This is a genomic window from Niabella sp. CPT15-335-S11 (assembly GCF_058792415.1).
On the sequence record NZ_JBYTEI010000001.1, the window covers coordinates 1119680 to 1177350 of the forward strand.

The following is a 57671-nucleotide window of genomic DNA, read 5'->3' on the forward strand; positions in this document are numbered from 1 at the left end:
TTTAAGCGGATACATGTTTTTTGAGCGTAAGCGTGAGTAATAAAATTAGGAACAGGCAAATCAAAATAACTGCAAGAGCAGCAGAGAATCCCAGGCTGTCATTCACGATTCCCTGGACAAATGGAATTACTGCACCGCCAACAATACCCATGATCATCAGCGCGGAAATTTCGTTGGAACGGGATGGATTTCTTTGCAGCGCAAAAGAAAATATGATGGAAAATACATTGGCGCAGGCGAATCCCAGAACGAAGATCAGAATCCTCAGCGACCAGACTTCGCGCACAATCAGCAGTGCAACAAACGCAATCAGCGCTATAACCAATGAGGTTAAAAGGTAATTCATTGGTTTGGTCTTCAGTAACAGGAATGCCCCCAGGAACGATCCGATCGTGCGGGCAGCAAAATAAACACTGGTTCCATAACCAGCGCTTTCCAGGCTAAGACCGGCGTGTTTCATCAATAGTTCCGGAATGGAAACATTCATCCCCACATCAAAGCCTACGATCAGAAAAATGCAGAAGAAGCAAAATAAAATGAAGGGGTCCTTCAGCAAACCTAAAGCGCCTCCGAATGTAGCCCGCGAACTTTCAAATCCGGTTTCTTTTACTTTTGAGAAAAGCAACAGGAGCACGGATATCAGTGAGGCAACGGCAAATACGAGAAACGTGATTTTCCAGTTGCCAAAATAACTGGCGCTAAAACCGGCTACCAGCGGGCCGATAAAGGAAGCGATAGCTTTTATAAACTGACCTGCGGTGAGCACGCTCGCTGTTTTCTCAGCGTTGAACATGGACGCTACCAGTGGGTTCAGAGAAACTTGCAACATAGTATTGCTAATACCCAGCAAAATAAAAGCGAACATCAGCATGGAAAAACGATACCACAATAGCGGGATGATCATGGCAAAGGTCGTCATGACAAGCGCTATCAACACGGTGTTCCTGCGCCCGATCCTTCCCATCATGATTCCTGTTGGGATGGAGAAGACAGCAAACCACAGGAATACCATCATCGGCAAAGTTCCGGCGAGTCCCGCGGATAAATGAAAATCATTCTTAATGTAATTGGTGGCAATGCCAACCACATCCACAAAGCCCATGATGAAAAAGCCTGAGAATGCTGCAATGGCGGGGAGTAAACCGGTTGATGTACTTTTCGTTTGAGTCATATGGCTGGATAATGATCAGGTTCTTACATATGCTTTAATAGTGATACATTCTTTTCCTTCCGAAGGACCGTGGGGTCTTATGCTATATTCCCTGATCGCAGCGGGAATAATAAAAGTTTCGGCATAATGTACCACAAATGGTTCGAAGGAACTGTCGGGGCTTTCTACAATAATCTCTGTGCCTTCCACCAGATTCAATACGTTAACGGTGTTACCCGTTTGGTGGTTGACCTGCCCCGTGAAATAATGTCTCCTGGTTTCAATAAACTCGCTGGGGTGCAAGCCGGTTCTTTCTTCGAGCCAGCCTTCGCCTTCCGATATTATCTCAAACTTGTTTACCAGCTGGCTGGTTGTAAATGCCGTATCCCTGTCCCACTGCAACACTTGTTTACCTCTTTCAATATTCACAGGGCGTGGCTTGCCGTCAAGTCCCGGGCGGTTCCAATCCCAAAGTTTAAAGGTAAACAGATTAGGTGTAGCACTGATTTCCAGTACCACGGTATTTTTTCCTGAGCAATGAATAGTTCCGGCGGGTATGAGAAAATGATCATGTTTTTTCGCAGGGATCTTGTTCACATACTTATCGGCATTGAATTCTATTTCCGGCTCACTGTTGGCCTTTTCCAGTTCGGTAAGCAGTTGGACCCGATCGATGCCGGTCTTTAGTCCCAGGTAAACACTTGCACCATCCTTCGCATCCACAATGTAATAGCTTTCGTCCTGCGTGTAGGATAAGCCAAAATGATCGCGCGCAAACGCTAGGGTGGGGTGGACCTGCAAGCTCAGGTTGCCGCCATCCATGGTATCCAGAAAATCGAAACGGATCGGAAATTCTTTGCCAAACCTGGATTCTATGGCATCGCCGAGCAGTTCGCGGGTTTTGACATACACCAGATTATTTGCCGGCATCTCAAACTCAGTATCATCGATCTTCAGTACCAGACTGTTTTCTTCAGGTACGCAGTCAAAACACCATCCGTAATTGATCTTCCTGCGATCCAGGTCGAAGGTTTCCTTCATCCATTGACCTCCCCAGGGAGCGGGGTCGAAAAAAGGAACGACCCTGAACGGAGATGCAGTCACTCTTGCCAGACCGTTGAGGAAAGTGTCTTTATCAATCAGTTTCGGGTGAGTCATGTCCGTTGTATCCAGCCAAAAATCCGCTCGTTGAAAAAGAGTCTGCTTATGCCCGTCCAATATTCTCCAATCGTTGAAATATCCACGTTTGTATTGAATGGAGATGGGTTCATCGTGGTTTTTCACGCCTAAGCCATCAACCTTACCCAGACGCATGCGCTGCTGTATTTCCCAGCGGGGCATATCGGCAAAAACAACCAGACCCTCCTGCGTTATCAGCGAGGCTCCGTATCCAAAGACAATCGTTTTTTCTTTCGAAGTGCGGATACCCTGTTGAGCAGCCAGCATTTTTTCTTTATCTATATAGTCATTAAAACTCAAACGGGTAATGTGGCCGAATAACGGGTCTTCTGTTAGCGTATCAGCCGTTAGGTGACGGATTTCCTGTTCAGATTTCAATATGCTTCGGGTGTCGAGGAGGCGGTAACCTTGCAGGCCGCTCAACTTACTGAGCAGTTCCTCGTAGTAAACTCCGCTATAGCAATCAATGATCAGTGTCGGTCTTTCATGCATTTCACCGGCAAGAAATTCCAGGATCTCGGGCCACCCGCTTATAATCCATCCGTTTGTCTGAACCCCTGGCCGCTTATCGTAACCCGTGTGCATGTGTCGTTTATTATTTGCTTACCCTAAATTAATATGTATGAACATAATCGATCTCAAAATTAATAGGTTTGTTATAGATTGGAAAAATATATTTCGATATTTTTTTTACAGTATTTTTGTTTGAAACAGTATTTTGCTGAAAATAGATCATAAAAGTGGCGTTCCTCTGCATGTACAGGCAGAGAATTTGTTGCGTAATCTCATTCAATTAGAAGAGTACAGGAATGGAAAATTTCTTCCCAATGAGGTTGAATTGTCTGAACAATTGAAAATTTCCAGGAACACCCTCCGGCAGGCTATTAACAAATTGGTTTTTGAGGGGCTACTGGTCCGAAAGAAAAGGTTAGGGACCCGGGTTTCTGCAAACCGTGTGGTCAGCGGCGCTAATAACTGGCTCAGTTTTTCACAGGAGATGAAATTATTAGGGATTGACGTGTACAATTTTGAATTGCACGTGAGATGGGCAGAGCCATCGAAGGAGGCTGCTTCGTTTTTCGGGATAGATCGGGGAAAGAAAATATTGAGGCTGGAACGACTGAGGGGAAAGAAAGATTTGCCATTCGTATATTTTATTTCCGAATTCAACCCAAAAATTCCACTCACGGGTTCTGAAAATTTTGTGCGGCCTCTATACGAAATCCTTGAGAAAGACTATGGGATCGTGGTCAGAACCTCCCAGGAGGAAATAAGTGCCGATTCGGCTGGTGAGTATTTTGCAAAAAAGCTGGAGATCAACGCCGGCGATCCTGTGCTTATCAGAAAGAGATATGTTTATGATGCTGACGGAGTCCCGGTGGAATACAATTCAGGTATATACCGGGCAGATTCTTTCACATACACCATCGTTTGCGAAAGAAATACTTTGGGTTTATAACTTGTGTAGTGCATCCTGAATACGATGGATCGTTTCCTGCTGACCAAGAAGCGCGGCGATATCAAATACATGAGGTCCGAATTTACCACCAACGAGCATGATGCGCAGGGGGAGCATCAGTTCACCAGGTTTCAGCTTGTTGACCGCTGCAATTTCCTTAAAATTACTTTCCAGTTCCTCTCCCGTCCAAACCGGTGCCAGCTCATAATTGCGGATCAATTCGGCAAAAAACAGCGCCTTGGATTCATTCCACTTTGGCTGAATGGCAGCTAGGTCAATGGTTTCAGGCCTTTTAAAGAAATAGGATGTTTGCTCATAGAAATCCGTCAGCAGCGTACACCTTTCTTTCACCAGTTCAATGATCTTTCCCAGCCTGGTTGCATCGCTGACCTCCAATCCCCGTGCGGACAGCACTTCCGTGACTCCTGGCAACAGCCTTTCAGCGTCCAGTTTTTGGATCCATGCGTGGTTGAACCATTTTGCTTTTTCAAAATCAAATTTTGCACCCGCGCTATGGACACGGTCCATCGAGAACTTAGCGATCAGTTCGTCCATCGTAAAGATTTCCTGTCCGGTCCCATCGTTCCACCCCAGCAGCGCCAGGAGGTTAACAAATGCCTCCGGCAGGAAACCACGCTCCTTGAAGCCCTCGGTCAGTTCGTTTGTTTTGGGGTCGGTCCAGTTCATGGCAAAGACCGGGAAACCGTATTTTGCGCCGTCCCTTTTGCTTAGCTTGCCATTAGGTCCCAGAATCAGCGGGAAATGCGCCCATTGGGGCATTTTATCAAGTCCAAACAAATATTTCCACAGTAAAATATGAACCGGTGCGCTGGGGAGCCATTCCTCACCGCGAAAGGCATGGGTGATCTGCATCAGGTAATCATCCACTACAACGGCAAGGTGATAGGTGGGCATGCCATCGGCTTTCAACAGAACCTTATCATCCACCAACCCGGTATCGAAGCTCACCTGTCCGCGGATCATATCCGTCAGTTCGACGGTTTCATTCTCCGGCATCCTCAGCCGGATAACATAGGGCGTCTGGCTGCTGATCAGCCGGTGTACCTCATCGCCTGTCAGTGAAAGCGAGTTACGCATGTCCATCCTCACTTTAGCATCATATTGGGGTACGGGATTTTGCTCAGTACGGTACTTACTGCGCATCTCCTCCAGTTCCGCGGGTGTATCAAATGCGTAATAGGCGTGACCTTCCGCAACCAGTTCCTGCGCGTATATCCGGTAAGAGTCTTTTCTTTCACTTTGCCGGTAAGGACCAAAAGTTCCACCGTGCAAGACGCTTTCATCCGGCTCAATACCGCACCATTTCAGGCAATTGAAAATATATTCTTCTGCGCCCGGCACAAACCGGCTTTGGTCAGTATCTTCAATCCGTACGATCAGTTTGCCGCCGTGATGTTTGGCAAAGAGGTAATTGTAAAGAGCGGTACGTACACCGCCAAGGTGCAGTCCGCCAGTGGGAGAAGGGGCAAAACGCACCCTAACTTTTTTACCGGAAGTCATATAGCAAATGTACAGAAACAGAACGTGAGCATCAACCTCTGCCGTTCATAAATTAGCGAGTTTGAATTTTTGCCTCTTGTAGTCTGCCTGCTGTGTCGGGGAAAACAAAAGCAAAGTATATTAATCTTCCCGTACCCACTCCAGTTTTGTACCAAAGCCTTTAGTACTGTCGGTCATTTTGATATGTTTAATCCTGACAGACCAAAGTTCGCCTGGTTTAACGATTGCGTAGGGATGCCTTTTGTGGTAGTGAGCAAAGGCATTGAGTGCCTGTGGATGATCTTCAGGCAGTAGCTCTCCTTCAAACTGTACGCCCTGAACAAGAAGTTTGTTCAGTTTATCGGGGTGAATCGTACCTGCTATTTTTCCGTTCTTCCTCAACAGCCTGGAATGCCGGGTGTCTTCGGAGGATTTGTAATACAGGATAACCTGTTCGGCGTGGAAAGCGTAAAAACAGGCGAAGCAATAGGGACTTGCCTGCTCATCCACGCAACTGATAGTAGCGCAGGTTTGCTTGCTGATAAATTTTAATATATCCGGGTGCATGTTTATTGTATCTTGATGATCCTGACCGGGCAGGCCGAAGCTATTTCCGTTGTTTTTTCTGCTTCCGGTTCGTTCAGCGGCCTGATAAAAACTTCCTTCTTTTGCAATGCATGCAGCAGGGTGGCTTTTCCGTCTTTTCGGGATAAGCGCCATAGTTCAGGTTGCCGTTCATAGCAAATACCGCAGCCAATGCATTTAGAACGGTAGAATACTATTTTACGCATCTTCCGCTTTCACGATTTTATAGAGTTTGTCGGTGGGGGTCACTTTTGCGGGAACTTTGAAAGTGATTTTGTCACCCTTTCGGGCAGTATCGCTCTGCACGCCATTCACGGTGAGCGAGTGCATGGTTTCTTTCATCATGCCTATTTGCGAACCGCTGACCATCAGGGTATCCCCGCTGTGGATGGTGCCCGCTTCAACCAGGAATTCTCCTACTTTGATCCGGGGATAATATTTTGTTCCCTTTCCAATATAGACCTTTTTTTCGGTGGCAGCGGACCCTGGTTTCTTTGTCCATTCGCCTAATTCTCTTCCCAGGTAGTAGCCGTCCCAGAACCCACGGTTGTACACGGTGCCCAGGCGTTTCATCCACTGTTCCACTTTTTTATCATTGTAGCTGCGATCAGCTATCGAGTCCAGGGCCTCCCGGTAGCACTTTGTTACCTCATAAACATAATCGGCCCCCTTGCTGCGACCTTCGATCTTCAATGTCTCGATGCCTGTTTTGACCACTTCATCGAGGAAGTTAATGGTGCAAAGGTCTTTGGGCGACATGATATATTCATTATCGATCAGCAGTTCGGTTCCTGTTTCTTTATCCCGGACCTCATAGGCCCTGCGGCAGTTTTGCTGGCAGGCCCCGCGGTTAGCTGAAGCATTGTTTGTGTGTAGGCTTAGGTAACATTTACCTGAAATAGCCATACACAGTGCGCCGTGTCCGAAGATTTCCACTTTAAGGAGATCCCCGGAAGCCCCCCTGATATCTTTTCTTTTTATTTCCCGGCAAATATTCTGTACCTGTTTGAGGGTGAGTTCCCGAGCCAGTACAACCAGGTCAGAGAGTCTGGCAAAAAACCTTACCGCTTCAATATTGCTGATATTGGCCTGCGTTGAAATATGCACATGGATCCCAAGCCGGTTGCACATCTCAATCACCGCAAAATCGCTGGCAATAACGGCATCCACCCGGTGCTTTTTCACTTCTTTCAGAATGGTGTTCAATAGGTGCATGTCGTGTTCATATACGACGGTGTTGAGGGTGATATAGGATTTGATGCCGGCCTTCCTGGACCGCGAGGCTATTTCCCCGATATCCTGAAGGGTAAACGGAGCGGCGGAAAGGGTACGCATATTCAACTGTTCAACCCCAAAGTAAATTGCGTCAGCTCCGGCGTTGATAGCGGCCTGAAGGCTGTCGAATGACCCGGCAGGCGATAACAATTCAATTTTTCTTTTGTTCCACATGGGTTCAATTAAAAATGGTCAAAGTTACCATTATTCAATAAAAAACCCTGCCGTTCTTTGGCAGGGTTGTAAGATACTTATTTTTAAAAGTTTAAAGATCAGTCACAGGTTTGTATTTGGGCACCAGAATTTTCATGATGGTCCATCCGATGAGGTAAGCTACTGCGCAAATGCAGAATATGATGAAATAGCCGGCAGGTTTGCCTTCGAAGCCCATGAAGTGCATAGCTGGCTGAACGAATTGGGCACCTTTTTCAAGTAAATTTTTCGACATTTCAACTTCGCTGCCATCAACCAGTGTTGTTCCGGCCGCATAAACGAAAAGGTTACCGGCTCCTTTTTGCAATATCATGGAGCCAATACCACCGGCCATCCCTCCAATTCCGGTCACGGTTGCAATGGCACCCTGAGGAAGCATATCGCCGATAGTTGAAAAGAGATTAGCACTCCAGGCCTGGTGAGCTGCACACCCGATAGAAATCAGGATTACCGGGATCCAGGCAGCGTTTTTGCCTAAATAAGCGAATTCGATTCCCATGGGCTGAGCCAACAACACCAGCAATGGGAAAAATGCAAAGATCAGCATCGCCTTCATACGTGCCGCATACGGGTTTTGACCGCTTCGATTAATGAAGATCGTTGGTAATTTTCCCCCATAGATTGATAGTACTGTCACAATCGCATAAAGGGTGAAAATCAGGGACATGCCTAACCCTTCCGAAGTCTTGATTCCAAATTGGGTGTTCAGATAAGAGGGTGTCCAGAACAGGAAGAACCACCATACCCCATCTGTCATGAATTTACCGACAGCAAATGCCCAGGTTTGCCTGTAAGAGAAACATTTTTTCAAAGAGATTTTCTTTTCGACCTTTTTGTTCTCCTCTTCGGTAAGTTCCTGTTTATCCTGTTCGATATATGCCAATTCCTCTGCATTCACTCTCTTGCTCTCAGCCGGTTTATCATAAAGAAACACCCAAAATGCCATCCATATAAAGCCCAGCACACCGATAATAACAAAGGCCATTTCCCAACCAAAATGCTTAGCTAACGGAGGAATTGATAGGGGTGCAAACAATGCACCGATTGAGGCGCCCGCGTTGAAAATCGACGTAGCATATGCGCGATCCTTTTTTGGAAAGTATTCGGCAGTCGCTTTGATAGCCGCGGGGAAGTTACCTGCCTCACCAAGTGCAAGAACGCCCCGCGCCACCAGAAAGCACCACATACTGACCGTTGCAATTACAACTGCAGTATCACCGGTCGCGGCCGCCAGTTCGGCAGCAGTGTGCAACCCCACGTATGATTCCGTGACCAGACCACAAGCAGCGTGCAGAACCGCACCTACACTCCAAATACCAATGGACCACAGAAACCCTTTTTTAGTACCCATCCACTCCACAAAGCGTCCTGCAAACAACATACTTATGGCATAAAATATGGAAAAGAAGGAAGTGATAGTGCCATAATGTGATTCATCCCAATGAAACTCAGGTTTGATAAATTCATCCCAGGTCAATGACAAAACCTGCCGGTCAAGATAATTGATGGTTGTCGCAGCAAACAGCAACGCAACCACAACCCAGCGGAAGCTTGTCATGGTCCCTGTTTGTTGTTTTTTTTGAATCATTCTGATTATTTTATTTAATTATCAATAGTTATCAAGTTCAAGTTCTGCGAATGCTAACGGGGTAAATAGGGCATCGCCTGTTGGAAAGTTTCAGGCTGGCAGGATCGCTTACAATCTTACTTAATAGGTCATTGTTGTAATGGCCCTATGGAATGTTGCGTTATTCTCACCTTTTCAGTTTGGCATAAATATTTTACTTTTTGACTGACTGTATGATCGCAAGCACTTCACGGGTATTATTTTCAATAGCCGTATAGTTTCGGTCACTCATCAATGGCTTGCTGATTAATTTACTTCCCATTCCCACAGCGCTGACACCTGCTTTGAACCAGCTTTCAATATTCTCCCGGGTGGTATCCACGCCACCTGTGGGCATGAATAGCAAGTTGGGGAAGATATCTTTGATGGTTGTCAGAAATTTTGGGCCAAGCATATCGCCCGGAAATAGTTTGATAAATTTTATACCGGAATTTTCGGCAACAATGATCTCACCGGGGGTCATACAACCCGGGGCATAAAAAATTTCGGATGCAACCGTGTAAGTCGCTATTTCCGGCACATAGCCGGGACTTACAAAAAAATCAGCGCCGATGTCGAAATAGCTTTTTACCTGTTCCAGGTTCTTGACAGTGCCAATGCCAAGGAGCAAATCTGCCATTTCTTTATCACGAACTTCAATCAGTTTTTTGAAATTAGATTGTGCCGCTTCCCCGCGGTTTGTGTACTCCACCGCTTTTATGCCTGCTTTATACAGCGCCCTCAATACCTCTACGCTAACGGACTCATCTGCATTAAAATAGAGTGGAAGTATACCTTGGCCAGTGATCGTATCTATAACCTGTTTAGTTTGTATCATAAACCGAGTTTTTCATCTTTTTACTTTCATCACCACTTTTTTGATTACCCCGTCTGAAATCAGGGGTGCATGTACATCCCCGCTGAAGAAAATAGCAAACTGGCCGGGATCATCGCTGTACCCTGCCACTGCCATCGCCTTTCAGCAGGGTTTCTACTTCCGCAACGGTCACCAGGTTGAAATCCCCGTAAATAGTATGTTTAAGGCAGGATGCCGCCACCGCAAAGTCCAGCGCCCGCTGATCTTCACCCGGATAACTGAGTAAGCCATAAATTAAGCCACCCATAAAGGAATCACCGCCGCCAACCCGGTCAACGATATGGGTAATATCATAACGCCGGGAGTGGTACAGAGTCCCTTCGCTGTAAAGCACTCCCCCCCAGGTATTATGATTCGCATTGATAGAACCTCGCAGCGTGATTATTACTTTTTTAGCGCGCGGAAATTTCTTCATTAATTGCTGACAAACAGACTCAAATTCTGCCTCGTTCACCTCGCCCCCGGTCTGCGCTACATCAAAAGCTTCGGGTTTGATGCCAAACACTTTTTCCGCGTCCTCCTCATTGCCCAGGATGATATCGCACCCTTCCACCAATTGCGGCATGATCTCGGAAGCGGTTTTCCCATACTTCCAGAGGTTCTTCCGGTAATTCAGGTCTGTAGAAACCGTAACCCCCATCTCATTGGCTATTTTAATGGCTTCCAGACAAGCGTCCGCAGCACCCTGCGAAAGTGCCGGAGTAATACCGGTCCAGTGAAACCATCCGGCATCGCGGAATATTTCGCGCCAGTTTACCATGCCCGGAGTAATTTCGGCGATGGAAGAGTGGGCCCGGTCGTATACCACTTTGCTGGGCCTCGCTACCGCACCCGTTTCCAGGAAATAGATGCCCAGCCGCGAGCCGCCCCGCAAAATGTGTTTGACACCCACACTTCTTTTCCGGAGATCCATGATGCATGCATCTGCGAGATCATTGTTGGGAAGTCGGGTGATATAATCCGTTTCCATACCGTAATTGGCCAGCGATACCGCCACATTGGCTTCTCCGCCGCCAAAGCTGATATTAAACTGGCTTGCCTGACTGAAACGCTCGTATCCGGGAGGGGAAAGCCGGAGCATAATTTCACCGAATGTTATAACTTTTTTGCCCATGGAAATAAAACTATCGTTTTTGAAATAGTTGGGTATAAATCGTTCTTGAATCGCCAAATCTAATGAATATTTCAGAGCTAATAGCGGGTAATTACGCATACGATTTCGTAGTGTAGTGGTTATCCAGGTCTGGCGCATGACGGGCTTAATGCCCAGGCTGATTGTCTTCACAAATTTTTGTAATATCTTTGCAGGCGATTTTTTTCAATTTTAACCAGAAGCATGTTACAACTGACCAAGGTATTTCATTTCGAGACGGCTCATGCCATTTTTGGGTATGAGGGACAATGCAAGAATATTCACGGACATTCCTATGAATTACACGTTACAGTAGGAAACAAAAAAGCAGACGATGGCTTTATTCCGGCACCAGGATTCGTTTTCGATTTCAAAGACCTGAAAAAAGCGGGTAATGAAATTGTGGAGACTCTTGATCATAAGATCGTGCTTTCAAATGCCTATCTTAACGCCCATCCCTATTTGAGAGCGTTGGAAAACCTGGTGATCTGGGATTTTGAGCCTACTGCGGAGAATATTCTCCTTTATATCAAACAGGTGGTTGAAAGGAATCTTCCCGTGGGAATGGTACCTCTCTACCTCAAAATCTATGAAACGAAAAACTCCTATGCTGAATGGATCGCAGATCCTGTGATGCCTTAGAACCTGACCTTTGATCGGGGTCGTAACTCATAGGGGACCGTCCTTTTTAAAATTTCCTGGCGGGTAAAGCGCCTTCGAGGCGGGTTAAATCACTGCTGATTCACAAGTTACAGGTTTCCTTTTAGCCGGGTAGATTGACACCGTGGGTTACGCAAAATTTCAGTGAAGAATTTATTGCAAAATTTTTCTTAAGAAATTTGGTTTCCCTATTAAAATTATAGTATATTTAACGGTCAAACACCGATTTACAGGAAAAACACCAGATTTGTTTCGCTGCCGGCGAACGGATGGTTGGGGATTTGTCAGGAAGGTCTACCGGATATTTCGGCGTTTCAGGCATTGGCTATAGTGCGCGAAAGGCTGAATTATAAATAACTCCAACCTAAATATTTCAAACCATGCGTATTATTAAAAGAATCCTCGTCTTTGTTGTCGTATTGATCGCCCTTCTGCTTATCCTGGCTGCTTTTGTGGATGGGCATCTGAAAATTGACCGGACCGCCGATGTCCGGGCGCCCCGCGATACGGTCTGGCAACATGTCAATTCTATTGCGGCCCTGAATACCTGGAATCCCTTTCTGAAAAAAGATCCAAATGTAAAGATCAGCTACGAGGGAACCCAGGGAGCTCCTGGTTCAAAAATGTGTTTCGCTAGTGAAATGAAGGGCTTGGGCTCAGGCTGTGAAACTTTATTGGCGGTTAATGCACCGGTATCCGTTGACGGTATTGTGGAATTTGAAAAACCCAACAAGCGCGTAGTACATTTTTCTGTAACACTCGATTCAATCGCCTCGGGAACCAGGGTTTCCTGGCGTTCCAGTGCGGAATTGCCGTATCCTTTCCGACTGATAAAACTGTTTGCAAATTTCGACAAGACAATCGGCACCGATTTGGAGCACGGACTCCAGACTCTGAAAAGTGAAAGCGAAGCCAGGTAATCCCATTGGAAACCGAACCGGATCCGGTTTGTAACCCCTGGTAATATTTTATTCATTTGTTCCCCTAAAAAGAGTCTCCGGGGTCAGGCAGGTCTTTCCCAACCCGGAGGGAGGGTTGCTACATAATCCTGAAGAGCGGTTCTGCCGTCAGCCAGCATGCCGGTCATTTCTGCGGGATCGAACATCAGGCCGCCGGGTCCGCCTCCAAGAGGTTTTTCAGGCCGGACCAGGTAGATTTTTGCGGGAGTACGCTCATCAAAACGCGGATCGGGCTTATCCTGCTTAAAATAGGAGCGGATTTTGTCTTCCGATACTCCCTGTTTTCTCATATTGTTTCGGATGCGGTCAATATATTGCAGGAGGCTATTCTGAGAATATATGGGGTGTTTAGTATGTGTTTCAAATAAATAAAGCATTAAATAAAAATGCTGTATCATAGTTTTTCCGGAACTTAGTCAGCGATTTAGCTTTGACGATTAATTATTTTATATTCAATATTATATCAGCATGATGAACAGAAAACTTCGAATGGGTATGATCGGAGGCGGCACCGGCGCGTTTATAGGCGCTGTCCACCGGATAGCTGCCCTGATGGATGGACAGATCGAACTGGTTTGCGGATGCTTCAGCAGCAATCCCGAAAAATCGAAAACCAGCGGCCAGGCCTGGTTTATACCGGAAGACAGGGTTTACGCAACTTACCGGGAAATGATCGATAAAGAAGCCAGGCTCCCCGAAGACGAAAGCATGGATTTCGTGACCATTGTAACGCCAAACAACATGCATTTTACCCCCGCCATCATGGCCCTGGAAAATGGATTTCACGTGGTTCTCGACAAACCCATCACTTTCACTACCGAGGAAGCGAAATTGCTAAAATTGAAAACAGAGGAATCCGGATTGCTGCTCGCACTCACTTACACCTATTCAGGATATCCGGCGGTTAAGGAAGCCCGCGAAAGAGTTAGGCGGGGTGATTTAGGCAAAATCAGGAAAGTTTACGTAGAATACCCGCAAGGCTGGCTGGCGGGGAAAGAAGAGGACGCAGGCAATAAACAGGCCGCCTGGCGCACGGATCCCCAGCGCTCGGGAAAGGCAGGCTGCATGGGCGATATAGGTACCCATGCCCATCACCTCGCGGAATATATCACCGGCCTCCGGACAACAGCCGTTTGTGCCGATCTGCACGCGTACGTTCCCGGAAGATTACTGGACGATGATGGTGCTGCCCTGCTCCGGTTCGACAATGGAGCCAGCGGAGTACTTGTAGCCACGCAGGTCGCGGCGGGTGAAGAGAACCCGCTGAAGATCAGGGTGTATGGCGAAAACGGCGGCCTGGAATGGTGCCAGCATGAACCTAATACCCTGCTATTGAAATGGCGAAACCGGCCCACAGAAGTTATCCGGACCGGAATGGGGTATATGAGTGCAACGGCCAGACATAATACCAGGACTCCCGCCGGACATCCGGAGGGTTACCTGGAAGCCTTCGCCAATATCTACCGGAATTTTGCCCTGACCATCAGAGCGCGATTGAATGATGAAGTGCCGGGGAAAGATCTGTTGGATTTTCCAACAGTGGACGATGGCATCCGGGGTATGCAGTTTATTGATGCCGTGGTGGCCTCCGGCTACGACGAAAACCAGAAGTGGATACCCTTCCCCAATCAGTAAAAAATAAAATGATGAACCGACCAGTAACCTTATTTACCGGCCAGTGGGCCGACCTCCCCCTTGAAACAGTTATTGAAAAAGCCCGGTCATTCGGGTATGACGGACTTGAACTGGCTTGCTGGGGTGACCATCTTGAAGTGCACAAAGCGGACCAGGCATACTGCGATGCCAGGAACGCGCTGATGGAGAAAAACGGGCTAAAGATGTTTTCGATTTCCACGCACCTGGTGGGGCAGGCGGTCTGCGATATACCCGACCAGCGGCACAAGAGCATTTTGCCGGATCACGTTTGGGGTGATGGTGACAGCGAAGGTGTACGCAAACGGGCAGCAGATGAAATCATCAGAACAGGAGAGGTGGCAAAGAGACTGGGGCTAAAAACGGTGAATGGTTTTACCGGCAGCTCCATCTGGCCTATGTTATACTCCTTTCCGTCTGTTACTGAAGAGATGATCGAAGAAGGCTTCGCAGATTTTGCCAGACGCTGGACGCCGATCCTGGATGCATTTGCTGAGATGAGCGTCAGATATGCCCTGGAAGTACATCCTACAGAAATAGCCTTTGACATTGAGACCGCAAAGAGGGCCCTGAAGGCACTGAACGGGCACCCTGCATTCGGATTTAATTACGATCCCAGCCACCTGGGTTACCAGGGTGTGGATTATATTAAGTTTTTATATGAATTTTCCGATCGTATTTTTCATGTTCATATGAAAGATGTGAGCTGGAATCATTTTCCTGGAACAGCGGGTGTTTTCGGCGGCCACCTGCCCTTTGGCGATAACCGCAGATACTGGAATTTCAGAAGTGTGGGCCGGGGTCGAATTGACTTTGAAGGAATCATCAGGGCTTTGAATGATATCGGTTACGACGGGCCTCTTTCTGTGGAGTGGGAAGATTCGGGCATGGATAGGGAAGCAGGCGCCGCAGAATCCTGCCGGTTTGTAAAAGATGTTGATTTTGTACCCGGCAAACAGTCGTTCGATGCAGCCTTCGAAAAAGAACATTAAAAGCGTCACCGGAAACGCGAATCTGAAAAATTATCTTAAAATTTTTTCAGTCTGCCCCCGAATAAGCGGTAAATAGGGGATATACGGAATCCTGGCCAATACTTAAATTTTTCTTTCAGGCTATTTTCGTAAATTCGTTCATGGCAATTTTTAAATTCAGAGTATATTTTGAGGAGGATGATAGCATTTACAGGGATATTGTCATCAGGCATTCGCAGTATTTTTATGAACTGCATGAAGTAATCCTGAAAGCCTTTGAATTTGACAATAAGCATCAGGCCAGTTTTTACCGCAGCAACGATAACTGGCAGCAGGGCCGGGAGATTTCACTGGAAATTTACGATCGTGAACATAAAGCGCCGCCGCTTCTTATGAAAGAGACGGTTATCGGTTCCGAAATAAAGAACACAAACCAGCGCTTTACTTATACCTACGATTTTCATAAACAATGGAATTTCCTGATTGAATTGATCAACGTTGCGGGCGTGGAAGACGTGAAAGTGGACTATCCCGCTGTAGTCAGGGCTGAAGGTATCAGTCCCAAACAGTATGGTACCAAAGGCCTGCTGGGGGATAAATATGCCGATATTGAGGAGAAATACGATCTGTCCCGGGGCGCTGACGGTTTCGGTGAAAAAACCGAAGAAGGCGAGGACCTTGAGGTGGAGGAAGAGGTCTCCGATGACTACAGCCAGGAAGATGAGGGGCTTTGATCAAATTCAGTTACCTGATGATTGCTGGAACTTACAGATTTAAGACGTACTATTGACCCAGGCGTATCCCAACACTGTTATCGTTATTGCAGGTCCCACAGCATCGGGAAAGACGGCATTGGCTATAGAAGTAGCCCGCCATTTTAAAACGGTGATACTATCCGCCGACAGCAGGCAGTGTTACCGTGAGCTCAATATTGGCGTCGCGAGACCATCTCCCGAAGAATTGCAGGCCGTTCCTCATTATTTTATTGCTTCTCATAGTATCCGCGATGAGATAAACGCAGCCTTCTATGAAAGCTATGCCCTGCAGCTTTTGGGCCAGTTATTTATTACCCACCCAATTGTGGTTGTCTGCGGCGGAACAGGCCTGTACATCAAAGCGCTGCTGGATGGTCTTGACGACGTACCCGACGTGCCGCGTCAGATAAGAGAGGAACTGACCGGTCAATATCGTACTGGAGGCATCTCATGGTTAGAGGAAATGCTCAGGGAAAATGATCCGCTGTTTGCGGCCCGTGGCGAAATGCAGAACCCGCAACGGATGCTGAGAGCGCTCGAAGTTAAGATGGCCACCAACCGCTCTATTCTGGAGTTTCAAAAAAAGGCAAAAAAAGAAAGATCATTTAACACACTGTTCATAGGCCTGGATATGCCAAGGGATGAATTGTACCATCGTATTAATGACCGGGTAGACAGGATGTACGCAGACGGGCTCGAAGCTGAAGTGGAAGCTTTGTTGCCTTTGCGCCATCTGAACGCGCTTCAGACGGTGGGTTACCAGGAACTGTTCGCCCGCTTCGATGGAACACTTACGCCCGACCAGGCACGTGCGCTGATCAAACAAAACACACGCCATTATGCAAAGAGGCAGGTTACCTGGTTTAAGAAACAACCTCAGGTAAAATGGATCGGACCTGATGAACAGGAATCGGTCATTCCCATCCTCGACGGACATTTGGCAAACCGATAGAGGAAACTTATTTTTACATTAACAAATTTGATATGGAAGAACAGAACCAACCGGTGACCCCGGAACCAGACGACAGGGAGTTTTTAGTGCCATCGTTAACCGCGATCAGTAAATGGACCAGGTTCATCTCATTGGTAGGTTTTTCCGTAGGCGCCTTCGTGGTAATGACCATGCTGGTGAGTGGGAGAGAGGTGCTGAAGATGATGGCGACAACGATGCAACTCCCGGGTACGGGGATTTATGGTATATTGATATTTGTCTTCTTTCTGATATTCTTCGTGGTGGCAGCTATTTTATACTTTCTGTATAAGGCTTCGATATTGTTTAAACAAGGTATCGCCGGAGGAGATGAATTACTGATTGCAGAGGGGTTTGTATTTCTGCGCCGCTTTTTTCTGGTGACGGCGATCCTGGGAATTATTGGGTTATTTTCAAATGTTATGAAATTATTTATGTGATGGACGATCAGTTACAGGAAGAACAAAACAAACCGGGACAAATTAGTGCATACACTAAAGAGAAAATTTGGATGGCTGCCGAAATGGGAGCTGTGGCAGGCGTTGCCATTTTGGCCAATGCCGTGATTGGGTTGTTTGTATATTTGAAAAGTCCCCGGCAGGTGACGCAGGTGGCTAAGGAAGGATTTGATGATGAGAAATTTCAAATCGCCAGTCAGTCATCGCTTTATTCCGTAATACTTTCGCTGGCTATCAATATCCTGTTGTTTTATTTTCTATTCCGTTTCTCAGGAACGGTCAAAACCGCGTTGCGGTTGAATGACAATATCGGCCTGGGAAAAGGGTTAAATAACCTTTCACTCTACTTCAAAACCGTGGGTTTGATTATCATTGTCATGTTTGCGCTTGTCTTATTAATGGTATTTGCTATGAGTATGGGCGCAGCGCTGAAGTAATCCGTGCGTTCAGGCGGGCTATTATATCTGCGATTATTTTATTTGTGCCCCGATCCACTGCGGCATTTGTGGTCAGACCTTCCAGGCCGGATCCCCCGAATTCACCCGTACTTATAAATATTTCTATATTTTTTGCTGAATTGCAACTACGTTTTAATAATCCTTTCCTGTTTGCGCTGAAATCTTTTAAAGGCGGGGTACCTTTGCAGATTAGAGTAATAGCATGGAAACGAAAAATATAATTCAGTGGAAGGTGGAAGGAATGGATTGTGCCACCTGCGCGCTGACGATCAATAAATTCCTGACCCGCGAGGGTATGAGGGACGTGCGTGTCAATTTTGCAACGGGAGATGTAAGTTTCGATCTGAACGGAAACATCACTCAACAAAAGGTCCTTCGCGGTTTGGAGGATCTCGGTTATCGCGTTTTGAAAGATAATACCGGCGAAGTGAAGTCATCCTCTGGGAAATCCTGGATAGACCAGTTGACATTCAGAAGTCATCGTCAGCGATTTTGGTTTTGTCTGCCTTTCAGCCTGGTGTTGATGTTACACATGATACCAGGTATTCATGAAGTGAGTTATCTGAGTTGGCTGATGGATCCGCTGGTCCAGCTAGCTTTGTGTCTGCCGGTCTATTGGACGGGCATGCGTTTTTTTGGAGTGAGCGCATACAAAAGTCTGCGCAACAGGATGCCCAATATGAATGTGCTGATCGCGCTTGGGGCTACGGCCGCCTTTGTGTACAGTCTGTACGGGACCTTTACGCATCAGTCAGATTATATATTTTATGAGACGGCTGCAACAGTGATCACGCTGGTGTTTCTGGGAAATTGGATAGAAGAAAAGACGATTCAGTCCACGCAGTCACAATTGAATAAACTGGCAAAATCGCAGGTGATCATGGCTAATATGATTGCTTATGATGCAGCGTTCAATGAGAATATTTTTCCGGTTGAAAGTACAGCTTTACGGGCCGGCGATCTGATCCTGATTAAAGCCGGAGAACAGGTGCCTGCCGACTGTAAAATTCTTTGGGGAGAAGCTGGCGTGAATGAAGCTATTATTACAGGAGAGAGCCTGCCGGTCGCAAAAGGGGCTAAGGACCTGCTCATCGGCGGTAGTGTACTGGTCGACGGCACTGTAAAGGCACAAGTCACAGCCGTAGGGGAAGAGTCGGTGCTTTCCGGAATTATACATATGGTCAAATCGGCCCAGGGAGAGAAACCTCCGGTGCAGCAAATGGCAGACAAGATCAGCGCGGTGTTCATTCCCGTGGTCATCGGAATTGCAGCGCTGACATTTATCGTAAACCTTTTTGTTTTGGGTGATTTTACGCCCTCGCTGATGCGGGCGATTGCGGTACTGGTCATTGCCTGTCCCTGCGCAATGGGATTGGCAACGCCGGCGGCGATCGCAGTGGGGCTGGGTCGTGGCGCAAGGAATGGTATATTGTTCCGCGATGCAACCAGCCTGGAAAATTTCAAAAATATCAGGCAGGTTGTTTTCGATAAAACGGGTACGCTCACTACGGGCGATTTCACCGTTTCGGCTTATCGGATCACGGACCCCTCCTTCAGCGACGAGGATTTCAAAAACCTGGTTTATGCCATCGAGAAATATTCAAATCACCCGATGGCGAAGAGCCTCACCAGGGCATGGAAATCCGGTGCACAGATCCGTTGGAAAAAAGTTGAAGAGGTCAAGGGTAAAGGCGTACGGGCTGAGGACAAGGATGGTAATGAATACTGGGCCGGATCGTACAGGGTTGCCAGCGGGCTGACTTCTGAACAGGACCACCAGGTGTATATCACCAGGAATAACCTGCTTATTGGATTTATAGACCTGGCCGATGAGATCAGGCCGGAGGCCCGGCAGGTGGTGGATTATTTCCGGCGGAAAAATATCAGGACCATCCTATTGAGTGGCGACCGGAATTCCAGGGCGCATCAGGTTGCAGACAACCTGCATATCGACGAGGTAATTGCTGAAAAGACACCGGAAGAGAAATGGCGTATCATTGGTGAAAAAAATGCAGAATCCCCGGTGGCGATGGTGGGTGACGGCATCAATGATGCACCGGCGCTGGCAAAAGCAACGATAGGAATCAGCATGAGTGATGCTTCTGAGATCGCTATGCAAACCGCGCAGGTTGTTTTGATGGGGCACGGACTGAAACATCTCCCCACGGCCCTGGGCCTTGGCCGTCATACCTATCAGACGATACAGGAAAACCTGTTTTGGGCATTCTCCTATAATATTATCGCCATACCAGTTGCGGCTTTCGGATTGCTGACTCCGATGTTCGGGGCGCTGGTTATGGCATTCAGCGATGTGGTGCTGGCGATGAACAGTGGCCGGTTGGCTGTAAAAAAACTGGTTTAGGTCGGGAGCTGTCATTAGCGGCAAAATACTTATTTGGGGTTCGGGTCCATAAAAATTAAGAATTTATTTACAGTGTATCGCATTGCCAAAGCCTGAATTGAGTGTGGTTTCGGGTTACAGGATGAAAATTTGGCCTAATTTTGTGGTATCATGGAGCAATCCCTGCAAGAAATCCTCCGGAATTATTTTGGCTTTGAGGCATTTCGTCCTTTGCAACAGGAGATCATCAAGGCTGTCGTGGAGGGGAAGGATGTGCTGGCGCTCATGCCCACTGGCGGCGGAAAATCCCTTTGCTACCAGGTCCCGGGTTTGTACAAGAAGGGCTTGTGCCTGGTGGTCTCGCCTTTAATAGCCCTGATGAATGATCAGGTTCAGGACCTCCGGAAAAAAAACATTACTGCATATGCCATTCATTCAGGTTTGTCGAGAAAAGATGTGATCAATGTGCTGGAGACAGCTTCTCACAGCAATTGTAAATTTCTGTATGTGTCGCCCGAACGCCTGGAGACCTCACTATTCAAGGAGTATTTACCCGCGCTGGACATTAACCTGATCGCTGTGGACGAGGCGCATTGCATATCTCAGTGGGGTTATGATTTCCGGCCGCCTTACCTGCGAATTGCCAGTTTGCGCGAAGAGCTCCATAGTATTCCGGTCATCGCCCTGACCGCTTCTGCTACGCCTTTGGTGCAGCAGGATATCTGTGATAAATTATCACTTAATAGTGAAAATAAATTTGAGATTTTCCGGCAGTCCTATGAGCGTCCTAATTTATCTTTCAGCGTTTTCCGGGAACCATCCCGGATGCCCAAAATTGCTTCGATCTTAAATAATGTTCAGGGTAGTGCCATTGTCTATTGCCGCACGCGCAAACGGACACGCGAGATTGCCAGCCTGTTGAATGCGCGCGGAATAGATTCGCGGTTTTACCATGCGGGTCTTGGGCCAGAAGAGCGGAGCAGGATCCAGGACGACTGGCTGGCAGGCCGGCTCCGGGTCATTGTAAGTACCAACGCGTTTGGCATGGGTATCAATAAGCCGGATGTGCGCGTAGTGATTCATGCTGATGTTCCCGACAGTCTCGAAAATTATTACCAGGAAGCAGGCAGGGCGGGGCGTGACGGTAAACGATCCTTTGCAGTACTGTTATACAACCAGGATGATCTGGACATGCTGGAGACTCTGCCTGCGACGCGTTACCCGTCGGTAGAGAAACTGAGAGAAGTTTACCGGTCCGTAGTGCACTATCTTCAACTGCCGGAAGGCGAAGCGCCAGGCGAGTATTACGATTTCGACCTGAAAGATTTTGTCAGGAAATTCGGACTGGATATTAATACCACTATTTACGGGTTAAAGGCACTGGAACAGGACGGCTGGCTAAGTTTTAATGAACAGATCTTTCTGCCGGCAACGGTGCGATTCGATGTATATAAAGATGCGTTATACGAATACGAAAAAATTTATACCGGTTATGAGCCGCTGATCAAGACCTTATTGCGCAGCTACGAGGGTATTTATGATTATCCGGTGAATATTTCGGAGACTTATCTCGCCGGGCTTTTACATTATGACCTGGACATAGTAAAAGAACAGTTGCGAAAACTGCATGCGGATGGGATCATACGTTATGAGCCTCAGAAAGATGTGCCCCAGATCATGCTGAACCGACCGAGGATCAAATCTGAATTACTGCAAATTGACACCAAAAATTATGCGGAACGCAAACGGGTATTTACGGAGAGGGTCCGGGCCATGCAGCTGTACATCAACAATACCAGTACCTGCCGATCAAAAATTATCGGCACTTATTTCGGAGATACCGACTTACAGGATTGCGGCATCTGTGACAACTGCCTCGAAAGGAAGAAAACAGCACTGAATACATCGCAATTCAAAAAAATGGCAGGGTTGTTTCAGGAAAAGCTAAGTACGCCTGTTACGCTGTTTCATTTATATAAGGACATGCAGGAGTTCGACAAAGATCATCTTCGCACCGTTATCAATTTCCTGGTGGAGGAAGAAAAGATCAGGATGCTGAACGACGGGAGGCTTGTCTGGGTAAAATAAATCCCTGGTAACATACCGGTGGCCACTGCGCGACCTTCTTACTATCTTTGCCGGATGGAATATTATGCTGAATCATTGACTCAATATAAACGCCTCTTAACCAGGGAAGTAAAAGTGGGCGACTTGTTGCTGGGGAATTTTCATCCCATCAGGATCCAGACGATGACCACGACCGACACGATGAACACGATCGCAACGGTAGAGCAAACGATCCGTTGCATTGAGGCAGGTTCGGAACTGGTACGAATCACGGCCCCTTCCAAATCGGATGCTGAAAATCTATTGAATATTAAGAATGAATTACATAGGCGTGGTTATCACGTGCCGCTGGTGGCGGATATTCATTTCACGCCCAATGCAGCGGAAGTGGCGGCCCGTATTGTAGAGAAAGTTCGGGTGAATCCCGGGAATTATGTGGACAAGAAAAAGTTTGAGCAGATTGAATATACGGATGCAGAATACCAGGAGGAAATTGAAAGGATCCGGGATCGGTTTACACCATTGGTAAAGATTTGCCGGGAATATGGCACGGCCATGCGCATCGGTACCAATCACGGGAGCCTCAGCGACCGGATCATGAGCCGTTATGGTGATACGCCAATGGGAATGGTAGAGAGCGCCATGGAATTTCTGCGGGTTTGCAGGGATGAAAATTATCATCAGATCGTTCTTAGCATGAAGGCGAGCAACCCACAAGTGATGGTCCAGGCCTATCGTCTGCTGATAAAAACGATGGATGCTGAGTTTGGTGAAATCTATCCATTGCACCTTGGCGTAACCGAAGCGGGTGATGGCGAGGAAGGCCGTATCAAATCAGCCATTGGTATCGGTGCATTGCTGGAAGATGGTATTGGAGACACCATTCGCGTGTCGCTCACTGAAGATCCGGAACTTGAAATTCCGGTCTGCCGGGATATTGTGAAAAGATATGATTTTCCCGCAGAGCAGGCTGGACAAGCAGAAGAAGAGGAGAAAATCATCCTGCCTTACGATCCGTTTCAGTATAACAGGAGAAAATCGGCTGCTGTTGAAAACGTCGGCGGTAAAAAGGTCCCGGTGGTGATTGCCGATTTCAGTCAGCACGAAAATTTATCGCCGGAGGATCTGGCGTCTGTTGGATACACTTACCGAGCAGAGACAGGGACCTGGCTAAAATCCGATGCTGCTGCGGATTATGTTTTTGTTGACGGTGAAAAGCCGGATTTTGACATGCCTCAGGGACTCAGGCTGATCGCTCCTTATGAAAAATGGACCGCCTGGCAGATTCCGGGGAGTTATCCTTTATACCGCCCCGAAGATCTTTTGGATGAGGGAACAGATTCAGCGCCTGGTTTCCTGTTTATTGAAAATGCAGGTAACCTGACAGAAAAAGAGTCACACGATATTTTCGAAATTCTTGAGAAGGCTCGCGACCGGAAGGACCTGATTCTTTGTGCAGGCAGTTCTGAAAGGAACGCAATGCAACGGGTAAGGACTTTTTTTATGGATCTGATGAGGCGCAACCTACCGTTTCCCGTGGTTCTAACGACGGAAAGCAACTGGCAAACGGCAGATGAGCACCTGATCCATTTTGCAACGGAGACGGGTGCATTGTTCCTGGATGGGTTTGGCGATGGGATCTGGCTCCGGATGAATCGTGGGAACAGAGAATTATTTAATTCAGGCAGTACAGGTCCCAGCGGGAGGACCTACGCCCGTCCGGCTGCGGGAGACGCGGTAGAGACTTTTTTAAACAATACAGCTTTCAGTATTTTGCAGGCCACGCGAACACGAATTTCCAAGACAGAATATATTTCCTGTCCGTCCTGCGGAAGAACGCTTTTTGAATTGCAGGAGACCACGCAGAAGATCAGGAAAGTTACCAGCCACCTAAAGGGAGTGAAGATCGCGATCATGGGTTGTATTGTCAATGGTCCGGGTGAAATGGCTGATGCAGACTTCGGCTACGTGGGGAGCGGACCTGGTAAGATCACTTTGTATAAAGGAAAAGAAATTGTGAAGCGAAGTGTAGATAGTGAAGTGGCGGTTGATGAACTGATCAGGTTGTTAAAAGAAAACAATGTTTGGATCGAACCTTCGTGAATTGTGAAGAACATGCCAGGCAGGTATTAAATCAGGTTGTTTGCAATGGTATCCCTTGTTTATTTCTCGGGGATGGCCTTACGTATCGACTGGGTCGTTATGCTGACCTATGTAGCTGCACAGTATTTTATTATCACGGAATTAACCCATTATCTGCCAGAAAAAAAACCTTAAAAAAAAGTGCAGGTTTAATTCAACCCCTTTAACTTTGTGTCACAAAGTACTTTTATGAACCAAGATCCGAAAGATGATCTCCAGCATATCCGGAGAATGATGGAGAAGTCGTCCAGGTTTATTTCCCTGAGTGGTCTGTCCGGCATACTTGCCGGTCTGTTTGCTTTAGCCGGGACGGCAGTGGCCTGGAACATACTGGACTCGCGGGATGCAGGTGAAATCACGGAAGAGATTCCGGCCACTGTAATGTCGCAAATGCTGATCCTTGCCCTGATCGTTTTATTACTGGCCCTTAGTGCTGCGACATATTTTACTGTAAGAAAAAGCAGGAAAAATGGATTGAAAATCTGGAATGGCGTAACGCAGAATCTTTTATCGAATTTGTTCATTCCGTTGGTTACGGGCGGTATTTTTTGCATGGTGTTGATCTGGCAGGGGTATTTTTCGTTGGTCATCCCATCAACACTGGTTTTTTACGGTTTGGCACTGGTGAGCGCTTCTTCCTATACTTTTTCCGATGTGCGATACCTGGGGTATTTAGAAATCCTTTTGGGCCTGATGGCGCTTGTGGTCATGAAGTTTGGTTTGATCTTCTGGGGCATGGGATTTGGGCTACTGCATATTTTTTACGGACTGGTGATGTACAAAAAATACAGATGAGCATCATTGATAAACTAAATAAAAGTTTCGAAAGCAGGGTGAGACTGGGTATTATGTCTGTACTGGTGGTGAATCAATGGGTTGAATTCCTTGAGCTGAAAGAGCATTTGCAGGTCACTGATGGAAATCTGGCCAGTCATATTCTGGCGCTGGAGGCAAGAAAATACATTGAGGTAAAAAAGGAGTTTGCAGGCAGAAAGCCTAAAACGTCTTACAAAATTACCAGAGCGGGCAGGCAGGCTTTTGAAGCGCATATCAATGCACTGGAAAAATTATTGGGCCGATGAGCGTGTTTTTTTTATCAATTACTTTGAAATACAAAGTACATTTAAAATAAAAGTCATGAAACGAAATCCTGCACTTTTTATCAGCACCATCTTGTTTGTCGTCCTATTTTACCGCCAGACGCCGGGGTTAAACCTCGGAATCTTTGCGGTGCTCGTCTGGGTGATGTTGTTGTTTATTCCCGGTGTGACCAAAACCCGGTCTTTCTGGTGGCTTTCAGCGGCTACCTTATTATCTGCTGTCTCCTTTGCCTGGTATGGCGATTTTTTGTCTTTTGCCTCCCTGTTGATATCACTGTCGTTGGCGGGGTACAAGGCGTTGTATTCATCACTCAGGCTGGTCACTTTTCCGTTCGCTGCTTTTTATAATTACGTCACTTTTATCATCAGGGCGCCACGGGTCAATACATGGATGCCGGACGCAGGGAATAGTGCCGGATCTGTCTTTAAGAAACTGCTGACCTATGTTATAATTCCGGTCGGCGTGTTCCTGATTTTTGCGTTGGTTTATGCGCAGGGTAGCAGCCGATTTGCAGCGCTGTTTTATCTTAACTGGCAGGTCAACCTGGGGCAGATTGTCGTCCTTTCAGTCGTAGGTTTCTTTCTGATGTTTTCGTTTTTTCATTTTTCGGTCCCTGATATGTTGGTGCGATACAATGGCGAGCTCTTGGATGATTTTGGAAAACATGTGGGGGCGCAGGAGTCAAAGATCGGTGGTTTTTTCGATTTGAGCATGCAGCGACGCAGCGGCGAAGTGACGCTGGTTTTGTTGAACGCTTTGATCATATTATTTAATATTGTATATGTTTTGGAGCAATTTGGCCAGCCTGTTATCGGCGACGCTGGGGGAAGCCTGAGCAGTGGTGTACATGAACGCGTTTATGCACTGATTTTTTCCATCATAATGGCGGTATTGGTGATTATGGTTTATTTCAGGAAGGAGCTCAATTTTCGAAAAGATTCTCAGTTGTTGAAAATTCTTTCGATGATTTGGATTGGGTTGAACGCTGTGTTGGTAGTGATTGTTATGGCAAAAAACATTGAGTATGTTCAGGTGTTTGGGCTGACGTTCCGGCGTATTGGTGTTTTTATTTTTCTTTTGCTTGCGCTGACCGGCCTGGCGCTGACCCGTCATAAGTTGGCATTCCGGAAAGCCAACTGGTTTCTGATTACACGTTTTGTATCGGTGTGCCTGGGCACTCTGGTTATTTCAGCGGCCATCAACTGGAGTTGGCTGGTCACCAAATACAACTTGCGTTACCAGGCAAAGCCCGATATGGGTTATCTGTTCTCGCTGAATTACAATCGGGGACTGCTTGACCAGGCATTGGGCGAAAACCATCCTCAGCCTTACACCCGTGGAAAAAACCGGTCATATGTAGAAGGTCAGAAAGAGTCGAAATGGCTTTCACGAAGACTCTATTATTTCTCAGTGCGGTTTGAGTGAGGGAGGTTTTTTCTGCATGGTAATTAATTCCCTGGCTCGATTCTCATCTCTTTGTATTGAGGTCTTGTACGATTGTCTCAACAATCTTGTTCCCTATTTTGACTTCTTGACCAACCTTTTTGGTCGTTATCACATTTTTGTAGGCAAAAGTCTTTTGCCCTTTGATTCCCATGTCAGAATTCAAAATCTTGAAGGGTCCTGCATCTCTTAAAGCAGCTTCGTTACTATTTGTACTATAAGTCAAATTGTCCATATTGTAAAATATCAGTTTACGAAGTTAATGATTTTTGCTAAAATTCCATCCGGACGCGGTTTGAATAATATTCATCGTTATATTGTTGTCTGGTAGCTTGTTAGCAAAAATTTTTCCTGCAGTTTTGTATTCACTCTTACCAAATTCCGATTCAGTCGAAGCTTGGAATAATTCGTAATCAACTGGTGTGATCTGAACAATTTGAATTTGAGCCAGAAGAGCATTATAAACCTGCTGTAGAATATCCTGTGGTAGATTTCCTGGAATCTGAACCTGTTGAGTAGGTGCTAATAGGCTTGCCGATGCGGGACTGTTTAAAATTAATTTTAAAGGATCAAACGGCTCGTTAAACTTCATTTCTGTTTCGAAGCTTTCATATATATCCCAAAGCAACTCCTCAAGTTCTGTGTCGGGATTTGTGATTGGGAGTCCAATTTTCTTTGCTTCCGTTCGCCCCAGAGGATAACCGTGATGATAAAATGACTTATTAAGTGTTTCTGCGATTGTCTTTGCCTTATTACTATCTGTCATATGCATGGATAATAATTTTTCTCCCATGGAGAGCGCTAGTTGCGCGCTTCGTTTAGCTACTCCAATGGGCACGGCTCCTATTTCCCTGCAAATTATTTCAAACGACTTTTGCATTTGTTCCTGGTCAGATAAGCCGACGTCAGTTCGAATAAAGTCAATATAGTTTCTCAAATCCTCTGAGCCAAATTGTATTTGCTCCTGGTTTTGCTTGCGGTGCGTTAGTTGTGGATCAACTGGCCCCAGGTTCGAAAAAGGATGCATTACAATTTCGTCTGCACCAAGGGAAATTAAAGTTGCCGCGCTATAAGCGGCGTATGGTAATAAGACGCCGACTTTTTTAAATCGTTCCCTTAGAATTGAAATCATTCTATATGCGACTGTTGGATCCCCGCCGTAACTGATGATTAAGAGATCAATCTCTTTAGCTTCGCTTGGGATAGATTGAATTAATTTGATGAAATCCGGGATCATGTCGGATGCAATCGATGCGGACGCATTGCCTCTGAAGCTTGTCACATAGCAAATAAGCGGGCGTTCTCTTTTTGAAGATATTTTCTTATATAGGTCTTGTCTCTTGTGGTAGTCCATTCTACAAGTATTTGTTTAAACATATTTTTATGCTGCTTTAACTTTAAACAAAAAATTCTGTCGAAATAATGGCACAGGACCAGTTTGGTCGTTGGCGTTTGAGGGCCAAAGACATGATCAGAATTGCAAAAAAATTGCTAAAACTTTTTCATTTCAAGCTAACCGCATATGGGTGAAGATAGTGCAAAAATTTTAAATATCCAAAAGATTTTCGCCGATAATCCGGGCATTCTGCTCCACAGCGTTTGACGGATGATGCTAAGCAAACAAATTTTTCAAAAAAAATCTATATTCCCCGACGTTGGTTTTTTCATTCACGCAGAAATATCTTCTATTCGGATATCAAACGGGAACATAAATGTACCCTGCGTATCCAGCAGATAACGTAACTGCTTCTCAACGGAAACCAACTCACTTTCGCTAAATTCGGTTTTGTCGATCCGGATAACAATCTCGATAACCCGGGCAATGCCTGCCTGACGCCCCGCTTGAATAGTCATCGCTTTCCGTACCTGCATATCTTTCAGCCTGTTGCCCAGCAATTCATAACAAAGCAGTTTCACATCCTCACTGCTGACAATTTTCCCGCGCGACAATAACTGCCGCACCAGCATTTGTTTTCGTTGGTAATCGCCAGGTGTCTCAGCACCCCCCATGGCGCTGGTCAGCGAGTAAGTACCCGCGGTTCCGGTGAGTGTATGCTGAACAGGCCGGAAAGACATCCCCGCCTTTACGTGAGCAGCCTCCTTTGGTGCGGTTGTCCAATAATTTACCTGGATAGTTTCGCCTGCGTTAACGGCTCTTAACATCACATAGGTGAACGATGGTTTTTCATCTTTGGAAATTTGCAACTGATCTTCCATCCGCGTCAGCACCCTCGATATTTCTGTCAGTCGGCTGCTGATGAAATCGTTGCTGGTCAGACTGAAATAAGCACTTTCATCCCGGATGGTTTCCAGCAGATTTTTGATCGTATTACGGATTTCCCGGCTGGTGCTCTTGCCTACTCGGGCCGTGCGGATAATCGCCTCATTCTCCGAAACGGCATTCTCATGATTCCCTGACCGGATCTTGTACGAAGCACCCCCGAGCCCTTCGATACTTTGAATATCCAAAAAATTATCGTTAACCGGCAAGGGGATAATATTGATCCATTTGTCAGTTTTATAAAAAATCTTCTCCGGTTTACGGTTCACCGCTGGGAATGCATTAACGCCCATCTGAAGGCGGTCCAGCACCTCCATCCTGAAATGGCGGCCAAGACGAAGCGTGCAAAATAGTGGTTGGGAATCCAGTATCTCTTGTGTCAACTTTGCCGGTAAATTTTCAACGATCGGTGAAGATTGCTGAAGTCCGCGGGTGCCGGATTCCGCCAGCGTGATAAATTGATCTGCGTACCAGGCGGCTATTTCTTTCTGAACCTTTCGAAAGTAATCACCCTCATCCTGAAAGGCCTCCTGCAACCCAGTCTGGTACTGGTTGTTTTTATAATATCCGCGGGTGAAGTCCGTATCGATACCATTGATTTCCAGCGCGCCATTTTGGAGCGCAAAATAGAAGGCATTGGCCTCCGAATGACCGCGGAGGTCGAAGAATACCTGCAAACCGGAAAGGTCAGCCGGGATGTCCCGGCCATGTAGCGTGAAATGGATTTCATTGACCAGATCATTTCCTGCCTGTTCATCATGCACCTGCAGTTTTCTGCCTTCGGGCAAATACTTATATACTTTATGACCAATACGAATAAATCCCGGCTGCACGCTAAATAATTTCACCTCCCCAACCGGCGTGAAATTCAATTCGGCCTCATGTACCGGTTCACCGGGGTTTTGTATCTGCGCCAGCGTACTGAAGCTCGTATCGCTTTTTAGAATGGCGGTGGTATCAGAAGGCTGCGCCATAAGTACGCAGGATGCCGGCCTGGCACCGAGCAGGCTTTCGGGCAGCATCAGCGCCGCCATTTCATGTAACAGGTTATTCTGAATATCCCGGATCTCATAACCTACAGCCTCCAGTTCGGCAGCAACAGCATCAAATAACAGAATGATCAAAGGGTCAAAATTGGCCTCAATTTCATTCTCCGGTACCTGCCAGTGTGTGGCCGCCAGCCTCACCATCCGGTCTTTTATTTGTTCCCTGTTTAACGCATTCATTGCTAAAATTTGCTTAAGATCACCAGTTTTCGAATCACCCGCTTTGATTGACTTTTGTTTTTTCCAGCATTTTTTCAACCTAATCCAGGGTCAGGGGACCGATGAAGAATCCGGTCTGAAACGTGAAGGGCTCCATACTCCTGACCATCTTGCCATTGATCGTGATCTCCAGTTTCCGCCGTTGAATCTCAATACCTTTCAGATTGAGGTTGGATAAACGAACATTCACGTCCACTGAAACATCCGTTATACGCTTTTCATATAATTGGATCTGCTTTTTCAGGCTGCTGATCACAATTTCTTTCCGGGAGTCGTTAGACAAATGAATGTCGTAATCACTTTCCCAGAATTCAGATCCGAAGCTGTCATCCATTTTGTTTTCCCCCGGCATCGTAGTGATCAGCAAGTGAAGATTCCGGTAAACCGAATCCAGCAGACTGCAGGTGGCCAGCTTCTTTTTGTCAAAGAAGCCGCCAAATTGAACCGGTAATTTTAAATACTCCTTCATGCCATCGTTTTCCCGATTATATTCCAGCGCTGAGATTAGAGATATGCGATGGATGATCCATTTTTTTATTTATAATCGACGTACAGAATCTTTATGCAATTTCCGTTTTCTTCATCCCTGGCAACTTTCACCGATTGTATCCTTCTGTTCTTTTTTAAAAGAGGCAGCCCCCGCTTTTGTTTAAGGTTTTCGCAAAGCGACGCGAAAGTTGTGGATTCATTATTTGCCATCACCTTGGTGCCTGATCCGTTGCACAGGATATTATCAAAATCTGAAGCCGATTTCTTTCCCTGCGTTACTTCTTCCAGCATCGCCTGAATAGCGGGGACAGGCAACTGGTCATATGTTTTTGCAGGTGCACTGACCACCCGTTGTTTCACCACCGGCTCATCTTTTTTCTCCGGCACATCCGGGACTGAAGCAGGCAGTGGCGGCAGATCCAATACCGCTGGAGGAAGCGCTGCTTTGTGGGCTTCATTAGCAAGCGGGTCATTTACCTGTATTACTTTTCGATATACCTGACTATTGTCCAACGTTAACAAGACAGTAAAATTACCCGCTTTGGTGAAGATGAATTTAGCCAGCGGGCTGCTGGTCTTACCCATTTCGGGATGGTCTTCCACACTCCACTGATAGGTTTGCGAGTTAGCAGATGTCTGAAAAGTTGCTTCCCGCCCAATTTCCAGGATATCATCGGAGATAATGGGATCCGGAAGAACGGCATTTTCGTTGATCAGCGAGGCATGGGCCGCCTTTACAACTAAATTGATCGATTCGGAACACCTACCTTTGATGGTTGCCGTTACCAGGTAGTTTCCCTCGCGGGAGAACACGTGTGTCACTTTAGTGCCTTTGACCCCCGGCGTCTTATCTCCAAAATTCCAGGTAATGACACTGTCGGGAGCTTTTATACTCACAGAGAATGTCAATTGCTCGTTGATGAAGAACGTATTTGACTGGTCACCCAAATGATTCAGTCTGCTTTGGGCCAAAAGAGAAAACCCAGGGCACCTCACAAGCGTCGCCGCCCTGTATCCAAACAGCGAAAGCGATAATACCGCCAGGATGATCAGGGAAATCCATACCCGGTAGTCAATTTTCCCCCATTGTTTCGAAAGTACAAAATGCATATGGATTGCTTTTGAGGTTAATGGATTATTTCTGCCTCAGGATCAGGTTCTGCATTTCTAACTGTTTATAACTCTCCTGCCATTTGGTTAATGAGTTTTTCAGTTCCTGGATTTGCGTATTATAATTGGCCACAACGGAGTCCTGATTACCCGCCGCGCGGAGCCCCCTTCTATCCGACTGAATATTGTTCATCGCCTTTACAATCTGTGAATAGATATCCTTGGATGGTATATCATTCTTATTCAGGCTGGCATCCATCTCCTGGATCTTTTGGGTAATGCGCCCGTCAATCAGTCCGGATTTGACACGGTCGAGGTTTACCGTGTCAAGCAGGTTCTGCGTCTCAGCCATAGTACGGGCAAACCGGTCTCTGAACTGATTTTCTTTTTCCACCTGCGCCAGTTGTTCCCGCAGCTTCTGGTTTTCCGCATAGGGGAGCCTCATACCTACAAAGACCAATGCGCCAATCACCAGAACCGTGAGCACGAAAAAGAGTAAGAACCGCTGAAAAGTACTTCTTCTTTCCTGCACGTTGATCGGTTTCATATCCTGTTTATTTTAAATGAATGATTCACAATATTTATGTTGATAACTGACCAGGCCACCGCCCGTTATAATCTAACCAAAAAATCTCCGTTTTGGCCGGGCAGCTTCGGCATTGTCTGCGGAGGCGGACAATATCTCCTCTTTCACGAAAAGCCCCGAATCTTTCTTCTTTCCGATAAATTCCAGATTGCTGAGCGTATTAAATAATTTCCCGATCACTTTTGCAAATTCAATAACTGCTGCGATGTTTTCGTTAATGTCGTTGTGATTGTAACGTAAAGCTGCCATATTACTGAGCAATGCCTCGAGTTCCCCCGGGTTCAGTTCACACCATTCACACAGGTAGGACATGAGCTCATCCTTCCCGGAACCGATACGTAGGTCGATGGTGTTCTTGATGATCCTGGCCAATGCTACCATAGCGCCAAGCATTATTGCAGGTGGCTCATGAATATAATTCCAACGGAAAGCCGTAATGACCTCCCCCAAATACAACATGATCCGGTCGCAGAGGAACTGGGCCAGGTCGGAAAGATCATTTTGCTGACTCTTTCGGAAGATCTTTTGCACGATCAGTGAGCAGGATGCTTCAAGTCCTGCCAGAAATCCATCGAGTTCAGCGTGTAAACCCAGCAGGTCCCTGGATGCCGACACAGAAATACAGGGTGGGATGAATTCCTCGTCAGGCTTCAACGCGCCACCTTCTGCCAGAATTTTACCGATGATCAAAGCCAGCGGATGCCCGGCGTACTGGCTGATCTGATGGTCACCCGCAATTAGGATTTCAAAACCCGGTTTCACAAACGGAAACCTGGGTGGGTTTTCCTGGGGATCAACCTCACCGTATGGATTTCGTTCAAAAGGTTTGGCCATGAGCACCACCCAATAGACCGTTGAGGATGCGGCTGGTTGTAGCTGCATGGATACACCCGGATTGCCATCGGTACCGGCATTTTGTTCACCCGCTTCGATCTGTACCGGGAAACCACCAGGGGTAATAGCCCTGCAGGTCAACAGGGTAACCCGGACGATATTTTGATTGTCCGAAGCGATCGTGACAGTGAAATTATTATCTCCTGGTAGTAACCCGTATCGGATGGGGGAAAGGTTGGATGCAGCAATGTGGTAGGCATTCTGGGCTTGCGCATTATCCTGCGCTATAAACAATTCCTTATTGAGTTTCATTCCGTCTGCCCAGTTTACGGGAAGATATTTTTGTTTTTGATTCATCATTGCTCAAAGCATTAAAGTAAAAACCAGATTCTAACAATTACTACCTTGGTTCCTGCGCAACAGCATTGCAGGTACGCCATTTAAAAGTTGATGCCTTGCGGGTCAGCCCGCATCTAATCTTCCATTCGCTCGCAAACGATCACGGTATTCTCTTTAACCCTGTTCTGAGTCACCGTAAGCGAAGGGTCGAGTACCCTGGAAAACTTGTGCCATTTGGGCCTTGTCCTGAACACCCAGGGTTGGACCCGATTGTCATTTCGGTATTCAATGGGAGTTTCGCTGAACTGATCGTTGTAATCATTCACGAAGTGGTAGAAGAGATCCCCCATTTTCATATCCTCGGGCGCCTTAGCCCTGAAAAAGGTCTTTTTTCTATCATTATTTTTTTTAGCTATTTCAAAGCCGATGACATAAAGCCGCTCATTCGGTTTTTCGTCAGGAAGATCGATGGTTGCATTCACCGGATACTGCCAACTGGTGTAATCGGGGGGAGGAATCTCATAGGCAGCATCGAAACTATGTAACAAAAGCATCGGCACAAAGAACCACAACATACATAATAGCACCGGGAAAAACATGAAGTTTGGATCCTTTAGAAAAAATTGAAGTGAGGAGAACATGGCCACACAAAGCATCACCACAGAAAGCCCGAAAAGCACTTCTGCGATCAATTGTTTATTGCGATTATCCCGTCTTGCTTTGAAATATTTCTTGTGGATCAGCGCCAGGAACACGATCCCGAAAACCAGAAATGTTGCAGACAGTGTCCAGTAGGTGACAAAAAGATTTTTAGAAAGAAATGTCACCGCGAAGCCAATTCCCGAAGCTATGGCGGAAGCAACAAAATTAAAGATCAGTGGTCGCCTGCCCTGGTTCCCGAAACTGGCACTCAGCGGCCTGATCAGCGCCATCAGAATCATTGATGAGGCCAGGAAACCACCCGCATAAATTAAAAAAAATTTCAACGCCATGTTATCTAGTTTTGACTGGTCATCAGACATTTCTCAGATGCAGCACCCATATCCCAGAATACTTTCATAAGCTTCGCCCTGGGAAACCGGCATTGTCTCGAATTCAAAATCCACATCTACTTCAAGGGGTATGAAGATCTCCGCAAACTTCTTCAACAAATCGTCCATCGGCCGCCCGCTGACATACGCAGGTAATTCTTTTTGTCCAACATCCTTGATCAGAAAGATCCACTTTGGATATAGATCACCCGGGCCCTTGCCCAATACGGTGTTAAGTCCCAACCTCGTCTGTCCCATCGAAATTTCGGAAGGAGCATCCTCAACACCAAATACAACTTCCTGTTTAAGAATAACTTCCCGGTCAAGCAGGAAAGACAAAGCTTCTGCTGTTTCCCTGCAGTTGCCTTTTATAAAATTTGCATAGGGCATCAGGCGGATCAGCTTACTGCCTTCCGGTTCGGGTAAGGAGGCTGTCAGGTTCCAGAAAGCGTAAAGGGACGAATGTGCCCTTCCCCTGCCGAGGTTGTAAAGTGCCTGCCGTTCGCCTTGTTCGGTATAAATACGGTACCGGAACAGCATTTGTTCCAATGGACCGAAAAATCTTCTTGCCTGTCTTTCCTCGTCCTTAAACCGGCGATGCTCGGCCACCGCGTCCTCCACGGTGCTGGTCTTGCTGGTCCCGCGCGTCTGATGAAACAAACCCTCGGGTAGTCTGTCGTACAGCCCATCCCGGTTTAATATTACTTCAGCTTCCGGTTTGGTTCCGTCGGGAAACAGGATGATCTCATCTGCATCGGGCCTGAAACTTTTTTTGAAACTTCCTTTTTGCCTGGTCGTCAGTTGATCCATGGGTAACCCGCTTTCCAGAAGTGACGCGCAAATGGTTTCTGCCCTGAACATTGTCCTTATGATAAGATCATCTCCCCGCTGATTTTTATGTATTGTAGTGTCTGACATCTTACATTCGGTAAGTCGGCTAATTTTTATCGCCTTTGACCGGGCGTTTCCATCAACCAAATGTAGACCAAAACCGTAATAAGTTACATCGCTAATTCAAGCGATATTGCCCTGTTCGCATACTAAATATACTACATTTACAATCCGATAATTTTTGTCAAACCCAAAAAATAAACACCATGAGTTTTAAAGCCAAATTTACCGTTTCAGGTAAAGAATTCAGAGTACTTGACGCATCGTTCGACCTGCATCAGATCGTTGACAAAACCGGCAGGGTTTCGTCGGAGACCCGGGGCGGGAAGATCAATGTTGTGGTGGAAAGCACCCAGGAAACTGATTTGTTTGAGTGGATGTGCAATAGTTATGAAACAAAGGATGGTAGCCTGGTTTTCATGAAAAGAGACTCTGACGCTACTTTGAAGGAGCTGAAATTCAAAGAAGCTTATATGATCAACTACACCGAGACCTTCAGCTCCACCAATGACCTGCCCATGTTTATTTCATTCTCTTTGTCGGCCAAGGAGATTGAATTGGGTAATGGCAAGTTTTCTAATAACTGGGTGTAACAGATCTACGCCTGCCTCTTACATATATTAATAGGTATCAGGGCTGATCCCAGGTTGCACGAAATTATTGTTTAAAGCCGGTTTGTTAATGATTCCCCGGAAACACTGAACAGTTCAGGTAATAACGTTCTCAGGTATTGCACGCGCAGATACCGGCTGAAGTGAAACCCAAAAACAAGAAACCGAATGCCAGACAATTCATTATTATCGAAGACAGAGGTTGTTATTCAGGATTATAATAACAATAATCCGGTGATCTTTTCAGGTCTCGTTCTGAATGAATCCATGATCAGTGTGAATGATTTTTCTTTCCTGATCCGGCCCGATAATAATGAAAGTAACCTGGATAGCATTGTAAAATTCAAGAAGGCGGTTTTGGGTAAAGAGGTGACCATTACATTTAAGGATGGTAGCGGTCAGATTGGACACAGTTTTAAAGGACTGGCGCTGGAAATCAACGCAAGTAAAGTTGATGACCGCTTCTATGAATTCTATGTATCCGGCAATGGTGTTTTCTGTAAGGTGAATGAGATTGACGAGTGCCACTCGTTCTATAAGAAAAAACTGGATGCGATCATTGACAAAGCTTTTGAATCCTCCTCCCTCAATTCTAAGATCAAAAAGAATCCGCAAACCACCAGGGAGCTTCATTATACGGTTCAGTATAATCAAAGTCTTTTTTCCTTTATGTCGGCATTGGCCGTTCGTTTCGGGGAATGGATGTATTATGATGGGGAGCAGTTGGTGTTTGGCAAAAAACCGGAAGGAAACGCCATTGAGCTGGCCGTTCCGGGGGATGCCAGTAATCTCAATATCCGGGCCAGGGCTATCAAAAAGCCAGAAGAAGCATTGGGTCTGGATATTTTTAAGGGCGAGAATATTAAATCAACAAAAAAGGAAAAAGCGCCCGGGAATCCGCTGCTAACAGCTACGGAAGACAGTGGTGATAAAATATTCGAGAATCCCGGAAAGAATATTTTCCTATCATCCGGGTTTAAACAAGAGGATTCTGACGAGAAATACAAACTGGAGCAGCTTGCCATCATCGCATCTTCGGTATTCCTGACGGGAACGACCCGGAATACCAAACTGCATCCGGGGAGTATTATCCGTATTAAGGAGGGACAGGATAGTAGTGGGTCAGGGTTTATCGTGACAGAAATACGCCACAGCGCGGAAAATCAAAGTAACTATTTCAACAGTTTCACGGCCGTACCCCAGGAAGTTCCGGTGCCGCCATATACCAATCCGCTTTTCTTCCCCAGGGCCAATCCGCAGGCCGCGATCATTACGGATAACGAGGATGACGCGGGAATGGCGAGGGTCAAGGTCAGGTTCCCCTGGATGTCGGCCGATGAAAAAAGCCCCTGGATCAGCCTGCTGGTTCCTCATGCAGGCAAGGACAAAGGATTCAGATTCCTGCCCGAAAAAGATGACGAGGTGATGGTGGATTTCTGGGATGGCAATGCGGAAACGCCATTTGTAAACGGAGCCGTTTACACCAATAAGAACAAACCGGGGATTGCCGAAAAAGGAAATAATATTAAACTGATTGGTACCCGGACTGGCAGGCGACTGGAGATTGATGATGACGCCGGAACTATCCGGGTCAGCGATTGGAAAGATAAGGATGCGCCGGGAAACAGCATGAGGATGGAACTTACGAAAGATAAGATGGAGTTAGTTCTATCATCCGGGACTAAAGATGAGTTTATGAATTGCGTTCTGGGCGGGAAAGATAAGAAAACGTGGATCGGAGGTTATTCCAATCACGTCGCAATCGTGGGGATAGCACTGGATATGGCAGGGAAGACACTTACCATCCTATCCAAAGGAGATATTGAAATAAAAGCGGATAAGACAATAAGTCTGAATGCCGCTGAGATCAACCTGAATGCGGGCAATATCAACCTGCAGGCCAATGATAAACTGAAAATGAAGGGTACAACAGAGTCAAGCCTGGAGGCTATGAAGATTAAAATAAATGCTGATGTGAGCCTGGAAGCCAAAAGCAGTGCAACGGCCAGCCTGGAGGGTTCAATGCTTGACCTCAAGGGTAACGGGATCGCAAACCTGCAGGGCGGGCTGGTTAAGATCAACTAAAAGGGAACGCCATGAAATATTTTTGTTTCGATACGGCATTGAACGGTGATTATACACTAGTAAAGCTGATGCAAAAATATCCGCGCCATATTTCGCTTTTCGCGGGAACCGATGATGCAAATATCTGGGATGCGGCGCCATGGCTGCTTGAACTGAATAATAATGTCTATGAGCTGAAGGAGGATCCGCTGATTCAGTTGGCATATTGTATAGTTTTTGAAACAGCGGAGCCGCTTAGCAATGTTCTGAGTTACCTGCAATCGAAAATTTATGTCCGGGAAAATGGACAGGATAAGTTTTTCAGGATTTGGGATGCCAGGGTGCTGATGAGATCTCTGTCTGCTGGAGGCATTGTTGAACTTCAGGATTTTTTTTCAGTTTTTAAGGCGGTATATACCGAGTCTGAAGACGCAAACTGCCTGAATAAATGGACATGGGTCGGAGGTAACAGGATGAAGAGCCTCGAGGTCCCGAAATCGGAGGCCTTGCCCATGATCAAAACGGAGGAGGATCTAGACAGGGAGTATGACGAGATGATAAGGCCGGGAACAGTTGAGGAGAAGGAAGTACCCCCAGTGAAGAAAGAAGTGGCAGCACCTGAAAGTCTGGCGGCGGAAAAGCCAAAACAGAGAAAATTTCTGATTGATTAAATAATATATATATGGGAAAGCCCGCGGCAAGAGTTGGCGATATGCATGTTTGTCCCCTGGTAAACGGGATCGTCCCGCACGTGGGAGGACCCGTAATGCCCGCAGGCGTTCCTAATGTATTGATTGGTGGATTACCTGCAGCCACCCTGGGTGACCTGTGCACCTGCACCGGTCCGCCGGATGTTATTGCAATGGGTAGCAGCGGCGTAATGATTGGAGGCCGGCCTGCTGCGAGAATGGGCGATCTGACTGCTCACGGAGGAAATATCGTTCTGGGGTGCTTCACGGTGTTGATCGGTGAAACGATGGCGGGCGGTTCCGGTGGTGGTGCCGGAGGAACCGAAGCAAACCAGGTGGGGGCTGCGCAGGCCAAGGATAATGCCAACAGCCAGTCGCTCAAAGAAGCAGCAGAAAAAGGCAAAGACAAAGCAGATAAAACGAATAAGGAAGATTTTAAAGCGAAGTTTTCATTGGTCGATGAATCCGGGAAAGCCGCGAAGGACGTGAAGTATGAAATCCGGACCTCGGATGGCAAGGTGCACGATGGAAAGACCAATGCGAGTGGTGAGACACAGAATCTGGCAGGCTATACGACTGCCGATTGCAGTACAACTTTTTTTTATAAATAGTACAGAAGAGTAAATCCTATGCCGGGTGCACAAACTGAAATGAAGTTTGAATCCAACAACCTCAAGCAAATGCTCGTATTGGTCAGGTATAAACCTGCCGGTATCGCGGAAGCTGACAATATGCTGGGTGGCATTGCTGGTTCAGTGCAGGGAGCAGTGGATAAGGTTGAGGACATTGCAAATTCAATTCCTGGGTTGAGCCTGTTCTTTAAAGAGGAAAAGGGACCGGAAAAAAAATGCGATAAGGAATACACCTATTTCAAAGAAGACAAGGCTTGGGATAGCTATATCAAAAAAATGAAAGATGATTTTCCCAACCGGTTAAATCCTGAAAACCAGGTGGTCAGTTTTGAGTATGATGCCACCGACGCCAGGGGGCGCGAACGGGAAGGGAAGAAACTGGCCGCAAAAATAAAATCTGCTACCTCAGGATGGAAGGACTACAGTGCTGCTTTTCATTTTATCGGACTTGGCCAGGGGGGCAATGTAGCAAATGAATGCATCGGGGAGTTGATCGGGGAAAGCGATTTCAAAAAAAAGTGGAGAATTGGTTCTGTCGTTTATGTTGGGACGCCGCTGTATCGAAACCAGCATGTCTTTGATCTGAACGCGGCGGGAAATCCAACGGTTCAGTCATATGGGAATTATTTCGATCTTACGCACCAGGTGATTGAATATTTCGAGCCTTCCGATAAGCTTTTAGGAATGATCGCTGAAAGCAATGCCAATCTGCTCTCTGTGTTTACCGGGAAACTTAAAGCGCAATTGGTTGCTACCCTTAGCCGGTTGCTCAGCATAAAAGGATTTGGTACCGGGTATGACAATAAAGGAAATGTTGATAAGCTCGCCCAATGCCGGGATGATGTGGAAAGCCTGGTTTCAGAATGCGTAAAAGCAGTTAAGACGATAATCGAGGCAGCACCGGGGATCGCAAAACTGAGCGAGCTCCCCGAATTCGGGAAGATGGTGTTGGGTTACGATAAGGTACCCGGACAATGTGCAGACCGGTTAAAGAAGCTGGAGAACATGTTTGACGATATCGCGCAGGGGTCGGGCCTCAACCGGGACCTCAATACAAGCCGGATTGGCATCAATAAAATTTTCAATATTTTCTGTCCGCTTTTTGACCATGTATCAGCCTCACTTAAAATACTTTCGTTTGAACATAAGGATACAGACTCCCTGATGGATCAGGTGCTTGATAAAGCCTGTATAAAAAAAGTGTTAGCGCCTGCTGAGCAGAAGTCCGCTTTCCTGCCGGTAGACCCTTACTTAGAAAAAGTTGCGGAGATGGCAAAAGATGCGGAGAAAAAAAAGGAAACGGATCAGAAGTCGGGGAATGACGTGGAACAGCGTGGTGAAGTAGCGTTGTACGATCAATCTGTTTCGATGATCCTTAAAGCAAGAGGGGGTATAGAAGCGGCGACGAATAAACTGGATCTGGATATCAGTAAAGCATCCAAAGAACAGAAGCTGAAAATCAGCGAAGCGATAACCTCGATGATCCTGCCAATGGTACCTGGCAAAGAAAAGTTCTATGCACAAATACTCAATTACATACCAACCGGTGGATTAAATGACTTTCTGTTGAAAGTAACCGCTGACTCGGCCATGGCGCCGCTGGCGAAGCTGATCGGCAATATTGGCTATGATTTTGATGAAGAACTGAAAACATCTATTTCGAATCTTGATAAAGAGCTGACCAGGATCAAAGAATTTTTCAGCAAAAGTAACTTCCCGGTGCACAAAGATGCAAACAGTTTGTATTTCATCTATAGTAGTCATAACCTTTTTCTCAAAAAAGCCTGGGGAGATATATTAAATACGATTGATCAGGAGACCGGTTTTCTGGATGCAATGAAGAGTCAGGGTTTTGAGCATGTAGTAAATCTTGAGCAGAACGAATACAGGGGAAATGGTATACAAAAAGATAATATACAGCCGGCGAGGGCAGCTAAAAAAGCAGAGCCGGCTGCAGTGGCATAAAAAGACGATATAATATGGCAGATGACGGATTTTTGTTGGGATGGCTTCAGGCAAAGGCGATCTGTACGGCAGCGACAGATGAACAGGTGTATAACCAGATCATGAATTACTGGGACTGGATCTCCTATCAGCCAAATGCGCGGCGGCATTTACATCATTACCGGTACGGGAATGGTTCTGTTTATCCCGAAGATGTCAGGTCCCTGCTAAATGCCAATCCGAAGATTCGCTCCCGGGTTTTTACGCTGATTGGAGCTCAGTTGCGACAAAACCCAAGGGCAGACTCAGGCAGAATCGTTGGAAAGGGTGTTGATGATGGCGGTGAGCCACCAATCCGGCAACAGGATTACGATTCGGATGACTGGCTGAATGCGAATGGAAATATAGATGAAGTCACCTGGTCGTTGGCGGGTGACTACAATCCTTACGACAACAGGGAGACCGATGAGCGGCTGTATTTCCTGAGATCTTTAAAAAGAGGTAGCGTATTCATGATCAATGTGCAAGTGGGTATAAGGGATCCTTACACCTGGCATCCGCTAGAATCGAGACCTACTAAATGTATTCATGAAGCCATGGAGAGGTTGAAAAGTTCGGGGGCGGCCGAATATATTACCAGGGGTGAAACAACAGTGGCCATGCCATCCGTTTACCTGCCCGATTGGGTCCGAAATTAAGTATTAAAATTATTCTGATATGGAATCGACTCAATTTACTTTCTCCGATCCTTCAAAACAGGTGATTCATATCGCCCGGCAGTTGGCAAGAGAATATAACCAAGGTACCTATGGTGCGCCTCATTTATTGAAGGCTCTCATGCACAAGGATCTGCCCGTGTTAAAAACTGTGGAGCGAAATGGGGGAGATATCTACTACATGGAGGAATGGGCGGAGATCAGACTGGAACAGTATCCTAAGAGCTCAAGACCCGCCGCCGAACCTTCACCGGATACTGCTTGTGATGCGCTCTTCAATGAAGCTGAACACATTCAGACCAGGCTGGGTTATCATGCCATCGAACCCGAGTGTATTTTGGCAGCGGCGGCTACGCCCGGTGTAGCTTTTTCCTATGAGCAACTAAAGACATTCCCTTTTTCCGCAGCTCAGGTGACAGAGTGGTTTACTTCCGGTGCCTTGCTTCAGACTTCTGATACAGGGGGCGCGGAGGAAGCCACGTCCCGGACCGCAACACTTGGGAAAGTTTCTGCCGAAGCTATTAAGCAATATTGTACCGATAAGCGTGCAGAAGCTGCGAAAGATGGAGGTACTGAGATTATCGGCCGCGACAAGGAAATCCGGCAGATCTGCGAAATTATCAGCCGGAGGAATAAGTCGAATGTGATGATAACCGGCGAACCCGGCGTGGGAAAGTCAGCACTGCTTGAAGGTTTTGCCCTGGCTGTTGCCCTTGGCAGGGTACCTCAGCATCTGAAAGATCTGGCGATCTATGAACTGGATAATGGGGCCCTCATTGCCGGTGCAGCTTATAAAGGAGAAGTGGAAGACAGGCTTCGAAAAGTCATCAAAGAGTTATCCACCCTCACCAAGCCCGTACTTTTTATTGATGAGATTCACACGCTGATCGACAAGAATAATCCGAATGGCGGAGCGTCGGGAATACTGAAAGGAGAATTGGCGAAAGGTATACTGACTGTTGTCGCTACCACAACAATCGATGAATATCGTAAAAGCATTGAGAAAGATCCCACCTTCGGCAGGCGTTTTGAAATGTTGAAGTTGAGTGAGCCCGATGCGGCGATGGCGGAAAAGATGCTGCGGAATCAGGCTGAAAAATATTTCGAACATCATCATCTTCAAATTGGAGAAGATGTGTACCCGCAGGCCGTCAGGCTGGCTAAAAGATTTGTGAAAGAAAGGAGGCTGCCTGATGCAGCGCTGGATCTGCTGGACAGAACGCTGGCTGTCACCAGGATGATGGCGGACACATCAATAACGGACGTGGAGAACCTCAGCCAGAAGCTGGCGGAAATGGAGTCTGAGAAAGAGGAGGACAAGCTTCGATGGCTTTATTATGAGACGCAGAGCAGTCTGAGTCCCGTGTTGCTCGCCCGGCATAATGAAGAAAAAGAATTTGCAAAGATCTCCGACCGCACAGAAATGTTTGAGTATCTGAAACACCTGCTCACCGGTTTGCTGGATATCAGCCGGAATGAAAAGCAGGCGATTGACGGGACAGACCTAAGTGCCGTAGTGGCCAATATCACAGGGATTCCCATCGGAAAGATCCAGACCAAAGAACAACAGCGGCTGGTGAACATGGAAGGTCACCTTCGCCAGCGTGTAATTGGCCAGGATCATGCCCTCAAAACCGTGTCGGATGCCATTCTGGAATCCCGTTCCGGATTGAATAAAGCCGGGCAGCCGATAGCTTCCTTCTTTTTTCTGGGGCCGACCGGAACCGGAAAGACTGAGCTGGCAAAAACGCTTGCCGAATTCCTGTTCCAGGATGAAGATTCGATCATTCGTTTTGATATGAGTGAGTTTAAGGAAGAACATTCGGCTGCACTACTATATGGAGCGCCTCCGGGCTATGTGGGTTACGAAGAAGGAGGCATGCTGGTCAATAAGATCCGGGAGCAACCTTATGCCATCGTTTTGTTTGATGAAATCGAAAAAGCGCATCCCTCCGTATTTGACATCTTTCTGCAGATTCTGGATGAAGGGAAGATGCACGACCGCCTGGGAAAAGAAGGCGACTTTTCCCAGGCCGTTATCCTGTTCACTTCCAATATCGGATCCGAACAGATCATCAATAGTTTCGGAGAAGGAAAGATCCCGCGGTCAGATGAACTAATGGAGATCATGGGAAGATATTTCAGACCCGAATTCCTGGCCAGGATCACCGAAATAATTCCGTTTGCGCCTATTAGCAAAGAAAATGTCCTGAATATTTTTAATATCCATCTTAAACCACTGGTAAAGCAACTGGAGCAAAAAGGAATTTCACTGCAGGTGAGCGCCGGAGCAGCCGATCATCTTTCATTGCTGGGATTCACGCCCAAGTATGGGGTCAGACCTTTGAAAGGAGTTATCCGGACCGAACTGCGGAAACCGCTTAGCCGGATGATCGTGAAGGAAGAAATTAAGATCGGTGATACGGTGGAGGTGCAATGGGACGAGGGTAGCGGAACCACGATCAGGGTTATTCCCACCGGCGTTCCCGAACTGGTTGTGCTGGATCAATGATAACATGTATTAAAACAATATATATTAACTGATCCTATAAAATCGCTTAGTAGTGATAAATAAGGATCCTAAAACTTACAAAGATGACAGACAGTTATGGTATTGGCGGTACAGAGGTGAAGACCGATGCCTCCGAAGCGTTTGCGGACATCCCACAGAACAGGACCCTGATGGCCGAGAAATTGACCCGCGATGCACCCGTAAAGCCTGATGTGGTACACGGCCTGCAAACGATTGACCAGGTCTTTGAACATTTTAAACCCGAGATCAGTATGGACTTTGAAGATGCTCACGGAGTTGGATTCAAAGAGAGCCTGTCATTCGTCGGTCTCGGTGATTTTGGTGTAAAAGGGATTATTAACCAAAGTGAGTTTTTGAAAAGTAACGCAACCCAGAAAGACGAATTCCTGAAGATCATTAAGCAGTTGAAGTCAAACAAGATCCTGAAGTCGGCACTGGCGGATCCTGATGCCAAGCAGGCGCTGCTGAATGCCATTCAGGGTATGATCACGGAATTGCAGAATAATCCTTAAAACGCAGGTTATGTCTTTTTCCGCAAAATTAAGCCTGGATTCAAAGAGTTACAGGGTACTTCAGTTTGAGATGGAATTTATTCAACCTACCGGTCAGTATGGAGAGCCGGTTGCCGCCCCAAGGGCCACAAAGCTCTCGTTAGTGGTTGAAACGACCAAGTCGGATGTCTTCATCCAGTGGATGCTCAACCATACCATGAAAAAGGAAGGATACCTCGTCTTCAACCGGCGTGATTCAGAATCAGAGATGAAACGTGTCACTTTTAAGGATGCCGTTTGTGTGCATTACCGGGAGGTTTTCGACTTCAGCAATGACAACCCGATGTTAATTCACCTGGGATTATCGGCCCGGTGGATCCAGGTTAGTGATAATGCTACCTGGGAAGTACAGTGGAATAATTTTTCCAGCAGCGGTGGCGGTGGCGGAGCTTCGCCCAAGAGTTCGGGCTCACAACCGGCAGGTGAGGTAAGTTCATTTATTCCGGATTAACGGGGCTATCCCGTTCACCTAGGATCCGACCGCTCTCCGTCTGTCGTTGTTTATCCAGTGGCTGTTGAGAAATTAAATAAATAATATTTCTACGCCACCCGGTGACTTCCACGAAATGAAATCGGGCCGATTACAGCGTGAAGATTTCGACGAATCGCAGGAAATATGCAGACAGTATTTTAAAACCAATTTTTATTTCACAACTAAATAATGTATAATATGAGCGACGAATTGCAACAACAAACCCGACCGGAGGCGCCTTTGGAGAGAGAAGCACAGCGAATTGCAAATCCATTGGAGCATCTGAAGATCCAGTCAGACAAACTAGCAAAGTTCGGAGGCTTTGATCTTATCGAGTCATCTATCGATGGAGCGCAGAATCTGAATCCCGAGCGAAAAGCCCGGCGAAATATCTTTCTTTCTGAATCCCAAAAAAAAGGTGAAAGGAAGCAATTGCTGAGAACACTTGAGATATGGGCTGATGTACTTGCTTCTTCGAGCGAAATCTCTGAAATGGTGACCCACAGTGAACAGAAAGCGGAGGAATGTCAGCAAGTACTGGAGAAGAATTTGTCTAAAGCCCTCGAAGAAACCCGCGATCTGGAACGTTCCTACCGGAATGTGGCTCTGTTCTTCAAAAACACGGAAGGAGACAAGGTCAAGAACGTATCTTTCATCAACTGTGAACCGGATCAGCTCAAAGACCTGGACAATACCCGGTTCATTGATTACATCAACGAAGAGCTCAAAAAGAATTTTGACCGCCTGGATCTGCGAACCAATTATTCCATCCTTATAATTCCCGGGTACCTGGGTTCTAATAAAGTTGTGGAAAAATGGGCGAAGATGGCGCACGACAACAAAGTGATGATGGTCACTGATTTTGAGCACCTGGATGCACCCGATGATGTGATGGAAATGTTTGAGCTCGCCAATCTTACCGGAGGCGATAAGTACCGCTCCAATGTAATGATGTCTTGTAACTGGTTGGTGGGCCGCGGCAGGTACGGGGAACTGAACGAGGAAGAGGACCTCTACGTGCCACCGTCAGGCGCGCTGGCAGGAAAGATCTACAATACTCTCATGAGCCAGGTTACAGCCGGTAAAAAATTCGGTAGCATGAACGAGGTGGATGGCGTGAAATTCGAACTCAAAAAGAGCGAGATCGCGAATCTCGAAAAGATGGGCCTCGTGCCGATGGTAAATGAATACGGGAAAGTAATGGCATTTTCTGCGAAAACCTTGTTCAACGGTGACAACCTCGGCCTCCAGACCTATTCCGTTGTGCGCGTGTTTGACTACGTGACCAAAGTGCTGATGGATTTCCTGAACAGGAGAGCATTTGAGAATTTCAATGCCAATACGCGAAAAGATCTGATGAGCCAGATCGTGAAGTTCCTCGATGGCATCACGGGTCCTAACAAACTGATCGAAGATTTCAGCATCAGGCGCTTTGAGCAGGATCCGGTGCAGAAAGACAGGATCCACCTCGACATCCACATGAAACCGTATTTTCCGGCTAAGAACTTCATGATCAAAATGGAAGGCCAGAAAGGAGACGATGGTAATGAATGGGATACCAAGTACGATCAGCAGTAATAACTGACAGGAGAAATCGCTGAATTTACAGGAAGGGGTCGCTGAAATTACCGGCCCCTACCCATCCCGGTTGACCTGGAAGAAAAAGGTTTACTTCAACACTAAACAGACACCTATGCGTATTTCTTTCCCTGAACACTGGCTGACAGGAATGATCGCCCTCACCGCCGTTTTTTTTCAAGAGCCCGCAGGCGGTCAGAATATCAACGGTGAAAGAATAACGGTTGGGAAGGAAAGTATTACCATCATAAACTTTCCCGACCGGGTGATGAATATAAATTTTTCCGACAATGAAGCCAACGATTATTATATACCCAAACGTCGCGAGGAAAAATCAATATCTATCCAGTTTAATAAAGAAAAGCAAGCCGCACCCAATACCGGACTACTCGTCAATGAAGGGGGAAGGAGCCATATGTTCCGGCTGATCTTTGATTCCGCCTATAACATTAATGATGACACCAGGCCACCACTTTGGTATGATCACTCGGATCTTAAGGAGCTGCGCGTTTTTGTCAGGCAATTGAACGAACGGGCAAAGATGGACGATGTCCAGCGCGCCCGTGTGGAAGAAGAAGATCGCCAGGCAGCCAAAGCGGAGAGACAAAAACAAGTTGAAGAATCCAGGAAGCGGGAGGAAGTAAAAGAACAGTCTGCTGCCAAAGTTTCAAAGGAGAAAGCCGAAAACGAGGCCCGGAAACAACAGGCAGAAATTGCCGAAATGGCGCGCCTGAAAAAGGAAGCTGATGAAAAAGAGAAACAAGTAAAACTGGCAGCACAGAAAGAAACAGAGGCAAGAAAAGCAGCCGAAGAGAAAGAGCGGAAAGCGGCTCAGGAAATGGCGCAGCACAAAGCGTCAGAAGAAAAGAAGTTAAAAGAGCTTAAAGAAAAAGCAGATGCCGAGGCATTGACAAAAGCGCAGCAACAGGCGGAAGAACGACAACGCTTACAGGAAGAAAAGCTGGCAAAACAAAAAGCGATGGAAGATGAAAAGCGGCGGAAGGCGGATGAGGAACTGGCCCGGAAAGAAGCTGAGAGAAAAGCGATGATTGTGAGACTCGCAAAACTGGAGGCAGATAAAAAATTAAGGGAGCAGGAGAAAGCCTACTCGGAGGTCGGTCTCTGGCAACGCTATGGCAGCAAAGGTATCGATCTGTACAATTTTCCGAGGGAGCAAGTCGCAACGGTACTGTCAGATTTTTATGTGGAGAGAGATACTTTAAGGAATTTTCAAATATCGGATTCGCTGATCCACGCAGATGTACCGGGTAAACTTGATTTTAAATCGGATCCCGTTCTCAACGGAGGGGTGAATATTTACCTGGAAAATATTGTTTTCCGGGATGCGCACACCTTTTACAAATTACGGGTCGAAAACAACACTAAAGAAGATTTTTTAATGGGACGGACCTATATGTACTGGTACGATGCCAATGAGAAAGCAAAACAAATCATCAAGGGAAGCTACCTGACTTATATTGGGTTCTTCCCGTTGGTCAGACCTCAGTCAGTACAGCATGTGGTATTCGTAACCCGTTCACCCAATATGCTGAATGAAGAAAGTCTGGTGCTTTTTGTAGATGAACGGCGAAAGGACCGGGGAGAGACAGCCATTGTTATTCCCGGCGCAACCTATAATAAGGAGCTTGCAAAGGTTCAGGAATCTATTAATCCAGGAGCAGGTAAGATGAAAACCGAGCAGGATGGCGTCAAACAAAAAGTTAAAAGAAAATAGCGGCAGGCTCCCCGTGAATCCGGCGTTCACGGTTGCAGCCTGATACGGTCGCGCGGCGGCAACTATTTTCCCAGAGACTGGCAGACCCTATTTCGAAAATCTACTCAAAAAGATGCGTAGTTTTTTCCGATATATTTTTTTGGCCGTGCTCGTTCAGGCGGTCACATTAGTTGCAACTGCGCAGCATGTGGTTTCATTTTGCGGTGAGCCGGTTCCCATGGATCAGCAGTTTATTCAGGATAAGCTGATCAATGTAATAAAACGACAGGTGAGCGTGGTGAATTTGCCATCCCTCAGACAGCGGGCGAATCTTTATCTCCCGCTGGTGACCCGCTACCTGACCGCGTTCGGGCTTCACCCGGATCTTAAATATCTGCCGATTGTGGAAAGCGGGTTTCTGACAAGTGCTGAATCACCAGTCGGAGCACGAGGAATCTGGCAAATCATGCCATCCACAGGGCGGGGATATGGTCTGGTTATGACCGATGGAAAGGATGACCGGGAGGATTTTGACAAAGCTACCAGGCTGGCCTGCCAGCTTATGCGCGACAATTACAATATGCTCATCAAGTTTGTAGGAGCTGCCAATTGGCCGTTGGCCATTGCAGCCTATAATTTCGGCATAGGCAATATTGTCACTGCAGTAAAACAACAACAGGCGCTGAATTATTTCACTATGAAACTGAATCCTGAGACCGGACTGTACGTCTATAAGATTATTGCGGTAAAGGAATTATTTGAATATCCTGAGTTGTATAACTCAAAATTTGGATATAATATATTCAGTACCCGGAAGGCCGGGAAATCCGAAGGCGGCGGGCAGGAGGTAAAGAATGATCCGCGCCTGCTCGAAGAAATCGAAAAAGAAATCGCAAAAAACAAGAATAGACAAGAAGTCGCGATCCGCGAAGAATATGTAATGGCGCATGTTGAAGGAAAAATCAAAAATTTTAAAGATGGCGACATGGTTAACGTCGTTCTGGATGAGGATCTGAAAACTTCCAACTTCGGACTTTCCTTCGCGGGTTATAAATTCGGCGTACAGGGATGGATCATTGATGACCGCGTGTTTTTCCGGCTCGGTTACGATCACGATGTTACATTGCTGGATACCGACAAACAGAAGGGGATACCGCTCACTGACCTGGTATCAAAAAAAAGAATTGACGTGTTATTGAAGAACCTGGTCTACGAAAAACAAAAATGAGATCTTCCGGCAGGAATTGTCCGGAATACGCCAGAATCCCGTACTGGTGCTGCTTCTGTATTCCGCGAGTGACCGCAGAAGGCATCGTATTTTTTCAAAACATTTCATTCCGTAGGATATTTTTTGAGAATGAAAAAAAAAGTTTTTGAAATGACAATATTTTTAGTATTTTGCACTAAAAATATTAGTTATGACTTTGGCCAGCAAGAATCTTAAGTATCTGAGAAAGGTCCGGGGTTGGACACAGTTCGAGTTTTCTTCAAAACTGGGGATTAAACGGTCGTTGCTAGGAGCCTATGAAGAACAACGCGCGGAACCCAGATTGGAGGTGCTTGAAACCGCCTGCGACATGTTTAAATTAACATTTGATGAAATCATCCGGGAGGATCTGAGTCAGACCTCCCGGAATTATCTGGCGAAACGACGAGCTTTGAAACTGAATTCGCCGGTGACAGAAATTCCCTTTGTCCCGGTAAAAGCTGCTGCGGGCTACCTTGCGGGATATGCGGACCATGAATTTGTTGATGAACTGAACACGTTCACATTGCCAATGGTGACGGGTGGAAGTTACCGGGCGTTTGAAATTATTGGCGATTCTATGTTGCCCACTCCCAGCGGATCAATTATCGTGGGCGAAAAAGTTGAAACCCTGGAGTATCTGAAAAATAATGCGGCGTGTGTCCTGGTTTCACGAAATGACGGCATTGTTTACAAGCGGGTGCAAAAGAATTATAAAACCAGGAATAAATTGACACTGGTTAGTGATAATCCCAGTTTTCATCCCTATACAATTAACGCCGATGATGTGTTGGAAATGTGGGAAGCTCAGTTTGTCATTTCAAAGGCGAATGTTACCAAAAATTGGAATGTCGGCCAGTTGGTCGAAATAGTGTCAGACCTACAACAGCAAGTAGCGGGAATGAAAAAGAAAATTCCAAAATAACGTCAGGGTACGGCATTGATTACAAGCGGGTGCAAAAGAATTGTAAAACCAGGGATAAATTGGTACTGGTTAGTGGGGATCAACTGGATCCGGACGGGAAATGGGTTACCTGAACGAGGATAAATTGACACTGGCTAGTGATAATTCTGGTTTTCAGGAGTCGGCATCAGGTCTTTGCCGGAATTGTTTGATCACTGATCTCTTTCTTTTCCATTCGAGCCGCTTTTCTTTACCAGAACGGGACGGTTTTGTAGCTATTCTGGGCTTTTTTTGAGCAAGAGATCGGTTTACAATCTTGTTCATCTGTCTGACGACCTCTTCTTTATTCCTGATCTGGCTCCGGTGAATTTGTGATTTGACCAACAGGAATCCCGCCGCATTGACCCGCGCTGAAAGTTTCTCAGTAACTAACTTTTTTTGGTCTTCGTTCAGCAGCTTCGAACTTTCAATGTGAAAAAGGGCGAGTACTGCTGTTTCCACTTTGTTTACGTTTTGCCCCCCGCTCCCCCCGCTTCGTGCGGTTTGAAATTTGAGTTCACCGGAAATATCCAAAGTATTCATATACTAAATTTGTGTTAGCTGCCGTTCTGGCCCTGCGTTGGCATTAACCTGCAATTTCGTAAAATTATGTAATCCGCTCCTGCAAATAACGAATCATCAAATCTCTACAGAAAATTTTGTCAATTATTCATTCCATGATACATTTATCCTATGAGAGCCGTTCTACAAAGAGTTGCGGATGCGGCCGTTACCATTGATGGGGCGGTTTATTCATCCATCGGGCAGGGATTATTGGTATTATTGGGAATCGAGGACGCCGATGGGGATGAGGACATCCGGTGGCTGAGTCAGAAAATTGTACAAATGAGGATTTTTGACGATGAGAACGGTGTGATGAATGTATCTGTCAGAGATATTGACGGGCAAATTTTGCTGGTAAGCCAGTTTACCCTGCATGCATCAGTAAAAAAAGGGAACAGACCGTCTTATATCAAAGCAAGTAAACCCGAAGTTGCGATTCCCCTGTATGAAAAAATGATCCGGCAATTGAAAAGTGATTTGGGAAAGGATATCAGGACAGGAGTTTTTGGGGCGGATATGGAAGTCAGGCTGATGAATGATGGCCCCGTCACCATAATCATTGATTCAAAAGCAAAAGAATAATGCGGCACATGACGTTCAAACCGTCTATGTTTGATGCTCTTTTCGAATAGTCCAAATGGGGAAGGAACCGGTGAACCGGAGTGGATTTTGACAATAATAACCCAGAGATAATTGTATGAATGCAATCACGATACAGGAGGCCCAGCAAAGGGTGGATCATTGGATAAAAACCGTTGGCGTAAGATATTTCAGCGAGCTTACGAATATGACGATCCTGACCGAAGAAGTAGGGGAACTGGCCCGTCATATGGCCAGAATATTCGGCGATCAGTCATACAAGAAGTCTGAGCTCAGTGGGACGCAAGATCAAAAAGAAGTTCTGGGAGATGAAATGGCCGACATTTTGTGGGTGCTTGTGTGCCTGGCAAACCAGACCGGTGTTGATCTTTCAGAAGCACTGATCCGGAATTTCGAAAAAAAGAATAACAGGGATGCCGAAAGGCACCGGCAGAATCAGAAACTACAATAATACGATCATGGCCTGGAAAAAATTAGGTAGGATCTTGGGGCAGACCTTCGGGGAACTGTTCAGTAACCGGGTGTTTAAACTGAGTGCAGCCCTGGCCTACTACACGGTGTTTTCGCTACCCGGACTCATCATCGTGATCATCTGGGTCAGCGATATATTTTATGGTCGGCAGGCAATAGAGGGATCCATCTATGGGCAAATCTCAGGATTAGTGGGCACCGAAGCCGCAGATCGTATCCAGCAAACCATCAGGAATGCAACCTTGTTTCCCCAAAAGGGAATCTCCACTTTTGTCGGACTCGCTACCCTTATTTTTGGAGCCACAAGTGTGTTTGCTGAAATTCAGGATTCGATCAACATGATCTGGAGTCTGAAAGCGAAACCCAGAAAGGGCAGGGGCTGGCTGAAACTAATCATAGACAGACTGCTATCGTTTTCCATTGTTATCACGCTTGGATTCCTGCTATTGGTCTCGCTGATTATCAGCAGCGTCATGGATATGATCATTGACCGCTTAACAACCATCCTCCCCCAAACCCAGGTTTACCTGGCTTATATCTCCAATCTGACCCTAACCTTTTTGATTACCTCGGTACTCTTCGGTTTGATTTTTAAAGTGCTTCCCGATGCAAAGATCAAATGGAAAGCTGTGACGGCGGGAGCTATTGTGACGGCTGTATTGTTTATGCTTGGGAAGTTTCTGATTGGGTACTACCTGGGCAACAGTCACCTGAGTTCTGTATATGGCGCCGCCGGTTACGTGATTGTAATACTGCTTTGGGTTTATTATTCTTCGATCATCCTGTACTTCGGCGCTATTTTCACCCGGGTTAATGCAATCCATCATAATATGCATATTTTCCCCAGTCAGTATGCCGTGTGGGTGGAACAGGTTGAAGTGGAAAATACAAATTCCATACAGGGGCTGCAAAATGACGCGGTGGTAGATTCAGTAGGAGAGGGTACTGATATTGATCAAACTGAAGACCGGCGGAAGCAGGTTTGACGGCACAGGAAGAGTATGGAAAATGTTGAATTTTTAGTCTTATATTAAAGGGCAAATCACTCAACATCTTGAATAAAGACCGGTACAGTCATATCAGTGATCAGGAACTTCTGCAGAAGTATGAACATACCGGAAATAGTGTCTGGTTAGGTTTGCTCCTGCAACGTTACACGCTTTTGGTTTTTGGGGTGTGTATGAAATATTTGAAGAATGAGGCAGAAGCACAGGACTGTGTACAGCAAATCTACCTCAAAGTGATAGGAGAGCTCGGAAAATACAAGGTGGATTATTTCAAGTCCTGGCTTTACATGGTGGCTAAGAATCATTGCTTGTCTCAACTGAAGAGTAAAAAGGGGAAATACTATGAAGGTGTCGATGACAGGATCAATAATCAGATAGCCGAGAATCCGGAGCAAGGCCATAGAGCGGAGGAAGTACCGGTTGAATGGCTACAGGAGGGTCTGGAAAGTCTGAATGACGGACAACAACGCTGCGTAACTTTGTTTTATTTGGAGAAAAAGAGTTATCAGCAAATATGCGATGTTACCGGATATAATTTACTTCAGGTAAAGAGTCATATCCAAAACGGAAAAAGGAACCTGAAGATCTATATCGAAAAAAAAATGAAGGAACGGGATCAGAGCCATGGTAGATAAGCTGAAAGATATATTATCCAATTTACATGCTGATACCGATCAGGAAGCACTGCTTAGGTATATTCAGGGGCGTATGACCGATGAAGAGCAGCATGAACTGGAGGCGGGGATTTTAGACGACAACTTTACCAGCGAAGCCCTGGAAGGGCTTCAGGAAGTCAAGGATAAAGAAAGGATCGCCTGGGTTTTGCAAAACCTGGACAAGGATTTGAAAAGGAAGATGGCAAAAAGAAGGAGTGATATGCGAAAATGGGTACTTAAACCCCAATGGTGGCTCGTTCTTTCTATTTTGATTTTACTGATCATCCTGACGCTGATTTATATTTTCCTGGTTCATTCTATGCAAAACGGCTAGTGTTTATGCACACAGGATTTTTTCTTTAGTATTCTATGTAATTGACAATCAATAGGTTATCATTTATATTGATTATTAACTGAATATTAAATTAATGTTAAGCAGCAATTAATTCCCGTTTAAATACGGAACTTCACGCTACACTAAATGTTAAAATATGCAGTGGAAGACTTTAAAGTCCACCCTCGGAAACACTGTTTTCGGGCTTTGGAATAACGGTCAGAAAATGCTAACCCTTGCCTATAAGAACAAACCTGGCACGCTTTACCTTGAGACTGAGGATGGCACTAAGCGTTTGTTTCATTACAGGAAAAAAGGTCTGTTCAAAAAAGACCTTGTGATTGAAAATGAATACGGCGTTGATCTGGGAAAGCTAATAAAGGAGAGACAACAGGAGTTTATTGAAACGGATGACAAACGTTTTTTCCTTAGGTATCACAATGATCATAAAGAAGTTGAAATTATCGATGAGGAGGATCAGGAGTCCCTGGCAACTGTCCATCTGGAAGTTGATGACGCCAATGAGCCCTCCTATTATGGAATGCTGATGATCACTTCGCTGTACCTGGGCAAAGCAAAGAGCGACGCGCAACTACCATCACTTAGTTTATAGTTTTTCAAAGGTTTCTCTGGCAAACTCTTCAAGGGAAGGGTCCCTTGCGCCCATCATCAATAAGACACAGTCTCGCGTGAGATGCGGTCTGACTTCATCCATGAAATGGGAGCGATCCTCTACAAACCAGGCATTTTTCCCTTTCTGACGGATACCTTTCACCAGATCATTGGCTGATATATCTTTTGTGGTGGTACCTCCTGCATAAAAAATTTCGCTCATCCAGATTTCATCCTGCGGGCGAAGAGCACGCGCAATTTCATCGATAAAATCATTTTTAAGGAACCTGGTTGGCGCAAATCCGTGAGGTTGAAACCAGGCGACAACCTTTTCTGCTACAGGCTGGCAGGATCGTATAGCCGCCGCACACTTCACAGGGTTATGGGCAAAATCATCCACCACCCAAACGCCATTTTTTTTGCCTAGTACCTGGGCTCTCCGGTAAATTCCTTCGTAGGATTCCAGTGCCCGGGCAGCGGTTTGTAGGCTCACGCCTACGGCCGCAGCAGATGCTGTCGCCGCCAGCGCGTTTTCCATATTGTGCCTGCCGGCTACCTGCATCCGGAAAGGCTGCTGACTGATGTTAAAGGATATTGCAAAGCCGTTCTGTAAGAAATCTTTTGCCACATATCCGGCCACCGACCCCTCGGGAGGCTCGGATATAAAATCCATATTTATATTTTTAGAGAACTCACGCGCGTGAATATTAGACTGATTTACGACAAATATCCGGCTGTTATCCCTGAATTCCCCGAAAATTCGCATCAGTTCATCCAGTTCCTTATGGTCTTTATCAATATTCAGCAGTAACCCGATCTCGGGGTGATACTGCACAATAGAACCATCACTTTCATCTGCCTCAATGATGAGCCATTCACCAGATCCCGCGTAGGAATTTCCAATTCTTCCTTTTTTGATGAGGCTCACCAAACCTGCCCCGCTAATGACGGAAGGGGAAAGGCCTGCGTAGGTCATAATATCAAACAACATGGCCGAGGTTGTGCTTTTTCCACTGGTTCCGCCAACGGCGATCGTCTTTTTTCCGGCAGCGATCCGGGCCAGGAGCTCCGATCTCTTCAGGATTGGAATCCCCAGCTCTTTGGCCCGCCTGATCTCCGGAACCGTATCCTCAATCGCCGTGGATGCAACTACCAGGTCAATTTCGGGAGTTATGCCGCGTCCATCCTGCAGATAACATTTTATACCCAATGCTTCCAGTTTTTCCTTGATGTCAGCAGCTTTGCCCTCATTAAAAAACCGGTCGCTGCCGGAAACGCTCATTCCGCCCCCTCTGAGGTATTGAGCGATTGCACTCATCCCCACCCCTGCGATGCCGATAAAAAATAGATGTTTTGCAGGATCCGACCAATCTGCCATAGCACTGAATTAAATGTTGAATGTCTGCAAATGTCGTAAAGAATTCAGAATAAATGATGGGAGCAGTGAGGACTTGCTGAAAGGAGCCGGAGCTACGAATTTCTGAACAAGAAATAGTCATTTGCATAACCGGGCTAAAAAAATGTTTTCAAGGATCGACTTAAATCTTTAAGCCCGAAACCACACGGCGTCAGCGCGATTCAATCCTTGCGAAAATTGCTACCGGCCTGATACGGAGACCGGCGGTGTAGGGAGTCATATCGAGACCGGTTTTGTACATTCCTTTGAACGCGTAAGTTCCATAAAATGTCACTACGCCAAGGGTCAGTTCACCCACATAAGAAAGTTTCCAGTGGCGAAGGTTGAAATTGTCTTTGGAAAATTTCTTCCCTTCATCGGATGTGATGGTCTTGTTCCTGGACGAATACAGGTAACCAACACTGATGCCTCCACCTATCTCAAAAGGGTATAACCGTTCAGGCGTCAGGTTGACATTTATAAGTAGCGGGATGGTGACGTAATCAGCCGCCAACTTATTCTTTCTGTAATAGCGATCGGGCGTTTGATCGAAAAATA

General features: G+C 46.4%; 56 protein-coding genes (1 of these 56 cut by a window edge). 34 read left to right on the top strand and 22 right to left on the bottom strand.

The window, feature by feature from the left end:
* Position 1: 1 nt before the first annotated feature.
* Entirely contained in the window at positions 2–1171 is a 1170-nt protein-coding gene (locus AC3WS5_RS04405; RefSeq protein WP_492466034.1) for an MFS transporter, read from the bottom strand.
* Positions 1172–1186: 15 nt separating this feature from the next.
* Positions 1187–2914, bottom strand: coding sequence for a class I mannose-6-phosphate isomerase (locus AC3WS5_RS04410; RefSeq protein WP_492466036.1), 1728 nt, complete (start codon positions 2912–2914; stop codon positions 1187–1189).
* Positions 2915–3047: 133 nt separating this feature from the next.
* Between AC3WS5_RS04410 and AC3WS5_RS04415 the strand changes: the two genes are divergently transcribed.
* On the top strand, positions 3048–3788 hold the full coding sequence (locus AC3WS5_RS04415; RefSeq protein ID WP_492466037.1) for a GntR family transcriptional regulator: 741 nt from the start codon (positions 3048–3050) through the stop codon (positions 3786–3788).
* Here AC3WS5_RS04415 and gltX read toward each other — a convergent pair.
* The 8 genes from gltX to AC3WS5_RS04455 form a co-directional block, all read right to left on the bottom strand.
* Positions 3783–5309, bottom strand: a complete 1527-nt coding sequence (gene gltX, locus AC3WS5_RS04420) for a glutamate--tRNA ligase (RefSeq protein ID WP_492466038.1) — start codon at positions 5307–5309, stop codon at positions 3783–3785. The genes AC3WS5_RS04415 and gltX overlap by 6 nt on opposite strands.
* A gap of 120 nt (positions 5310–5429) precedes the next feature.
* On the bottom strand, positions 5430–5855 hold the full coding sequence (locus tag AC3WS5_RS04425; RefSeq protein ID WP_492466039.1) for a hypothetical protein: 426 nt from the start codon (positions 5853–5855) through the stop codon (positions 5430–5432).
* A gap of 2 nt (positions 5856–5857) precedes the next feature.
* The gene (locus tag AC3WS5_RS04430) at positions 5858–6079 is read right to left on the bottom strand and encodes a ferredoxin (RefSeq protein WP_492466040.1); all 222 of its coding nucleotides are present in this window, start codon (positions 6077–6079) and stop codon (positions 5858–5860) included.
* Entirely contained in the window at positions 6072–7322 is a 1251-nt protein-coding gene (locus tag AC3WS5_RS04435; RefSeq protein WP_492466041.1) for a peptidase U32 family protein, read from the bottom strand. The genes AC3WS5_RS04430 and AC3WS5_RS04435 overlap by 8 nt, the downstream gene beginning before the upstream one ends.
* Before the next feature lie 91 nt (positions 7323–7413).
* Entirely contained in the window at positions 7414–8949 is a 1536-nt protein-coding gene (locus AC3WS5_RS04440) for an MFS transporter (protein WP_492466042.1), read from the bottom strand.
* 193 nt (positions 8950–9142) lie between these two features.
* Positions 9143–9805 (bottom strand): bifunctional 4-hydroxy-2-oxoglutarate aldolase/2-dehydro-3-deoxy-phosphogluconate aldolase, encoded by a 663-nt coding sequence (locus tag AC3WS5_RS04445; RefSeq protein ID WP_492466043.1) that lies wholly within the window; start codon positions 9803–9805, stop codon positions 9143–9145.
* Between the two features lie 12 nt (positions 9806–9817).
* Positions 9818–9940, bottom strand: coding sequence for a YhcH/YjgK/YiaL family protein (locus AC3WS5_RS04450; protein WP_492466044.1), 123 nt, complete (start codon positions 9938–9940; stop codon positions 9818–9820).
* Entirely contained in the window at positions 9915–11129 is a 1215-nt protein-coding gene (locus AC3WS5_RS04455; RefSeq protein ID WP_492466045.1) for a PfkB family carbohydrate kinase, read from the bottom strand. Before AC3WS5_RS04455 ends, AC3WS5_RS04450 begins: the two co-directional genes overlap by 26 nt.
* 51 nt (positions 11130–11180) lie before the next feature.
* On the opposite strand from AC3WS5_RS04455, the gene AC3WS5_RS04460 reads away from it, so the two are divergent.
* Positions 11181–11618, top strand: a complete 438-nt coding sequence (locus tag AC3WS5_RS04460) for a 6-pyruvoyl trahydropterin synthase family protein (protein ID WP_492466046.1) — start codon at positions 11181–11183, stop codon at positions 11616–11618.
* Between the two features lie 398 nt (positions 11619–12016).
* Positions 12017–12556: an SRPBCC family protein gene (locus tag AC3WS5_RS04465; protein ID WP_492466047.1), complete on the top strand. Its 540-nt coding sequence runs from the start codon at positions 12017–12019 to the stop codon at positions 12554–12556.
* Between the two features lie 83 nt (positions 12557–12639).
* On the opposite strand, the gene AC3WS5_RS04470 is transcribed toward AC3WS5_RS04465, so the two are convergent.
* Positions 12640–12885: a hypothetical protein gene (locus AC3WS5_RS04470; protein ID WP_492466048.1), complete on the bottom strand. Its 246-nt coding sequence runs from the start codon at positions 12883–12885 to the stop codon at positions 12640–12642.
* Positions 12886–13063: 178 nt separating this feature from the next.
* Here AC3WS5_RS04470 and AC3WS5_RS04475 point away from each other — a divergent pair, with 178 nt between their 5' ends.
* The 12 genes from AC3WS5_RS04475 to AC3WS5_RS04530 all read left to right on the top strand — a co-directional run bounded on the left by AC3WS5_RS04475 (position 13064) and on the right by AC3WS5_RS04530 (position 26936).
* Positions 13064–14230, top strand: coding sequence for a Gfo/Idh/MocA family protein (locus AC3WS5_RS04475; RefSeq protein ID WP_492466049.1), 1167 nt, complete (start codon positions 13064–13066; stop codon positions 14228–14230).
* A gap of 11 nt (positions 14231–14241) precedes the next feature.
* Positions 14242–15240, top strand: a complete 999-nt coding sequence (locus tag AC3WS5_RS04480; RefSeq protein ID WP_492466050.1) for a sugar phosphate isomerase/epimerase family protein — start codon at positions 14242–14244, stop codon at positions 15238–15240.
* A gap of 140 nt (positions 15241–15380) precedes the next feature.
* A complete protein-coding gene (locus AC3WS5_RS04485; protein WP_492466051.1) occupies positions 15381–15953 on the top strand; it encodes an IS1096 element passenger TnpR family protein in 573 nt (190 codons plus the stop codon).
* Positions 15954–16005: 52 nt separating this feature from the next.
* Positions 16006–16926 carry a tRNA (adenosine(37)-N6)-dimethylallyltransferase MiaA gene (gene miaA / locus AC3WS5_RS04490; RefSeq protein WP_492466052.1) on the top strand — a complete coding sequence of 307 codons (921 nt, stop codon included), beginning with the start codon at positions 16006–16008 and terminating at the stop codon, positions 16924–16926.
* Between the two features lie 32 nt (positions 16927–16958).
* Positions 16959–17384, top strand: coding sequence for a hypothetical protein (locus tag AC3WS5_RS04495; RefSeq protein ID WP_492466053.1), 426 nt, complete (start codon positions 16959–16961; stop codon positions 17382–17384).
* The gene (locus tag AC3WS5_RS04500; protein WP_492466054.1) at positions 17384–17839 is read left to right on the top strand and encodes a hypothetical protein; all 456 of its coding nucleotides are present in this window, start codon (positions 17384–17386) and stop codon (positions 17837–17839) included. Before AC3WS5_RS04495 ends, AC3WS5_RS04500 begins: the two co-directional genes overlap by 1 nt.
* Before the next feature lie 223 nt (positions 17840–18062).
* On the top strand, positions 18063–20222 hold the full coding sequence (locus AC3WS5_RS04505; RefSeq protein WP_492466055.1) for a heavy metal translocating P-type ATPase: 2160 nt from the start codon (positions 18063–18065) through the stop codon (positions 20220–20222).
* 150 nt (positions 20223–20372) lie between these two features.
* Positions 20373–22289: a RecQ family ATP-dependent DNA helicase gene (locus AC3WS5_RS04510; RefSeq protein ID WP_492466056.1), complete on the top strand. Its 1917-nt coding sequence runs from the start codon at positions 20373–20375 to the stop codon at positions 22287–22289.
* A gap of 54 nt (positions 22290–22343) precedes the next feature.
* The gene (gene ispG, locus AC3WS5_RS04515) at positions 22344–24371 is read left to right on the top strand and encodes a (E)-4-hydroxy-3-methylbut-2-enyl-diphosphate synthase (RefSeq protein WP_492466057.1); all 2028 of its coding nucleotides are present in this window, start codon (positions 22344–22346) and stop codon (positions 24369–24371) included.
* A 228-nt stretch (positions 24372–24599) separates the two neighbouring features.
* Positions 24600–25205 (top strand): hypothetical protein, encoded by a 606-nt coding sequence (locus AC3WS5_RS04520; RefSeq protein ID WP_492466058.1) that lies wholly within the window; start codon positions 24600–24602, stop codon positions 25203–25205.
* Positions 25202–25492 (top strand): winged helix-turn-helix domain-containing protein, encoded by a 291-nt coding sequence (locus AC3WS5_RS04525; RefSeq protein ID WP_492466059.1) that lies wholly within the window; start codon positions 25202–25204, stop codon positions 25490–25492. Before AC3WS5_RS04520 ends, AC3WS5_RS04525 begins: the two co-directional genes overlap by 4 nt.
* Before the next feature lie 55 nt (positions 25493–25547).
* Positions 25548–26936, top strand: a complete 1389-nt coding sequence (locus AC3WS5_RS04530) for a DUF4153 domain-containing protein (RefSeq protein WP_492466060.1) — start codon at positions 25548–25550, stop codon at positions 26934–26936.
* A gap of 277 nt (positions 26937–27213) precedes the next feature.
* Here AC3WS5_RS04530 and AC3WS5_RS04535 read toward each other — a convergent pair whose 3' ends face one another.
* The 8 genes from AC3WS5_RS04535 to AC3WS5_RS04570 all read right to left on the bottom strand — a co-directional run bounded on the left by AC3WS5_RS04535 (position 27214) and on the right by AC3WS5_RS04570 (position 35807).
* On the bottom strand, positions 27214–28308 hold the full coding sequence (locus tag AC3WS5_RS04535; protein WP_492466062.1) for an SDH family Clp fold serine proteinase: 1095 nt from the start codon (positions 28306–28308) through the stop codon (positions 27214–27216).
* A 314-nt stretch (positions 28309–28622) separates the two neighbouring features.
* Positions 28623–30461, bottom strand: coding sequence for a hypothetical protein (locus AC3WS5_RS04540; RefSeq protein WP_492466064.1), 1839 nt, complete (start codon positions 30459–30461; stop codon positions 28623–28625).
* A gap of 79 nt (positions 30462–30540) precedes the next feature.
* Complete coding sequence (locus AC3WS5_RS04545; protein WP_492466065.1) at positions 30541–30969, bottom strand: GPW/gp25 family protein; 429 nt, start codon at positions 30967–30969, stop codon at positions 30541–30543.
* A 65-nt stretch (positions 30970–31034) separates the two neighbouring features.
* Positions 31035–32099, bottom strand: coding sequence for a PKD domain-containing protein (locus AC3WS5_RS04550; RefSeq protein WP_492466066.1), 1065 nt, complete (start codon positions 32097–32099; stop codon positions 31035–31037).
* A 25-nt stretch (positions 32100–32124) separates the two neighbouring features.
* Positions 32125–32646 (bottom strand): type VI secretion system TssO, encoded by a 522-nt coding sequence (tssO, locus tag AC3WS5_RS04555; protein ID WP_492466067.1) that lies wholly within the window; start codon positions 32644–32646, stop codon positions 32125–32127.
* 72 nt (positions 32647–32718) lie between these two features.
* Positions 32719–33879, bottom strand: a complete 1161-nt coding sequence (gene tssK / locus AC3WS5_RS04560; RefSeq protein WP_492466068.1) for a type VI secretion system baseplate subunit TssK — start codon at positions 33877–33879, stop codon at positions 32719–32721.
* 113 nt (positions 33880–33992) lie between these two features.
* A complete protein-coding gene (locus tag AC3WS5_RS04565) occupies positions 33993–34850 on the bottom strand; it encodes a TssN family type VI secretion system protein (protein WP_492466069.1) in 858 nt (285 codons plus the stop codon).
* Between the two features lie 33 nt (positions 34851–34883).
* Complete coding sequence (locus AC3WS5_RS04570; protein WP_492466070.1) at positions 34884–35807, bottom strand: hypothetical protein; 924 nt, start codon at positions 35805–35807, stop codon at positions 34884–34886.
* 179 nt (positions 35808–35986) lie between these two features.
* Between AC3WS5_RS04570 and tssD (AC3WS5_RS04575) the strand changes: the two genes are divergently transcribed.
* From tssD (AC3WS5_RS04575) to AC3WS5_RS04635, 13 genes are all read left to right on the top strand, one after another.
* Positions 35987–36373 (top strand): type VI secretion system tube protein TssD, encoded by a 387-nt coding sequence (gene tssD / locus AC3WS5_RS04575; protein ID WP_492466071.1) that lies wholly within the window; start codon positions 35987–35989, stop codon positions 36371–36373.
* A gap of 186 nt (positions 36374–36559) precedes the next feature.
* Positions 36560–38476 carry a phage baseplate assembly protein V gene (locus tag AC3WS5_RS04580; protein WP_492466072.1) on the top strand — a complete coding sequence of 639 codons (1917 nt, stop codon included), beginning with the start codon at positions 36560–36562 and terminating at the stop codon, positions 38474–38476.
* Between the two features lie 11 nt (positions 38477–38487).
* Positions 38488–39126 (top strand): DUF4123 domain-containing protein, encoded by a 639-nt coding sequence (locus tag AC3WS5_RS04585; protein ID WP_492466073.1) that lies wholly within the window; start codon positions 38488–38490, stop codon positions 39124–39126.
* 11 nt (positions 39127–39137) lie between these two features.
* Positions 39138–39755, top strand: a complete 618-nt coding sequence (locus tag AC3WS5_RS04590; RefSeq protein WP_492466074.1) for a PAAR domain-containing protein — start codon at positions 39138–39140, stop codon at positions 39753–39755.
* Positions 39756–39773: 18 nt separating this feature from the next.
* Entirely contained in the window at positions 39774–41741 is a 1968-nt protein-coding gene (locus AC3WS5_RS04595) for a hypothetical protein (protein ID WP_492466075.1), read from the top strand.
* A gap of 14 nt (positions 41742–41755) precedes the next feature.
* Positions 41756–42418: a hypothetical protein gene (locus tag AC3WS5_RS04600; protein ID WP_492466076.1), complete on the top strand. Its 663-nt coding sequence runs from the start codon at positions 41756–41758 to the stop codon at positions 42416–42418.
* Positions 42419–42437: 19 nt separating this feature from the next.
* Complete coding sequence (locus AC3WS5_RS04605) at positions 42438–44948, top strand: ATP-dependent Clp protease ATP-binding subunit (protein WP_492466077.1); 2511 nt, start codon at positions 42438–42440, stop codon at positions 44946–44948.
* An 83-nt stretch (positions 44949–45031) separates the two neighbouring features.
* The gene (locus AC3WS5_RS04610) at positions 45032–45481 is read left to right on the top strand and encodes a hypothetical protein (RefSeq protein ID WP_492466078.1); all 450 of its coding nucleotides are present in this window, start codon (positions 45032–45034) and stop codon (positions 45479–45481) included.
* A gap of 10 nt (positions 45482–45491) precedes the next feature.
* On the top strand, positions 45492–45971 hold the full coding sequence (tssD, locus tag AC3WS5_RS04615) for a type VI secretion system tube protein TssD (protein ID WP_492466079.1): 480 nt from the start codon (positions 45492–45494) through the stop codon (positions 45969–45971).
* A 219-nt stretch (positions 45972–46190) separates the two neighbouring features.
* On the top strand, positions 46191–47570 hold the full coding sequence (locus AC3WS5_RS04620; protein ID WP_492466080.1) for a DUF5458 family protein: 1380 nt from the start codon (positions 46191–46193) through the stop codon (positions 47568–47570).
* A gap of 115 nt (positions 47571–47685) precedes the next feature.
* Entirely contained in the window at positions 47686–49305 is a 1620-nt protein-coding gene (locus tag AC3WS5_RS04625) for a cell envelope integrity TolA family protein (RefSeq protein ID WP_492466081.1), read from the top strand.
* Between the two features lie 112 nt (positions 49306–49417).
* Positions 49418–50512 (top strand): lytic transglycosylase domain-containing protein, encoded by a 1095-nt coding sequence (locus AC3WS5_RS04630; RefSeq protein WP_492466082.1) that lies wholly within the window; start codon positions 49418–49420, stop codon positions 50510–50512.
* Positions 50513–50702: 190 nt separating this feature from the next.
* Positions 50703–51455, top strand: coding sequence for an XRE family transcriptional regulator (locus tag AC3WS5_RS04635; protein ID WP_492466083.1), 753 nt, complete (start codon positions 50703–50705; stop codon positions 51453–51455).
* 153 nt (positions 51456–51608) lie between these two features.
* On the opposite strand, the gene arfB is transcribed toward AC3WS5_RS04635, so the two are convergent.
* Complete coding sequence (arfB, locus tag AC3WS5_RS04640; RefSeq protein WP_492466084.1) at positions 51609–52016, bottom strand: alternative ribosome rescue aminoacyl-tRNA hydrolase ArfB; 408 nt, start codon at positions 52014–52016, stop codon at positions 51609–51611.
* 150 nt (positions 52017–52166) lie between these two features.
* Between arfB and dtd the strand changes: the two genes are divergently transcribed.
* The 6 genes from dtd (at position 52167) to AC3WS5_RS04670 (ending at position 55718) form a co-directional block, all read left to right on the top strand.
* Positions 52167–52619, top strand: a complete 453-nt coding sequence (gene dtd / locus AC3WS5_RS04645; RefSeq protein ID WP_492466085.1) for a D-aminoacyl-tRNA deacylase — start codon at positions 52167–52169, stop codon at positions 52617–52619.
* A gap of 115 nt (positions 52620–52734) precedes the next feature.
* On the top strand, positions 52735–53088 hold the full coding sequence (locus AC3WS5_RS04650; RefSeq protein WP_492466086.1) for a nucleotide pyrophosphohydrolase: 354 nt from the start codon (positions 52735–52737) through the stop codon (positions 53086–53088).
* Positions 53051–54094: a YihY/virulence factor BrkB family protein gene (locus AC3WS5_RS04655; RefSeq protein ID WP_492466087.1), complete on the top strand. Its 1044-nt coding sequence runs from the start codon at positions 53051–53053 to the stop codon at positions 54092–54094. The genes AC3WS5_RS04650 and AC3WS5_RS04655 overlap by 38 nt, the downstream gene beginning before the upstream one ends.
* Positions 54095–54162: 68 nt before the next feature.
* Entirely contained in the window at positions 54163–54750 is a 588-nt protein-coding gene (locus AC3WS5_RS04660) for an RNA polymerase sigma factor (RefSeq protein ID WP_492466088.1), read from the top strand.
* Entirely contained in the window at positions 54740–55105 is a 366-nt protein-coding gene (locus tag AC3WS5_RS04665; RefSeq protein ID WP_492466089.1) for a hypothetical protein, read from the top strand. Before AC3WS5_RS04660 ends, AC3WS5_RS04665 begins: the two co-directional genes overlap by 11 nt.
* Before the next feature lie 157 nt (positions 55106–55262).
* Positions 55263–55718, top strand: coding sequence for a hypothetical protein (locus AC3WS5_RS04670; protein ID WP_492466090.1), 456 nt, complete (start codon positions 55263–55265; stop codon positions 55716–55718).
* Here the strand turns inward: AC3WS5_RS04670 and AC3WS5_RS04675 are convergent.
* A complete protein-coding gene (locus AC3WS5_RS04675) occupies positions 55713–57095 on the bottom strand; it encodes a UDP-N-acetylmuramate--L-alanine ligase (protein WP_492466091.1) in 1383 nt (460 codons plus the stop codon). The two genes, AC3WS5_RS04670 and AC3WS5_RS04675, sit on opposite strands and share 6 nt — an antisense overlap.
* Positions 57096–57285: 190 nt before the next feature.
* A protein-coding gene (locus AC3WS5_RS04680; RefSeq protein ID WP_492466092.1) for an outer membrane beta-barrel protein crosses the window boundary here: on the bottom strand, positions 57286–57671 show its final stretch. The gene runs 481 nt beyond the window's last position; the window shows 386 of its 867 coding nt (coding positions 482–867); its start codon lies beyond the right edge, outside the window; its stop codon occupies positions 57286–57288.

Excerpts from the sequence above, each read along its gene's own strand:
- AC3WS5_RS04405 (WP_492466034.1), bottom strand. The coding sequence starts at position 1,171 with ATGACTCAAACGAAAAGTACATCAACCGGTTTACTCCCCGCCATTGCA.
- AC3WS5_RS04410 (WP_492466036.1), bottom strand. The coding sequence starts at position 2,914 with ATGCACACGGGTTACGATAAGCGGCCAGGGGTTCAGACAAACGGATGG.
- gltX (WP_492466038.1), bottom strand. The coding sequence starts at position 5,309 with ATGACTTCCGGTAAAAAAGTTAGGGTGCGTTTTGCCCCTTCTCCCACT.
- AC3WS5_RS04425 (WP_492466039.1), bottom strand. The coding sequence starts at position 5,855 with ATGCACCCGGATATATTAAAATTTATCAGCAAGCAAACCTGCGCTACT.
- AC3WS5_RS04430 (WP_492466040.1), bottom strand. The coding sequence starts at position 6,079 with ATGCGTAAAATAGTATTCTACCGTTCTAAATGCATTGGCTGCGGTATT.
- AC3WS5_RS04435 (WP_492466041.1), bottom strand. The coding sequence starts at position 7,322 with ATGTGGAACAAAAGAAAAATTGAATTGTTATCGCCTGCCGGGTCATTC.
- AC3WS5_RS04440 (WP_492466042.1), bottom strand. The coding sequence starts at position 8,949 with ATGATTCAAAAAAAACAACAAACAGGGACCATGACAAGCTTCCGCTGG.
- AC3WS5_RS04445 (WP_492466043.1), bottom strand. The coding sequence starts at position 9,805 with ATGATACAAACTAAACAGGTTATAGATACGATCACTGGCCAAGGTATA.
- AC3WS5_RS04450 (WP_492466044.1), bottom strand. The coding sequence starts at position 9,940 with ATGGCAGTGGCAGGGTACAGCGATGATCCCGGCCAGTTTGCTATTTTC.
- AC3WS5_RS04460 (WP_492466046.1), top strand. The coding sequence starts at position 11,181 with ATGTTACAACTGACCAAGGTATTTCATTTCGAGACGGCTCATGCCATT.
- AC3WS5_RS04465 (WP_492466047.1), top strand. The coding sequence starts at position 12,017 with ATGCGTATTATTAAAAGAATCCTCGTCTTTGTTGTCGTATTGATCGCC.
- AC3WS5_RS04470 (WP_492466048.1), bottom strand. The coding sequence starts at position 12,885 with ATGAGAAAACAGGGAGTATCGGAAGACAAAATCCGCTCCTATTTTAAG.
- AC3WS5_RS04475 (WP_492466049.1), top strand. The coding sequence starts at position 13,064 with ATGATGAACAGAAAACTTCGAATGGGTATGATCGGAGGCGGCACCGGC.
- AC3WS5_RS04480 (WP_492466050.1), top strand. The coding sequence starts at position 14,242 with ATGAACCGACCAGTAACCTTATTTACCGGCCAGTGGGCCGACCTCCCC.
- AC3WS5_RS04485 (WP_492466051.1), top strand. The coding sequence starts at position 15,381 with ATGGCAATTTTTAAATTCAGAGTATATTTTGAGGAGGATGATAGCATT.
- AC3WS5_RS04495 (WP_492466053.1), top strand. The coding sequence starts at position 16,959 with ATGGAAGAACAGAACCAACCGGTGACCCCGGAACCAGACGACAGGGAG.
- AC3WS5_RS04500 (WP_492466054.1), top strand. The coding sequence starts at position 17,384 with ATGGACGATCAGTTACAGGAAGAACAAAACAAACCGGGACAAATTAGT.
- AC3WS5_RS04505 (WP_492466055.1), top strand. The coding sequence starts at position 18,063 with ATGGAAACGAAAAATATAATTCAGTGGAAGGTGGAAGGAATGGATTGT.
- AC3WS5_RS04510 (WP_492466056.1), top strand. The coding sequence starts at position 20,373 with ATGGAGCAATCCCTGCAAGAAATCCTCCGGAATTATTTTGGCTTTGAG.
- ispG (WP_492466057.1), top strand. The coding sequence starts at position 22,344 with ATGGAATATTATGCTGAATCATTGACTCAATATAAACGCCTCTTAACC.
- AC3WS5_RS04520 (WP_492466058.1), top strand. The coding sequence starts at position 24,600 with ATGAACCAAGATCCGAAAGATGATCTCCAGCATATCCGGAGAATGATG.
- AC3WS5_RS04525 (WP_492466059.1), top strand. The coding sequence starts at position 25,202 with ATGAGCATCATTGATAAACTAAATAAAAGTTTCGAAAGCAGGGTGAGA.
- AC3WS5_RS04530 (WP_492466060.1), top strand. The coding sequence starts at position 25,548 with ATGAAACGAAATCCTGCACTTTTTATCAGCACCATCTTGTTTGTCGTC.
- AC3WS5_RS04535 (WP_492466062.1), bottom strand. The coding sequence starts at position 28,308 with ATGGACTACCACAAGAGACAAGACCTATATAAGAAAATATCTTCAAAA.
- AC3WS5_RS04540 (WP_492466064.1), bottom strand. The coding sequence starts at position 30,461 with ATGAATGCGTTAAACAGGGAACAAATAAAAGACCGGATGGTGAGGCTG.
- AC3WS5_RS04545 (WP_492466065.1), bottom strand. The coding sequence starts at position 30,969 with ATGAAGGAGTATTTAAAATTACCGGTTCAATTTGGCGGCTTCTTTGAC.
- AC3WS5_RS04550 (WP_492466066.1), bottom strand. The coding sequence starts at position 32,099 with ATGCATTTTGTACTTTCGAAACAATGGGGGAAAATTGACTACCGGGTA.
- tssO (WP_492466067.1), bottom strand. The coding sequence starts at position 32,646 with ATGAAACCGATCAACGTGCAGGAAAGAAGAAGTACTTTTCAGCGGTTC.
- tssK (WP_492466068.1), bottom strand. The coding sequence starts at position 33,879 with ATGATGAATCAAAAACAAAAATATCTTCCCGTAAACTGGGCAGACGGA.
- AC3WS5_RS04565 (WP_492466069.1), bottom strand. The coding sequence starts at position 34,850 with ATGGCGTTGAAATTTTTTTTAATTTATGCGGGTGGTTTCCTGGCCTCA.
- AC3WS5_RS04570 (WP_492466070.1), bottom strand. The coding sequence starts at position 35,807 with ATGTCAGACACTACAATACATAAAAATCAGCGGGGAGATGATCTTATC.
- tssD (WP_492466071.1), top strand. The coding sequence starts at position 35,987 with ATGAGTTTTAAAGCCAAATTTACCGTTTCAGGTAAAGAATTCAGAGTA.
- AC3WS5_RS04580 (WP_492466072.1), top strand. The coding sequence starts at position 36,560 with ATGCCAGACAATTCATTATTATCGAAGACAGAGGTTGTTATTCAGGAT.
- AC3WS5_RS04585 (WP_492466073.1), top strand. The coding sequence starts at position 38,488 with ATGAAATATTTTTGTTTCGATACGGCATTGAACGGTGATTATACACTA.
- AC3WS5_RS04590 (WP_492466074.1), top strand. The coding sequence starts at position 39,138 with ATGGGAAAGCCCGCGGCAAGAGTTGGCGATATGCATGTTTGTCCCCTG.
- AC3WS5_RS04595 (WP_492466075.1), top strand. The coding sequence starts at position 39,774 with ATGCCGGGTGCACAAACTGAAATGAAGTTTGAATCCAACAACCTCAAG.
- AC3WS5_RS04600 (WP_492466076.1), top strand. The coding sequence starts at position 41,756 with ATGGCAGATGACGGATTTTTGTTGGGATGGCTTCAGGCAAAGGCGATC.
- AC3WS5_RS04605 (WP_492466077.1), top strand. The coding sequence starts at position 42,438 with ATGGAATCGACTCAATTTACTTTCTCCGATCCTTCAAAACAGGTGATT.
- AC3WS5_RS04610 (WP_492466078.1), top strand. The coding sequence starts at position 45,032 with ATGACAGACAGTTATGGTATTGGCGGTACAGAGGTGAAGACCGATGCC.
- tssD (WP_492466079.1), top strand. The coding sequence starts at position 45,492 with ATGTCTTTTTCCGCAAAATTAAGCCTGGATTCAAAGAGTTACAGGGTA.
- AC3WS5_RS04620 (WP_492466080.1), top strand. The coding sequence starts at position 46,191 with ATGAGCGACGAATTGCAACAACAAACCCGACCGGAGGCGCCTTTGGAG.
- AC3WS5_RS04625 (WP_492466081.1), top strand. The coding sequence starts at position 47,686 with ATGCGTATTTCTTTCCCTGAACACTGGCTGACAGGAATGATCGCCCTC.
- AC3WS5_RS04630 (WP_492466082.1), top strand. The coding sequence starts at position 49,418 with ATGCGTAGTTTTTTCCGATATATTTTTTTGGCCGTGCTCGTTCAGGCG.
- AC3WS5_RS04635 (WP_492466083.1), top strand. The coding sequence starts at position 50,703 with ATGACTTTGGCCAGCAAGAATCTTAAGTATCTGAGAAAGGTCCGGGGT.
- arfB (WP_492466084.1), bottom strand. The coding sequence starts at position 52,016 with ATGAATACTTTGGATATTTCCGGTGAACTCAAATTTCAAACCGCACGA.
- dtd (WP_492466085.1), top strand. The coding sequence starts at position 52,167 with ATGAGAGCCGTTCTACAAAGAGTTGCGGATGCGGCCGTTACCATTGAT.
- AC3WS5_RS04650 (WP_492466086.1), top strand. The coding sequence starts at position 52,735 with ATGAATGCAATCACGATACAGGAGGCCCAGCAAAGGGTGGATCATTGG.
- AC3WS5_RS04655 (WP_492466087.1), top strand. The coding sequence starts at position 53,051 with ATGCCGAAAGGCACCGGCAGAATCAGAAACTACAATAATACGATCATG.
- AC3WS5_RS04665 (WP_492466089.1), top strand. The coding sequence starts at position 54,740 with ATGGTAGATAAGCTGAAAGATATATTATCCAATTTACATGCTGATACC.
- AC3WS5_RS04670 (WP_492466090.1), top strand. The coding sequence starts at position 55,263 with ATGCAGTGGAAGACTTTAAAGTCCACCCTCGGAAACACTGTTTTCGGG.
- AC3WS5_RS04675 (WP_492466091.1), bottom strand. The coding sequence starts at position 57,095 with ATGGCAGATTGGTCGGATCCTGCAAAACATCTATTTTTTATCGGCATC.